The organism is Bacillus sp. FSL R9-9410, from assembly GCF_038050385.1.
Lineage (GTDB): Bacteria > Bacillota > Bacilli > Bacillales > Bacillaceae_G > Bacillus_A > Bacillus_A cereus_U.
Window position 1 is genome coordinate 2,360,408 of record NZ_JBBOTV010000001.1, and the last position, 57,671, is coordinate 2,418,078.

Below are 57,671 nucleotides of genomic sequence, written 5' to 3' on the forward strand. Positions count from 1 at the left end.
AAATATAGAAAATAAGTTTTTTTATTATGGAGGTGTAAAATTCCTATGTATATTTTCATCGGCTTATCCCTCTTGCTCATTTTACTCATTTTTTTATTCGCAAAAAAATTCACACCAAACTCATTCATGATGACTAGTTTTAAAGGAAATAGCTTTAAGTCATTTTCAGTTGGTATATTAATCGCTGCCACACTCTCTCTTTCATACGGAATGTATCACACAGCAACATATCAACCTAGATATTTAGATATTAAATTACAAAATCAAAATTTTACTGTTTTCGGTAATGTTGGTGAGTTTGGTTATTTCTCAAAAGAATTACTAAAAAAAGATGCAGAAGTTGAACTGTATTTTGTCTCTTGGGAAATAATACAATTAAATAATCCAGAAATAATAGTAGACTACCCTTCAGGCAAACAGAAAACATGGAAGCCTAATATAACAATAATACCTACAAATAAATTACAAGAAGAACATAATATTAAAGAACTTTATCAACTCTCACCGTATTCCTTTGAAGAATCTGGAAAAATAATATTAACTATTGAAGAGAATAAAACATCTCATAAAAAGATTTCAATTAATGTGAAATAATTACAATAAAATGTCCCTCCATTATGTTGGAGGGACATTTTATTTACATATGTATTTAATATTATTATTTTGACTGTTCATTCAATTCCGTAATTATTTCATTGGCAGTATTCTTTCCGTTTCCAATACAAGCACCAATTCCTACACCGTAATATGAAGCTCCAGCTAAGTATACATTAGGATGCAGAGCGGCCAATTTTTCTTGTAATGATTGAACAGCTTGATTATGTTCCAAATGATATTTCGGCATTAAATCGTTCCAATTTGTAACTTCAATTACTTCTGGTTCACCTTGAATTCCAAGGCTCTTTTCAATATCATATAAAGCTACTCGTACTAATTCCTCTTCACTATAACTTTTGATCGTTTCATACAATGGATTAGTACTCTTATAAAACATTCTTACTAATAGCTTTTGTTTACCCGATGTATGTTTCCACTTCCTGCTCGTCCATGTGCAAGCATCACAATATAAATCACTGTTTTCCGTTACGATAAAACCTGTGCCGTCAGCCGGTAGTTGTTCATCTAGTATGTCAAAACCTAAGTAAATACTAATAAGAGATGAGTTTTTAAACTTATTAAACTGCTCATTTAACTCATTAGACTGTAATAAAGTTTGTGCGATATCATGTGGAGCTGCTAAAACGACATAATCAGCTTGTATTGTCTCATGATTTGCAAAAGAAACCTCATATCGATCCCCTTTTTTACTTATCACTGTTGTTACAGCACCTTTTTTAATTACAGTCTCCGTCAGCACTTCTTCTAAGCGATCAATAATTGTAGATAGTCCACTTTTAAATGATACAAATTTTTTATTTCCTGCTGATTGAAATTGTTTTTTATTCTCTTCAAAACCTTTAATAATACTTCCGTATTTATTTTTATAATCCAGTAAATACGGTAATGTAGATGCCATAGTAAGCTCATTCAATTTACCAGAATATACACCTGAAAGTACAGGCGCAATTTGTCTTTCCACTAACTCTTTCCCTAAAAAGCTTTCTAAAAATACAGCAAGTGATGTATCCTTTGTAAATTCTTTATTTTTCGTAATAAAATCTTTTAAAGCAACGATTTTCCCTTTTTTTGAGACTAGCGTACTGCTAAATAATGATTCAACACTCATAGGAATCCCAAATATAGTGTCAGCAGGAATTGGTTGTAATCTATTATCAGCGTATATGTAAGAAATACCTGTTTCGTTATATACCATTTCATTTTCTAAATTTAAATCTTTTACAAGCGGCAAAACATGTTCATTACGAGCTACGATTGAATCTGCTCCTGATTCCATAATAAAATCATTTTCTTCCACACTGTGGATTTTACCACCTAAATACTCTTCTTTCTCAATAAGGATTAAATTTAAATCTATATTATAGTCCTTCTTTAATTTTTCTAAGTAAAACATAGTAGAAAGTCCAGTAATACCTCCACCGATGACAACGACTGTTTTCATATTTGCTGCGCTCCTAACCGATACATTTAATAAATCCTATTATATTATACCCAAAATTCCTCATATTCGACTAGCAGCTTGCGCATTCTGTAAGAAATTAGACAATATATATGAATAAAAAAGAACTATAACATATTCAACTCACGTCATAGTTCTTTCTATTTTAAAAACATAAACCAGTTTATTAATTTGTCAATTTCTTGGCTGAGTGCTATTACTTTTTCATGTTGAAGTCCATAATTTGAGACTAGATTCAATAATTCTTCTTTTTTCAATTCAATTATTTTTTCTAACTTTACTAACTCCATGTCGTCTTTATTCGCTCCAATTTTAAAATATATGTACTTTAGTATAGCCTACTTACATAATAAGTAAAAGTCTCATACTAATGTAAAATCTTACATATTTGAAAAAATAATATACTACTAACAAAAAAAGAGACTTAAACTAAGCCTATTATTACAAATCATTATAATTTTCTACCATATTTATTATGTAACACGTCCTTACAATCAGCCCACTTTGGAATCGTTAGATACTTTTACTCATTAATAATACAACAGAATTTCTCAAATGTTTTATCTTTATATTCTGGAACCCTTGTTAAGTGATCAAAATAACTATATGAAAATTTAAATATGTGTCCAAAATCCCAATTAAATTCACTGTAGTCTTTAAGCCAGAATGCATTATCTAGCGGAAGTGTATCAACTTGTTTTGCTTTTGTGAGAGGTAAACGATCTATAGGAGAATTCAATATTATTTGGGCATTCGGCATTAAATTGCGACTTTTTCTAAGTACATAAACTAGCTTTAATAGTGGTGTTATTCCTCGTTGAAATAATTCTATATGCCCTAAGTCATATAATATATTAATCGCATGTGAAAAGGTAAGCATATGACCAATTAAATCGTGATGTGATTCCGCCTTATATATAACATGAAATTTTGATAATTCATTTAAAATAAATTTAGATAATTGCTTTGGGTTTTTAATTTCATTTTGAATCTCATCATTACTTATACTTAATTGCTTTACTTCTTTAGTTGTAAAACCAATCCAAGACCTACCGGGAATTGTTTTTTGAAACGATAATATAAGGTTTGCTATATTATTAATATCTTGCTCACTCCCCCAATGACTTAACTCCTTAATGGCTAGTAAACTTAAAGAAGCGTAAATTACATTATGACCAACCCAATGGAGTTCATCAAGCGTTTGTTCCAAAGATTTGATTATCGTTTCTTCAGCACTTTGATAATCGACACCTTGTTTATTATCAATTGTTGCGCCTAACCTTTGCTTATGGATCATCATTTTCGCTTGAGAATAAATATTACATGCGGTTTCTTCATCAATTTTATGATCTTTCGTAAAAAAATAACTAGCAATTGCAGCTGCTCCGAAATGCGCATGCCAAATATCATTTGTTTCTTTTTTACATTGAGAGATAATTGAAAGTCCATCTTTTAAAACACTTATATTTTCCATCATTACTATCCCTCCTCTAAATCCTAATAAAATTAGCTTTTCGGTCTCTACAAAGTCGCCAAAAACCCAGGTGAAAACTCTTGAAACGATTCATTTCGATTTATTTCACTTCTGCCAAAGCCTTAAAATTTTTCACTCTTTGTTCATCTGAATCATTTTGTTTGATAGTCATGGAACTATCATATTTTTGCTTTTTTCTTTTGTGAAATCTCTCATCTTCTCCAATTTGGATATTCTTATTATTTCATTTTCAAATTGACGAAAGTGCAAATCAAATGTGTATGTATTTACAGAAAGAAATTTAACTTAATGAAGGTGTTAACACAAATAAGATATGATTCATTTCGTCACTCTTATTCAAGAATCTATGCTTCACGTTCGGTGGAATACGCACAACATCACCTTCTTCTAAAACATATTCATGCCCTTCTAATTCCACATACACTTCCCCCTTCATTACAACAGCAATTTCTTCTTTATCTTCGTGAGAATAATGACTTTCTGTTGTATTTGCGTGTTCATTTAAATCCATCATTAGCATTTCAATACGAGCTTTCATAAAATCTGGTGTTAATACATCATAAACAATATGATCATTATTTTCTCGATATACTTTTTTTCGATCTTTCTTCTTAGAAATAAGTGAGTCTGTATCAATATCATTAATAAAAAGAGTAAACAGCGGTACATTTAATGCTTTCGCTATTAATTCCAATACATTTAAAGAAGGATTGGCATGTCCTCTTTCAATTTGACTAATAAGTGAAGTACTGATTCCTGCATAATCAGCAAATTCACGAATTGTCATATTATTTTTCTTACGATAACTTAAAACAGTTTGACCTAGTCGATAATGAATCATTGTTACAACTTCCTTTCGTCCATCATAATACATCTTTCGTACCTTTTGTGCTGACATACTAAACAGTGGCAATTAATCCTTCCTTATTTCATCTTAGGCTTATATACTAACTTTTGTACATTATATTATATACAGTTTATTATAGTAAACGACCAAACGGAGGGACAAACTTTGAAATCACCTATTCTTTCATATTTCATCTTATTTTTCGGCGTGTTCGCCTTATCTACTTCAGCAATCTTCGTAAAAATAACAGATGCCCCTGCAGCAATCACTGCTTTTTATCGATTATTGTTTGCTACGGTAATTCTTTTACCGTTTCTAATATTTAATACAAACAATCGCAGCGAAATTCGCTCATTATCAAAAAAGCAATGGGGATTTGGACTCTTATCTGGATTATTTCTAGCATCTCATTATGTCCTATGGTTTGAATCATTACAATATACTTCTGTAGCAAGTTCTACAGTTATCGTAACGTTGCAACCTTTATTTTCAATGATCGGTGGTTATTTTTTATTTAAGGAACGGTTTACGAAAGGTGCGATTATAGGCTGCCTTATTGCAATTTCAGGAAGTATCGTGATTGGGTGGCAAGATTTTCAAATTAGTGGTGAGGCTTTATACGGCGATATTTTAGCTTTTATTGCTGCTGGCGTCATAACAGCTTACTTTTTCATTAGTCAACATGTTCGTAAAGACCTATCCCTAATACCGTACTCGGTAATTAGTTATGGCAGTAGTTCACTCTTTCTCGGTATATTTGCTTACACACAGCAGTCATCTTTCTTCAATTACACTGCACAAACATGGTGGTCCTTTATAGGTCTTGCATTCATTGCAACGATTTTAGGGCAAACAATTTTCAATTGGTTATTAAAATGGATGAGCGCTACTGTTATCTCGATGAGTATTTTAGGAGAAACAATTGGAACTTGTATTTTAGCTTACTTCATTTTAGATGAAACAATTTCTTTACAGCAAGGACTAGGAATTCTACTTATTTTCATTGGATTAGCATCATTTTTATTACAACCGAAACAATCAAATCACAATTTATAAAGTGAAACTTTAATCAGTGGGGGGTTTTGTTCATCCCCCGCTGATTATTAGCCCTTACAATCGGGCGTTTACGGGCAATTTATCTCCCACCTAACTTCTTTGCTCCAGCCGAATTTTGAGGTGGGAGTTTTACTGCCCACAAATAGCGGGATAAATAAGAAAAGCATGACATTAGTTTGTCATGCTTTTCTTATTTATTATTGCGGAGATTGTTCCAACTGCTTTTGCTTTAGCCTTTGCTCCAATACATGAATCATGAAGAGGAAATGCTCTGCCTCTCTTGTAACATGATCAGCAAGCAATGGATTTATGACATTTCGGATTTGACATGTTTGAATTAACTCTAATCCTGCTTTTTTGAAATCCCTTAACTCAACAGTGGCATTTTCACTATCTTTATTCATTTTTCCTATAATCGGATATGTCGGTTCTTTTTGATATAACATTGATTCAACATCTCTAGCTTGGTTAAGCAGAATTTCGAAATCATCACCGAATTTCAACGCTGTATGAACAAGATTTCTTTCCGATTGATCCAGTAATGATCCAATAAAACGTGAGTGTTCCATCATAATACGCAGCCAGAAAACATTCTCACTAATAATCGCATCTTGAATAGGATCCATTTTCCCTTCGTTAAACTTTTGAAGTGTCCGCATAAAATATTCTGCTTCTCGTGCAACATGATCCACTAAAAGTGGGAAATTAAACCCTTTCACTTTACAATTGATGATTAAAATTAGTAAATTTCTTTTATAATTACGAAAAGCATACACTAACTGAATGCTCTCTTCATTTAATTGCCTTACCGCTTGAACAGTTTGCGGAATAGTAAATGCTTTTTGCAGCAGCCTATCAAACTGATTATAAAATTGCTCTACCTGCTGAATTAAATTTTTATCGTTACGATTAAACCCCTCACCAAGAAACAATGCATGCTCTTTCATAATACGTAACCAAAATCTATTTTCAGTTATAGATCGTTCAATAAATAATTGTTCTGTTAATGATTCAGATGGAGCTGCTTTCAATTCCGGTGGCAACAGCATAGCCCGCTGTGGGTCCATAATAAAATGTCCAGGAATAGGTTGGTCTGTCGACATTACAATCACTCCTTGTTCCTTGAATGCTCAATTATACTATGTATGAAAATAAATAAAATTTAAATATACTTATGCGATCGTTTTTTCAAGGTTTTTGAAATTTCCACATATGCATTCCCCTTGCATATAGAAATAGATTCTATTAAGTCATATGCTTTCCGGATCAAGATGATTCCTAATGCTTCACCCGTTAAAACATCCTTTAAATAAAAATTGCTCTTTATTTTTAATAAACTAAAAAAAGCATGGCGTCCTTTTGCCATACTTTTTTCAAAACAAATCGATATTTCTGTTCAATTTACACCTCTATTTATTATGTACAATCAAACCATTTGGTCTAAAACGACTCATCATGATTTCGTTAACAAATTTCCCATGAGCCTTCAAATTCCCAACCTTTACACCCTCTTCGATAAATCTAAATTTTTCATATAATACTTTGGCTCTAGGATTCGTTTCTAATACACCAAGTTCCACTCGTTCTAACATTAGCCAATTATCAGCTAAATCAAGCATTTTTGTAAGAAGTGCTTTTCCAATTCCTTTATTGTGATATTCACTATCTACTCCGATGAATAAATCACCCGAGTGAGATCTTCGTCCTGGACTTTGGGTTAAACCGACAAATCCAACAACTTCTCCATCATATTCTGCTACAAATTCAAATTGATTCTGTGCTAAATTTCGAATTCTATTCTCCATTGCATCTACACGCATACTAGGTAGGAAAACCATATATGGTAAAACATCATCTTGAATGCATATACGATGAATTGCTCTAGCATCTTGTATTTCTACTGCTCTAACGTTAATCCCCATCTTTCTCTCCTCCATTCAAATATTCATATTCTAATATCCAATATTAAAATCCTGCCTATCCTTATTTCTTTATGTTATTTTTATATAATTATTTCGATATAATATTATTTTTTTGGACATCATCTCTTATATTCCCTCGTTCAAAATAAAAAAAATCACTTAGAAGATACTAAGTGATTTTTTGTTTAATTTTTTACCCGATTATACAACTCAAGCAGTTCTTCTACTGAAATACCGTTTATTTTCATACCAGTTATATTACAATTTTCTATTTCAATACTTTTCAGATTACTACTACGTATTGTAGTACTTTCCAAATCACATCTATCAAATGAAATAGGATCTTTATCCTCTCCAAGGCTTGTATCTCTAAATTGAACTCCACCTAAAGTCACCAAATTAAATTTACTGCCCGAAAGATTTAAATCTGCATATGAGGAGTTCCTTAAATTTATATTTTTAAACTTTGATTGACTTAAATTACAATTACTCATATTAATATTCATTACATTGCTATAAACAAATGAACTATCTTTTAAATTCACTTGATAATACTCTGAATTTGCCAAATTACAGTTTTCATATCGCCCATTTTTCATATCATTATTATTAACTAAGTTTTCTTCGCTTGAAGCTGTCTTTATTCTCTTCACATAACAATATTCATCTTCCGTTTCAAAAATCGTTTCAAAGCCCATTTTTTTATAAAAATGATGATTATTAATTTGTCTACTAGACGTCTCAAGATCCCAAATTCTTACGCTTGGAAACTCTTCTTCTATAAAATCAATAACCTGTGCTCCAATTCCTATTCCTTGATGTTTAGGTTCTACAAATATACGATCAATTCTACCGTAAGACTTACCAGAAATCGTAACTATAATTCCACCGACAATTTCTTCGTCCATTATCACTTTAAAATAATCCAATTCTTCGATCGAATACATAGTCATCTCAACTGAAGAATATCCTGGTGGTTGAATGTTATAATCTATTACACCCTCTTGGCCACATAGCCATTGTTTTGCTTCTTCATCGAATGTCCTTTTCATTATTTCTGTTAACTTTTTAGCATCTAAAATTGTAGCTTTTTCAATAAATATCATAGCCATTTTGAATCCCCCTTAATATCCCTTAGAAATAATTATAAAATAAAGAGGATTAAAATAAAACATTTAATATTTATTAATTGATTTAATACAATTAGACCTGCATAACATAAAAGCTCTAAATCGTGAGCATTAATAAAAGTCCACGATTTAGAGCTTTTGTATATTTTTTATTGTTTCTTCGTTATGCACCTTCCGTACCATAGTCTTCAATGGTTAGCTTTACATTATATTTGATTGGTGTCTTACTAAACACTTTATCCCAATCCTTTTCAACTTTCTTCCATACTTTTGGATACTCGATTTTCAAACTAGTATTAAAGCCAGCGACATCAGTTTTATATTCCTTTTGAATTTTTTTTAATGTATGCTTCACTAATCGCTTCACTTCTTGTTGGGCAGATTGCTCCACCCTTTTGAGAAATGCATTTTTAAAAGCTTCTTCTGACTCAGACCAGTTTTCGGATAACCGGCCCACAGACTGCACATTGACATCGAATGAGATTTTATCCCCTTTAACATGGGGCGTAATTTTACTTTTCATAGATTTCACTTCATACATAACTAATTTTTTCGTCTTTTTATCATAACTTTTCACCAAGCCACTTTTCCCTTTTGCGGTTATCCACATTAAGCCTTCTAATTCATTCTCGTTCAAAAAGCCACGGAGTTTTTTTGTACGCCCCTTAATTACAGCAGCACCTACATATTTCACTTCTCCGTTTATAGAAATCACATTTGGTAAAAGAAAACTCGCCCCAGATTTCACCTTTCCTGGTAGTTTTGCAAGTGGCATCGGCGGTAAAATTCGTGAGGATCTATATTGATTATCCTCGATATCAATCAAGCGAAATGCTGGAATTTCCCCAAGTTCTTTTGATTTTAACACATCACTAGCTAGCCCTTTACTAACCATAATAAAGCAACTAGGTCTCATCTCATTATCACGAACATAGATGTCTAATAACTGCGTTAAATTATAGGTTCGGGCAATACTTTCACTAACAACTATTACTTTCGTATGATGAAAAATGATAGGCCTTTGCCTTCTTAATGCAACTTCACGTATTGATTGATGAAGAGAATCTCCTGTTTCTGCAACATTCATATAAGCTTTTTGTTGCGATAATCCACCTTTTCCTCCGTCTGATGATGATTGTGCTTTAACAAATTGATAGGTGGTTGTTATCAAATTCTTCTTTTTATATCCGCCGCCCTTTTCTTCAATTTCTTTCTCAATCTTTGTTTCTTTTTCTTTATCTATTGCTATACCTACAGCGAAACCTAACTCCTCAATTTCATGACTACTCCAGCATCCTGTAAGTAATAAGAGAAAAACTATTGACGTTATTCTTATAATAATTTTTCTACCTTTAACATTTTGGTTCATGCTTTTTTTTCCTCCCCTTCGAAATCATTAGGAGAAGAACCGGAAGAATACCAAATAATATTATCGCTGCGTTGCTAATCAAATTTCCAAATTCAAATACCTCATTTATGTTTTTCGGAATTGCGGAAACGATATATATTACTGGGAGTAATCCATACAAAAAGGAATGAATATTTTTATTAAAGAGCTGTGATAACCCTAAAGCAGCTGCATAATAACAGATTGTATATGTTGCAAAGATTTGCATAATCCATATCACTAATAGCAAAGATTCGAACCGTTCAAAAATTAAACCTTGAATTTCAAAACTTCTCATAAGATCTATTGTAGGCCATGTTCTCATCAATACCCCATCGATAGAAAACGCACCAATAACCATTACAACTGTAATGACATAAAAAAGTAACGGAATCATAGTGCCAATTATAACAACCCTTACAGCTTGAGATGGTTTCTTCATAAAGGCTAAAAGTAACAACATAATTTCTGCACCCGAATATGCCATAGTTGTTGTTTTTAGTCCTTTTAATGCCGGAACAATCCCAAGTCCTAATACAGGACGAAGGTTATCGAGTTCAAATATTCCAATACTCATAAAAGATGTCACTAAGAAAATGAAAACTGTAATTGGAAAAATCATTTCAAATAAACGTGCTATCGCATTTATTCCGCCTAAATTTAAATATAGACTTATCCACATAAATGGCATAATAATAGCCCAGTCAGGCGTACCTTCTAGTAGAAAGAAACTTGTTATACCTTCCAACGTTCTAAGTTCAAATGACGAAAGTGTAAAAAAGTAACTGATAATCATTAAACTAATTAACACCCCAAGCCATTTCCCTACAAGTTCTTGGCTATATTGATAAAATGTTTTTTCAGGAAATTGTTGACTTAACTTCACGATAATTACACCCGCAACCATCGCAATTAATCCACCTAAAATAACAGTTATCCAAACATCAGGTGTATGCACCTTCTCAGCAGCGGTTCTAGGTAAAGTGAGAATTCCGATAGCAAGTATATAATTGATAAGAATAACAGCTGCTTGTGAAGTAGGAATTTTATCCTTTGAGTTCGTAATCATTCCTCTTCACTTCCTTTCCGTACATAGTCTTTTAATTTCAACATTTTCGGACGTCGCTTCATCATCTGAATTGGCATACGAACCATAAAATCCTTCCAATCACTAAATTGATATAAGACAGCCGGGCTAGCATACGGTACACCAAAACTTTTAAGCCTTGCAATATGACTGCATATAAATAGGAAAAATAGAATAACTCCATATAATCCGAATATGGCAGCGAAAAACATCGCTACAAAGCGAAGAATACGTAATGGAATTGCTGTACTATAATGAGAAAGTGCAAAAGAAGAAATAGCTGTGGCCGCCACAACAATTACCATGATCGGACTCACAATTCCAGCTTCTACAGAAGCCTGTCCAATAATTAATCCTCCTACAATTCCCATCGCTGAACCAATAGGCTTAGGTAGTCGTAGCCCTGCTTCTCGTAAAATTTCAATTGCAATTTCCATAAATAATCCTTCTATAATTGCAGGAAAGGGAACGCCTTCCCGCCCTCCTATAATTGAAATGGCTAACTTAGTTGGAATCAATCCAGGATGGAATGAAATAAATGAAATGTACAGAGCGGGAGCAAATAGAGAAATAATAGCTGTTCCAAAGCGCAATAAACGAATCAATGTACCTGGTATCCAACGTTCATAGTAGTCTTCAGGCGATTGCATCATCATACTAAATGTAACCGGAACAATTAATGCAAAAGGTGTTCCATCCAATAAAATTGCAACCCTTCCTTCCATTAATGCAGCGATTACTTTATCAGGACGTTCCGTACTCTGTACTTGCGGGAAGGGACTAAGATAATTATCTTCAATAAGTTGTTCTACATAACCTGACTCTGGCACATTATCAATATTAATTTTCTGAATTCTCTTCTTAACTTCTTCTACTAATTCCGAATCAGCAATCTCTTTCATAAAGGCAACAACCAATTCTTTTTTTGCTCGTTCTCCCACATGAAACTTTATTAAAGATAATCCTTCGTTTTCACCATGTAACCGTAACAAAGCAGTATTATCCGACAAAACTTCTGTGAAACCTACCCGTGGACCTCTGACCGATCCCTCTGATACTGGCTCTTCAACATTACGCGTTTTTCCTTTTTTTGTATTAAGTATGAATACATCTGATAATCCATCAATTAATAATGCCGTTGAACCCATTAACACCTTTGACATCATTTTTTGGACAGAGTGCACTTCCTCCACTCCACTAATAGGAAGAACTCGGTTTTTAATAAACTCTTTTGAAACACTATCTTTCATATTAGATGATTCATCTTTATACTCATCAGGAAAATTACACATTAATGATTTCATAATGTGCATATCAATAAGATCTTTATTTGACAGCCCTTCTATAAAAACAAGAGCTGCCCGGATGCTAGTCCCACCTATGTTAAACTCTCGACAATAAACGTCAGAGTTATCAAGAGCTTCTTTTTTTATAACCTCTAAATCTAAATTGAAATCACCTGTAAAGTAGTCTTCAGAAACTTTGGTCGCGTTATTCTCATATGTATTGCCTTGTTCTTGGCTTTGATTAACTATTGAATCCTGCGCTTTCACCTTCATCACTCTTTCTCAAAAAAACTTCCTATACTACTCTTCTTTACATATCAATATTTGTTTTCACTTGAATGTAGTTCGTTATATTATTCTTTTTCTAATGTGCGAATCCAACTAAAAAATCTTGAAATTATATATGGAATGAAAAGTACGATAAAGGCTTGTATAAAAACTTTCCACTCAGGTATATACAAAACGATCGTGTCCCACATTTTTATCATCCTATAACAATACATAATTTTAGAAATTCCTCACTCAATTGGAATTTCTTATGAATTATTATGTCTGATAAGAAAAATTTTAATGCACTTAAAACTTCATCATACATTTCATCTATATTTTTCGTTGTATATTCAAAATGATCATTCTATATCAGACCAACAAAAAAGAAGGTGGCCTAAAAATCAGTTTTACTGACTTTATCGGCAACCTTCTTTTATAAAGTATCTTCTTTTTGTAATTGCTTTTCTTCTTTCCAAAGTTTTCCTGGCCAAAAAGCGAAACGTCCTAATACAACTGTAATTGCTGGTACTAATAATGGTCTCACAATAAACGTATCTAGTAATACGCCGATTGCAGTCACAATACCAAATTGAACAAGAACTTGGATTGGCAACGTACCTAATACTGCAAAAGTTCCTGCTAAAATTAAACCAGCTGATGTAATTACACTTCCTGTTTGTATAACACCATTTTTTACTGCATCTACATGATTTTGTTTCTTTCTATTTTTCCATATTTCTGAGACCATAAAGATATTATAATCTTCTCCTAAGGCAACTAAAAATACGAATGCATATAACGGTATCGCACCTTGTATTGCGGGAGCTCCCATACCCAAATGCAGTAAAATCCATCCTGCTCCTAATGCAGAGAAGAAAGATAAAACGACAGTTACAATTAAGTAAATCATCGCAACGATTGAACGTAAATACACGAGTAAAAGTAAAGCAATGATACTAATCATAACCGGAATAATAACCGCTTCATCACGTTCAGTAATTTGCTTTGTATCATATAAGGAAGCTGTTTCTCCGCCAATCCACAATTGATTTTCTGCATTACTAATCCCTGTGTCTTTTAATACTTTTTTTACACTACTTTTCAATTTAGGGATTTGATCCAATGCTTCAATTGAGTACGGATTTTCCGCTAAAGAAACTTCATACATTTGCAATTGATTATTTTCTTTTCCCTTCATTGGTTCTTTCACTTTATTAACAAAAGATAATTTCTCTATTTCTTGTTTAATAGGTAAATCTTTTCCTTTTGAATCAACTACAATCTTTACCGGTGCTAATTCTCCAGCTGAAAAATGATCAGTAATTAATGTAAATCCTTCACGTGATGGCATATCTTTCGGGAATGATTCTAATAAATCGTATGTGTATTGAATACGTGGTACAAATGAAGCCAATCCCCCTAATAAAAATACAGTTAGCATAATAATTGTCCATGGTTTACGTACAACAATATTACCAATCTTTTTACTAAAGGCCCCCTTTGTAGTTTTTACTTTTAAAACTTTCTTTTTCGCAAACTCTTCATTCATTGCAGTTGTTCTCGGTATGAATGGGAAGAATGCAACTCTACCAAAAATTAATAAAAATGCCGGAAGAATTGTTAATGCAGCGATTCCCATTATGAAAACAGCAACACTAAATGGTACTGCAAATCGATGAAACGCTCCATAATGTGCAAGTAATAATGTTCCTAATCCTAATACTACAGTTAGTGCACTCATTATAATTGCTCCGCCTGATGCTTTTATCGCAAGTTGCAACGCTTTATATTTACTTTCTTCTTCTAGTAAATACTCCCTATATCTTGAAATTAAAAATAGACAGTAATCCGTTCCTGCTCCAAACAGTAAGACTGTCATAATCGATATAGCCTGTGCATCTACTTTAATCCATCCATTGTCTGCTAAAAAGCCCAGTGTCGGACTGATAATTCCATATGCAAAGCCAACAATGAGTAAAGGTAAAATTGCTAAAATTGGAGAACGATACAATAAAATTAATAAAACCAATACAAGTAATACAGTAGCAACTAATAATTTCACATCAGCTTGACTAAATAAACTTACCGCATCCGTTTGAATACCTACAGGTCCAGATAATCGAACATGTAAACCAGAGTCGGTAATTTTTTGTTTGAATGGATCTTCATCCACTTTACTATTCACTATTTTTCGTAACTCTTCTAAATTACTTTTTAATATATCCGTTCCAGCAGATTTATTAAAAAATATTGGTGTAACAAATGATGTACCATCTTTTGATGCACTTTTTGATAATACTTGCTCTGGAATTGTATCAAATGGTGGTAATGCTGATTGTTCTTTTAAAGGACTGTCCTTTAATTCTTTATAAACGTCTTGTATGAGTTTATAATCCTTTGACTGTAATCCACCCTCTCGATGCCATACTACTAACAACGGATTTCCTACATTATTAGGAAATTCTTTTTTCATAAGTGCTTCAGCTTGCTGTGACATAGCTGTTTCAGGTAAATTTTTCGGATTCGGTACTTTCATACTGTTTACTTGTGGCAACGTAAATGAAAGTACCAATGTAATAAGAATCCAAACCGATAAAGTTATCCATTGCGTATTCTTCCCTGCTACAAGCTTCCCTAACATATTTAACGGGTGCTTTTTCATAAAAACCCACCTTCCTTTTCCCCACCAATATTAATTATATATACTGGTAGGTTAATTAATCAAGAATGATTAAAAATTATGTTATAATTATCTCAATAATAAATGTCAGGAGCGAATGTATTTGGATCAAAAACAACGTCCTCTCGGAAGACCTCGTCAAAATAAAAATACAAAGTCTACAAAAGAAATCATTTTAGGAGTTGCAACTAGGTTATTTCTCACTCAAAATTATCAAGTTGTTTCGATGGATGAGGTCGCGAAAGAATGTGGTGTTACAAAAGCAACCGTCTACTATTACTATTCAACAAAAGCGGATTTATTTACCGCTACTATGATTCAAATGATGATACGAATAAGAGAAAACATGGATCAAATCCTCTCTACAAATAAGACTTTGGAAGAAAGATTATTGGACTTTGCTACAGTATACTTACACGCAACGATGGATATTGATATGAAGAACTTTATGAAAGATGCAAAACTATCCTTATCTGAAGAGCAATTGAAGGAATTAAAAAATGCCGAGGATAACATGTATGAAGTATTGGAAAAAGCACTCGATAATGCGACGGCCCTTGGAGAAATACCTACAGGAGATCCTAAATTTGCTGCCCATGCTTTCGTCGCTTTATTATCAATCGGGAATTTTAAAGATGAGAATCACAATCCTACTCTTGCAAATATAGATGAATTAGCAAAACAAATCGTTTCGTTTTATTGGAATGGGTTAAGTCATCAAAATTAAATTGATTATATTTAATAAAGAGCACGTTTGAAATTCCTTCCAACATGCTCTTTATTAATTTAAGGGTTTTATTTATATACTAGCAATTAGATTATACTTTAGCACCGATTAACAAAAAATTCTTATCTACAGCTTTTGAATTTGTGCATTTATATTCCCCTTACTTAATCCACCATGGTAACAAACTACCGAATCAATTTCTAGATTTAAATACTTCTTCAAAGAATTTTGCGCTTCCTTTACGTCCAAAGTAGTTGGGGCATGAATTCCCCCTAAAATTCCGTTTACGCTATACATTGAATCCCCAGCGATAAGAGTTTTACTTTGTCTCAAATATAAACTAATATGACCAGGAGTGTGCCCTGGGGTATGAATAACAAGAATACCACCGCAATATGGAAGTTCTTGGCCGTCAACCAAAGTATCATCCACTTTTCCTTTCGGAGGATTCTGTACTTGTGCATCCTTCAATAAAGGTAACTCCCCCTCGATATATGGCTTATCTAGCTCATGAGCATAGACTCTTATATTACTTCCACAGTTGTGTAATAGTTCAGGAAGACTGCCTATATGATCTATATCTTGATGCGTCAAAATCACGACTTTTAGTTTATGAAACGATACTCCAACCTTATCCATTTCTACTCGTATATCTTCAATTTGTCCAGGAAATCCAGTATCTATTAAAACTGCCATTTCATCATCCCATAAAAGAATTGGGTGAATAATATACTCTTTAAATTCAAGATGTAACATCTCTACTCCCTTAGCAATCTCCATGACTTTTGTCTCCTTTATTATTAGGTTTTTAATATCTAAAAATAGATTTGAATACATAAAAAACTTAATAAATAAAAACCTGCTATCGTATAATATGCTTCGTCATACCAATCGAAAATTCCTCAAATCCAATTGATTCATAGTAATGTTTTAAATCTTCAACGCACATAAGTTGTGGAATAACTCGTTTTTGTTCGCAGTGCCGGCTTAATCGTTCCACTATTTCTTTTCCAATGCCTTTGGACTGATATTCCGGTAATACACACACTCCGCAAATAATGCCCGTAATTACACCATCTGATATAACCCGTCCCATCCCTACTAACTTTTGGTCATCAAAAACATAAATTGCATACCAACTTTGTTTACACATTTTCTCTAACTCATTAACCGATAAGTTAAGAGAATTCCATCCTAAAGATTCATACATAGTTAATAATTCATTGAAATCTTTAGGTGATTCAATTGTGTACTTTAAAATAGTTTTCATGTAAATACTCCCTATTATCCTTTTTGTTTTTATTCCAAAAAAATTTTGACCGTCGTCAAACTGACTCGAACAATACTTCAATAAGAAAAAAGGAAACTCCTTCTCTTTAAAAACATAAGGAACTTAATAAGATTGGTACCATATATATTTCTCTATTTAATATTTGTTTAGTATATCAACTAACGGTGAGTATAAAATATATACATTTCAACCATCACCAAATACTGAATCTAAATTACAATTATAAGAAAAAGAAGGCATCTCACCATTGTGAATTACCTTCTTTTTTATAAATCCATCATTATATTATCAACCGAAAATCATACAGCTACATACGATAAGAACAAACAAAACTAATAAACTATTTGAGAAATAACCCATAGAATACTACCCCTTTATTTCATTATGTAAAAGATTTTACCATAAAATTATTTACAGCATAATATCTGAAAAAGACATTAGCTTCATTAGTTTTTTATATATAAAGTAATATTTTATAATATTTCTATTCTCCTCTCATAAAAAAACTTTAACTTTTCCTCTACTGTATCTCTCACGATTTAAATAACATCATATTAGTAAATAAATAATTACTAATATTAATGTAATCATTTGATTTTAAGTGAAAATAGTAATAAAATGATTACTAAATTGATAAAGGACACGAATAATAATGACTAATAAAGAATTAATAAACGAATACATGAATTTATTATTAAATATGTCAGATACTTTCAAATTATTATCAGAGAAATCCACTGAATTTACACATTTAGAGCAACACATAGTTGAGTATATTGCCCAGCAAAAAGTCGCTGTAAATTTAAAAATGATTGCTAGTTATTTAAACATACCTAAACAACAATTAAGTGTAACCGTTCGTAATTTAGAGAAAAACGGATACATTATAAAAAAACAAGATTCAGTAGATAAACGAGCTGTTTTAATTTCCTTAACAGATAAAGCTGAAAAAGTACATTATGAAAGATGGAAACAAATTTATAATAATTTCACTAATAATCTTGAAAAACTCAATGAAGAAGATCAACGTGATTTAACTTACGGACTGTATAAAACAAATAAAATGTTATCAAAAATGCTAAATAACGACTAATCATATATATAAAATATTTTTTATTATTAAACGGAGGACGTTTCATGGTTAAAGAAATAGATTTACAATCAGTTCAAGGTACCATGCTTATTCCACTATGGGGACGAGCATATGGTAGTGAGAAAAATAAGGATATTTTAGATGATACGGAAGCTATTCGGATTATTAAAGAATGCGACTTTGATTTCTCTAAAATAGCAGATACATTTGGCGAATATGGATGTATCACTTACATTACCCGTGCAAGAAAAATAGACGATACTATTAAACAATTTATTAGAAAACATCCGAATGCTACTATAGTAAATATCGGTTCTGGACTAGACACTACTTTTTCAAGAATTGATAACGGTACTATACAGTGGTATAACCTTGATTTGCCTGATGCGATCGCTTTCCGCAAAACATTAATTGAAGATACACCACGAAATATAAGCATTGCCAAATCATTCTTTGACACTTCTTGGTTCAACGATATAAAATATGATCCAAAAGACGGTATTCTTTTTATATCAGCAGGTGTGTTTTATTACTTTAAAGAAGAGGAACTGAAGGAGATAATTGTCGCTATGGCAAAACGTTTTCCTGGAGGAGAGTTATATTTTGATGCTGAATCCAAGTTCGCACTGACACTTTCGAATGCTACTGTAAAAAAATCTGGTAATAACGGCGCTATGATGTATTTTTACGTAAATAATCCAAAGACAATAGAAAAGTGGTCTTCTAACATAAAAATATTAAGCTGCTCCCCTTTCTTTAAACATATACCTACAAATAAAGATTGGGATGGAAGTACACGAATTATGATGCGGATTGTAAATCTAATAAAGATGTTGAAGTTCGTTCATATACGGTTTAAAAAATGATAAATCTATAGCTTATATATTAATCATATACAAAAAAAGACCTCGATTTTATTAAATTCATATAATAATAGGATAGTTAGTCCATTATGAGGGCTAATTATCCTTTTTTATTTACATAATGAATGAAATAAGTAAGTAAACAATAAATATTTAGTTTAATCAGTATAATAAAGATATAAAACTTGAAACGTTCGATTGGTTTTTGGAGGGAGACAAAGCCTCGGTGCGAAGGCAGCACTCCGCTTTCGAGGACATTAAATAAACAATCCTAATTTGATTAGAGGCAGCCTTAAAGATAAACAAAGGACGGGAGAGTGTTTTAATGAGAGTTCACGAAATACCCATTGTTAATAAAAAGGCTTACCTTTTACCGAATGTGGAAGGAGTACATGCTTCAGTTATAGTTTGTCACTATTTGGGTTATAAATCAGTCATTTTATCTTTATCTGGATTCTCCCCCAAACTAATGCGCTTTTCTCCTTTTCAATAGTTTCGAGTTAGGTCGGGCTCTCTAAAGATTGCGTACGTTCCAAACAATCTCACCGCGCTCGTCCCACGTACTGTGATGCCTCTCAAATCCTATCTTTTCTAACACCCTGAAGGACGCAACATTCCAAGCGCCTACAGTCGACCAAAGTCTGTGGCGCCCGGTAGCAATCGCAGCGTCCAGCACAGCGGATGCTGCCTCAGTCGCATAGCCTTTACGATGAGCACTGCGGAACAACTCGTATGCGATTTCCGGCTCTTCCAGTGTGGAACGACCGATAATCAAGCCACAGTATCCGATGAAATCACCTTCGTCTCGTCTGCGAATAGTGAGAAGGGAAATGCCATTTTCGACTGCTCTCTTGCGCATCTCGATAAGCTGGCTACGAACGGCGTCAAGGGTTGGCATATCCACACCACGTTCGCCAATTAACTCTCTCATCCAGGCTGAATCGGATTCCTCCCACATACTCAGATCAAGTCGTTCAGTTTTTAGCTGGAACTCCATAGCTTTAAATAAAGCTGTCATAGTGGAAACCTCCTAGTTATATCACTGCACTCATAATAGCTTCGCATCTCATCACCACATCAGGTTGGAAAATAGATTCGCGAATCTATTTTCCAACTCTCGCGAGAGTTTATAGCACAGTGTACAAAAAATTAGTGTTATTTTATGCATAAGTACTTACCCTACCAAATAGACCTTTTTGTCAAACTTTTTTCAAAACTAACTATAATATAAAGGCAAAAACATATTGTACATATCAAATAGGTCCTTTCCTTTCCTTTACTTTTATTGACTTCAACAACTATAACCTAAATATAATTCGGGCGAGGTCTTCTTTATTTATCTTTCAACTAAGCTAATTGCTAACTCACGTTTGTATCGAATAGATGTGAAACCTTCGCTTACAGGTAGCCCATAAGCTGGTCTTTCATCTTGGTATTTAAATCCAACTGCTTCATAAAATGGAATTCCCATATCATTATCTTTTGCAACTGAAACCCATTGTTCTTTTGCACCACGTTCAATTTGATCATTTGTAATTATAGACAGTAATTCTGTACCAATGCCTTCTCTTTTTCTATTTGGATTTAAATATATTACAAATAACTCTGCTGTCTCTTTACCAGTGAAACCACCTCCACCAGCACCGAGTATTTCTCCATTATCACTTGCAACAAACCAGCCATTCCACATTCCACTCTTGGCTAATATTTAATATTTCATTTCTCACCCTGTCATCATTGTAAAATTCCTTAATCGTACTTTCTATGTATTGCTGAGGCAACAAACCTGGGTATGTATTTCTATAACCGTCTGAACACACTTTAATAATCCCTTGTATATCTTCTACTCTTGCTTTTCTGTATTCAATCATATTGCATCCTCCCCAATTATAAATAAACAATTCACAACTTATATAATTCAATATTCAAACAATTAATCCTATCCGTGTTTTTATACTATATTTCTAAAAACTCTATAATCGTTTCACATACATTATCTGTTTCTTCGATATCTGGAAAATGTGCACTATTTTCAAATATAACAAGTTTACTATTTTTCATATGACTCGTTATCCTTTTACTCATTTCCACACCAGTATTATAGTCATACACTCCAACAATGACACATGTATCTTGTTCCAAATCATTAATGCGCTCAATCAGCGGTACAATTGATTTCGTTTCAAAAATAACTTTACTCATCTTCCCTGTATTATTTAAATGACTTTCTTCCCAAAGACTACGATTTAACTTTGCAAATTCTTGATTTTTAAACAATAGCCGATCAACAACTTCAGTATCAACAATGTTCCAAACTTGATTGTTTTTTTCTTTCAAGGAGATTTCCGACTTACTAATTATAGATATTTGTTCTTTCATGTTCCCTTCCGTTACTTTTAGGAACCCTTCTATCTGCACCTTATACACTTCATCATAATCGTCTAATAATGGTGCCTGTAATACCATTTTCTCAACTGCTTCTGGATATGTTAAAGCATACTCTAAACAAAGTTGTCCACCAAAAGAATATCCTAACAAATTTACCTTGTTTATATTTAATCGCTTTCTTAATTCCTCTAAATCTTCTGCTAACGTATTTATAGAATAGGCATTGTCATCTTGAGGTGCCTCGCTACGCCCACAACCTCTTTGTTCATAATAAACTACAGTTAAATATTCTTCTAATTTCATTCCCAGAGTTCTCTCAAATACATAATGATTACCACCTAGACCTCCATGTACAATAATGAGAGGAACTGTATTATGAGCTGCCCCTGCAACTTTACACCAATGCTTAATACCGGATACATCTAAATAAAGTTCACCATCTTTTAACATATAATGAATCACTGTGCGTCTCTCCCTTATGTATAATACCCTTACTATTAGACTTTTATTTTTAACTAACTACTAAATGTATAAGTTTTCCTTCCGACTAAGTCCTACTCCAAAATGAATTTTATCCCACCACAAATCGAGATCCCATTCACTTATATTTTTTCTTTACATACTTAGCTCTCCCCTTTAAATTGATATTAATTTTTCAACGGGCGAATAAACGCTACATTTTTCCATATAAAGTCCAAACAAATAGTACAACGAAAGCTGTACCCTTATACAAAAAAGGTACAGCTTTTTAACAACATACACTAAGAGGTTTATTATCCTAACTAAATCACTTTCACATGACTTCAATAATTCATTTGTTAACATGCATTTCAAATTCTTTCGATACATTGAATTCGTATTATTGATTAATTTATATAATCAAATAAATAATTTTTAACTACGCTATATTAACACCTTTATTCTTCAAAATAAACTTTCCAAATACGAAACGTACAAGAGGTCCCATTATTATTAATTGAAGTGGGTACGCCATAATAAAATTTTTAATAAAGACCGAAAAATAAATTGAAACGAATGAGTCACCATGTACCCCATTATGTAAATACATCATAGCCATTCCGTAAAATGACATAAAGAATACCATTCCGATTACCATTGTTGTTGCCATCGCAATAATCATGTTTACTTTTTTTGATTTATCAAATGGTAATGCAAATACAATCTTTTTCGCACACGGTCCAACGATACATATTTCAATTAATAGCGCAATAATAAATCCAATTATTAGTTCTAATGCGATCTCCTTAATATGAATTGGCCCTCCTGCTCCATTCATTAATAAATTGTAAAACGTCATGACTATAACCATCCCAAGGCACATCATCATACCAAATTGGAGGTTTTCCTTTCTTGTTGTTGGCAATTTTCATCATCCCTTCTCTTTGAGTCTTTGTCATTATATCGATATTGGAAACTCCTTCGTAAGTGAACATTTTGTGAACATTTTTAAAGCGTTTACGTGCATTTCTTCCACTCTTCACTCCAATCCTCCCACTTTATAACTTTTCACTTATAAATGTTTTATATATATTAATATTGAATTATTAAATTTAACATTGAATTATATGATAATTACTACTAGGAGGATAACCATGAATGAACAAGGGTTTTACGTATATCACATCGTTACAAGGAAAACAATGCATATCGGACAAATCATTCACTTTGATAAAAATCAAACTAATACCCTCTATCACTTCTTTTTTGAAAGAGAACAATTAAATTCTAATGATGAAGACTCCATTCAAATTTTAAAAGGGCATTATATCAATGAGGAATTACATATAAATAATGAAAATGCTAAAGTAGTTATGAATTATGTGGATCAAACAATTAGAGCGGTTAGAGAAACGATTGTGGAAATGGTTAGGCTGCAAGAATTTCCTGAATACCCGTCAAGGTTGTCTTGCTTATATGCTTCCCAAAGCTATGAAGATGCTTTGAAATGGAAAGCGCTATTTGATTCTTACAATCGAGAAGTTTTGCAGATTGTTAAACTACGAGTGATCGGTAGTTCTTTTGAAGGTGACGGAAATTTTTTACCGAAAGAAGATGGTATTCCTTTCGCTCAAAAAATTGAACAGGCTAGAGAGTATTGGAAAGGAAACGTTAGAAATGAACTTCCTGAGCTACTGATTAATGGGAGAATTGAAGTAGTGGAAATTATTGATGATTTTTCGTCGATTCATATTTAATTAATATAGGATGGAGATTAAAATGATGAAAAAAGTGTACTTCAATCATGATGGTGGTGTAGATGATTTAATTTCATTATTTTTATTACTTCAGATGGACAACGTCAAACTTACAGGTGTTTCGGTTATCCCTGCAGATTGCTATTTAGAACCAGCAATGTATGCAAGTCGTAAAATTATCGATCGTTTTGGTAAAAGTAGTATTGAGGTAGCAGCGTCCAACTCTCGTGGGAAAAACCCATTTCCAAAAGACTGGCGGATGCATGCATTTTATGTAGATGCTTTACCAATTTTAAATGAGTTTGGGAAAGTTGTTACACCTGCATCAAAAAAACCTGCACATCATCATTTAATAGAGACTCTCCTACAAACTGATGGAAAAACAACTGTATTATTTACAGGGCCCCTGACTGACCTTGCTCGTGCATTATATGAATCTCCAATAATCGAAGATAAAATTGAACGTCTCGTTTGGATGGGCGGTACATTTCGTACTGCGGGAAATGTACATGAGCCAGAACATGATGGAACAGCCGAATGGAATTCATTTTGGGATCCCGAAGCAGTAGCTCGTGTTTGGGATGCTAATATAGTAATTGATTTAGTAACTCTAGAAAGTACTAATCAGGTTCCACTAACTTTAGACGTACGTGAACGTTGGGCAAAAGAGAGAAAGTATATTGGTGTTGACTTCCTTGGTCAATGTTATGCAATGGTCCCTCCTCTCGTTCACTTTTCAACTAACTCTACCTACTATTTGTGGGATGTATTAACTACTGCATTTGTTGGAAACACTGATCTCGTAAAAACAAAGACGATTACTAGTATCATTCATACATACGGACCCAGCCAAGGACGTACAGTGGAAACTGCTAACGGAAGACCAGTAAATGTCGTTTATGATGTAAAACGTGATGCATTCTTTGAATATATTACTGAATTAGCTAAAAAAGCTGCTAATCACAACCAGTCCTGAAAGTGGTGTAAACCCAGATGATGGGCCAGCAAAAAGATTTAGAAATTGGTTGGGACTAAATATTTAATTATTAAAAAGAGTATTGAATTAATTTTCAATACTCTTTTTGTACAGTTACATTGCATTTGGTCAGAATAAGCATCAATTTAATTAGAGTTAGATTTTACAGATTAACCATTTCATAACCATTTACAAAATACTCTATTGTTTCTAGCTCATCTTCATTTAATTCTCTATCTAGTTCTTGTTTATATGCTGCTTTTATCTTCTCTTCATCGCCTTTATGTGTTTCCGTATAAGTTCCTACTGTTTTTAGCAAATGAATTTCTTGTGAAAACTCATCCCGATTTATAGCTGTCCCATGGGAAAGAATATATGTCTCAGCATCAAATTTCTCTAATTCTTGTATCAGTTTAAACGTTCGTTTCGTTGTATAGTTCCGCTTTGCAGAAAAGATATCTGCATATATACAGTCTCCTAAAAACAAAATCTTTTCTTCTTTAATATAAATAACAACAGAATCATGTGAATGGTCTCCGCCCACATGCTCTAACACACATGTCACATCACCAAGGTCTAATTCAAGTTGTTTCTGAAAGGTTAAGGACGGCGGAATAATTTGAATATTTCTTGTTTGTTCACTGAACTCTTTTTTTATACAATCCGCACAAAATTCAATTTCTGTACCTTCTTTCACTCGTGCGTCCAATGCCTCATCTGACCACTCATAAGAAACAAGTGCGTTCATCTCTTTTTTTGTTTCAGAATGTGCGATAGACAATGCATTTTGTAGTACAGGCAATCCAAAAATATGATCCCAGTGCCAATGCGTCAATGCTACAAAATCAGGATTTGAGATATTTTGCTCTTTTAGCATTTCTAAAAACAATTGTGCATGTGCTTCTGAATTACCTGCATCTATCATCAAAGTCTTTTCTTTTCCAACTACCATTCCTAAGATAGGTCTATCTGTCTCAGAAACAGGTGTCATATACCAAAATGCGTTTCCTATTTTTTTAATTTGCTGCATAACTATTGCCTCCATTTTATGACTGTGTAAAAATTCCCATCCGAGAAATTTCTTTATTCTTTATTTTGATTACTAGTAAATAACAATGTCAGAAATGAAATCATTCTACATTTTTTATTATCTAGTGAAATACAAATACTAATTTTTACAAAGGCATCCTTTCTCAACATTTGTTACTTTTAATCTATTTTACTCTACAAATTTACATTTAAATTATATTACAATCTGTATAAATGAGATACATTTTACAATATCCAAGAGGTGTTGAACCTTGAATACAAAGGAAACAATCATTCCCTATTTCGGTAATGTGTTAACAGATAAAGAGTTGATTAATCAATGAATTTAATGAGGAAGGCTACCATGTTATCAGCTGAATAAAAGCAGCAACTATACAGTTGCTGCTTCCAACATTTCTTTTTGTATTTCAACACGTTTGATTTGGTGAGGGTCTTTAGAAAGAATTTTAAACGCATACCCTTCGCTATTCACTGTTTGTCCTTCTTGGATATCATAATTCTGCATCAGAATCCAACCACCAATCGTGTCAACATCACTATCATTCATATGTAATCCTAGTAAATCATTTAGTTCGCTAATTAATACTTTACCTTCTACGACAACATGACCTTCATTCATTTGCTGGATGGGCGGACGCTCATCTTCATCGTATTCATCACGGATCTCTCCTACAATCTCTTCCAGAATATCCTCAATGGTTACAATACCAGCCGTACCGCCGTATTCATCATATAACACAGCCAACGGAATACGTTTTTTTTGCATTTGTAGTAAAAGATTATGTATTGGTATGGTCTCAATTACTTCAATTACTGGACGCGTATACGATTGAATAGAACTGAATTCTTTTGTTTCCTTATTCATATAACGGATAAAGAAATCTTTCACATTCACCATACCAATGATTTCATCTTTATCTTCCCCAAATACTGGGTAACGTGTGTACTTTTCATCACGGATTATTTTCATATGGTCTGCTAAAGAATTATCTACATGTAGCCCTATAATTTCTGTACGAGGGACCATGATTTCTTTCGCAATACGATTATCAAATTCAAAAATATTATTTACATATTTGTATTCAGCTTGATTAATTTCTCCACGTTCATAACTTTCAGAAAGAATCAATCGTAATTCTTCTTCTGTATGTGCTACATCATGCTCTGATGCAGGTTTTAAGCCGAACATTCCTGTTATCATCCTTGCAGAGCCATTTAACAAGCGAATAAACGGATACATGATTTTGTAGAACCAGATAAGCGGAGCCGAAAGTAATAAAGTAACCTTCTCAGCTTTTTGAATCGCCAATGTTTTTGGTGCTAATTCACCAACTACAACATGTAAGTACGTCATTATAGTAAAAGCAATTCCTAAAGATAATACACCTGCAATGGAAGGATTGATGTTCCACTTATCAAATAAAGGATGTAAAAGTCTCTCAATCGTTGGTTCACCTAGTGCCCCGAGTCCCATTGCTGTAACTGTAATCCCTAATTGACAAGCTGACAAATACTCATCCAAGTTTGATGTCACTTTCTTAGCTGCCAGCGCACCCTTCTTTCCTTCTAATACAAATTGATCAATCTTTGATCCTCTTACTTTTACAATAGCAAACTCAATTGCCACGAAAAATGCAGTACATGCGATTAAAACCACTACCATGATTAAATTAAATATGTCCAACTAATTCCCTTAGCTTCCTTGAAACTAAAGGATTCACCTCCTGATATATTTTCTCTTTCCAGACCTACTTCATACACATTAACATGAGATTGTATAAAATCTACATTCTCAAAATGATGAGGGGTACTCTGAGAAAATTGAGGTCATTTAGCCACCTATCCGAGTCAACATCTGAGTCCAATACATTTCCACCGCCTTGATTAAATTATCTATATGTTAGCATGAGAAATAAATCCCAGTCAACGTTAACATTTTGTATCCCCTGAAATTTAAACAAAAATCTTCTCTTTCCTGTTACATAAAATCTCTTAATGCGTGCATCAAACACTATAACATACCCTTCGCTTCCACTAACTATATTATTTTTTGTTCATTATTTACATTCCTTCTCACAGTAAAAAATAAAGCGCAGTAATTTTTATCAGACTTTTCGAAAACACTTTGACACACATATTAGCCAATGCTAATATGAATGAAGAATAAACATATTAGTAATGACTAATACGATTGGAGTGAATACGATTGTGCAACTCAAATGACTTAGATATTAAAGCCAAATTTATTCGAGGCTTTGCTGATAAAACTAGACTTCAGATTCTTCAATGTATGTTAGATGGTGAAAAAACGGTATCCGAAATTGTAGAAATCACTAAAGGAAATCAGTCAAATATCTCACAACATCTGAACTGTTTAAAGGGATGCGGCATCATCCTAGGTAGACAAGAAGGAAAATATGTCTACTATTCCTTACGCAGTACACAAATTGAACAGTTACTTACAATGTTCGATATTGTCTTTCATGAGGTACAAAATGAAGTAGCATCATGTGATAAAAACGATGGTTGTTTATCTCAAAAAGGAGAGAACTGATATGACAGATAAAAAGGAGAGCGAAAAACAAACGAATTGCTGTCAAGATTCTTCCATAGCATCCCCAAAAGAAGAATTAGCAACGGAAACTGCATCTTGTTGCTCTTCAAAAAAAGAGATTCCTATTGTTCCAGTTGCTAAAAACACTTCTTGTTGTAATGGTGAAACTAAAACTGAAAACGAAGAAACTACAGATGAAGCAGCATCGTGTTGTTCTTCAAAAAAAGAGATTCCAATTATCCCTATTACTAAGAAAATCTCTTGCTGTAGTAGTAACAACAATTCTATTAAAACTGAAACCTGTTGTTCATCTGAATTAGACCTACCCAAAGAACCAGTGACATCAAAATCTTCTTGCTGTAGTGATAGCTCATGCGAAGACCCGTCACCTATTCTTAATACTCAGAAAATATCAGGAGATGGCGTACAAACTTATCTTGTAGAAGGTATGGATTGTGGGGCATGTGCTTTAACAATCGAAAAGCATCTCCACAACGTTTCTGGCGTGGAAGAAGTTCGAGTAAACTTCGCTACTGGAAAAATGCATATTCGTCATGACCGAAATGTGGATGACATTATAAAAGAAGTGTCTAACGCTGGATTTGAAGCGTCTCTAGCTGGAGCTCGTAGAGGATCAACACCTGTTTCCAAATCAAAAAATACAACTTTAATTCTCTCAGGGTTATTTTTAACTTCAGGATTTGGAGGAAGTTTTACAACCATATCGCCTCTTCTTATTACACTTCTCTATGCGGCTAGCATTGGTATTAGTGGTTATAAACCTGCTAAAAGTTCTTTTTATGCAATTAGAAGTAAATCACTCGATATGAACGTTCTCATGATATCGGCCGCTATTGGTGCTGCATTAATTGGTCAATGGCTAGAAGGCGCAACGGTTGTTTGGTTATTTGCACTAGGGGCAACGCTACAAAATAAATCAATTGAACGTACACGAGAATCTATTCGTGGATTAATTGATTTAGCACCATCAGAAGCTTGGGTAAAAGTTGGAACGGAACTTACAAAAAAATCTGTTGATGATATTGCAGTCAATACAACGATTATTGTGAAGCCAGGTGAAAAAATCCCATTAGACGGAACAATTACAGGAGGTACTTCTACTGTAAACCAAGCCCCGATAACTGGTGAATCTATCCCAATCGATAAACAAATTGGCGATTCCGTATATGCAGGAACTATCAATGAAGAAGGTTCGCTTGAGATTACAGTAACCAAACTTGTTGAGGATACTACGTTATCTCGAATTATTCATCTTGTGGAGGAAGCACAGGAAAAGAAAGCACCGACAGAAGCATTTGTGGATCGTTTCGCAAAAATCTATACACCTATCGTTTTTGTATTAGCAATTGGTGTCATGATTATCCCTCCCCTTCTTGGTATGGGCGAATGGATGGAATGGTTTTATAAAGGATTAGAACTTCTTGTTGTTGCGTGTCCTTGTGCTTTAGTTATCTCAACTCCTGTTGCTATTGTATCTGCAATTGGAAATGCAGCAAGAAACGGTGTACTCATTAAAGGTGGTACAGCTCTAGAAATTGCAGGTTCTTTAAACGCTATTGCGTTTGATAAAACAGGAACCTTGACTGAAGGAAAACCAAAAGTAACGCATGTACGAAGCTTAGATTGTACTGAAGATGCGTTATTATCCATCGCAGCAACAATTGAAGAATACTCTAATCACCCCATTGCCAAAGCAATTACAGCATATGCGAAAGAGCATCATACTTCTATCCATAGTGGAACGGACTTTCGCGCCATTGTAGGAAAAGGTGCGCAAGTAACGATAGATGGCGAAACATACTATGCTGGAAATAAAGCATTATATGAAGATTTTGGAGTTTCGCTTCAAATGTGGAATGAACCGATTCAGGAGATGCAAAGAATTGGTCAAACCGTAATACTTGTTGGAACGAACAAAGTCATTTTAGGAATGATTTCAGTAGCAGATTCCATTCGTTCTACTACTTATAGAACAATTCAAGAATTAAAACAATCAGGTATTCGAGAAACTGTTATGTTAACAGGAGACAATGAAGGAACAGCTGAACACATTGCACAGAAAGCAAAAGTAGATCGCTATTTTGCTAACCTACTCCCAGAAGATAAGGTTCATTCTGTCAAACAACTTCAATCTGAAGGGAAAACAGTGGCTATGATTGGGGACGGCATAAATGATGCCCCTGCCCTCGCTACTGCAAACCTAGGGATTGCAATGGGCGGTGCAGGAACTGATACCGCAATGGAAACGGCAGATATTGTATTAATGGCAGACAATCTTGAAAAACTTCCATATACAATGAAACTAAGTCGGAAAGCATTGCACATCATAAAACAAAATATTTGGTTCTCATTGATTATTAAATTTATCGCCCTTGCCTTTATCTTCCCAGGGTGGCTTACTCTTTGGATGGCTGTCCTAAGTGATACAGGCGCTGCGCTTATTGTAATCCTTAACAGTATGCGTTTATTACGAAACAAATAATAAGATTCGGGGCTACCTAGTAGCTCCGTACCTTAAATATATTTTGAAAGGATATACATATGAAAAAAATGCGTGTAATTAGATTACTTATACTTATTTCCCTAATTACGATTTTAGGAGCCTGTAGTGATAATAAACTAAGAGATTCACTCAATTGGGATGTAGAAAAGTTTACATTTACAGATCAAAATGGAAAAAAGTTTGGTTCATCTGAATTGAAGGATAAAGTTTGGGTAGCCGATTTTATTTTTACAAGTTGTGAAACTGTTTGCCCTCCTATGACAGCTAATATGGCAAAACTTCAAAACATGTTGCAAAAAGAAGGTATTAAAGATGTAGAGTTTGTATCGTTTAGTGTAGACCCTGAAGTGGACACACCTGAAAAAATAACAGAGTTTATGAAAGTATATGAAATGGATGCGAAGCGAACTCATTTTCTAACAGGTTATACACGACCAGAAATTGAAAAGTTTGCAAAAGATAACTTCCAAACACTTGTAACTAAACCAGAAAATAATACACAAGTTATACATGGTACAAGCTTTTATCTTGTAGACAAAGATGGAAAAGTTGTGAAGAAGTATTCAGGCCTTCAAAACACACCGTATGAAGACATGATCCGTGATATTAAAAGAATTCGCTAAATAAAAACCGCTTATTATGTTTCTATTAAACTTTAAAAATCCGAGGTGTTTACATGAAAAAAAAGAAAAGCTCTCACATAAAATTATTGTTCGTTACTACACTAATCATTTTCGCTGCAATTACAGCTTTCGTCGTGATGAATAAAGAAGAAAAAGTTGCTACAAATAAAGTGGTAAAAGATTTACCTCCTATCGGTAAACAACCTACTTTAGGAAAAGAAGATGCACCAGTCTCTGTTATTGAGTTTGGCGATTTTAAGTGTCCGGCATGTAAAGCATGGGGTGAGCGTATCTTCCCTCAGCTCCAGAAAGACTATATCGATACAGGGAAAGTTAAATTTTCATATGTGAATGTTTTATTCCACGGAAATGAATCTAAATTGTCTGCTTTAGCTGCTGAATCCGTTTATAAACAAGATCCTCAAGCATATTGGAGCTTCCATAAGGAATTATTTAACGCACAGCCAGAAAATCATGATGATCCATGGATTACTCCTGAAAAACTATTAGAAATTACAAAAACATATACACCAAGTATTAATGCTGCTCAACTTGAAGAAGATTTAAAAAAACAAACAGAACAAGAAGAAGTAAATAGAGATGAAAAACTAACACAAGATTATGGTGTAGAACAAACACCAAGCATTGTTGTAAATGGAACAATGTTATCTGATCCTTATGATTATGAACAAATCAAAAATTTAATTAAAAAAGCATTGAAGGAAAAGAAATGATGAATACAACAAAAAAGAATTTTGAATGGCGTAATTACACCTTATATATGGCATGGATTGTTTCAATGATCGCTACACTAGGTAGTCTATTTTTCAGTGAGATTCTTGGATTCATACCATGTGAATTGTGTTGGTTCCAGCGAATTATGATGTATCCACTCTGCATTATTTTAGGTATTGCCACGTTCTATAATGAAAAGAACATAAAAAAATATGTATTACCGATTTCTATTATTGGTGGAAGTATTTCGCTTTATCACTATGCAATACAAAAAATCCCTGGGTTTTCAGAGATTAATCCATGTGTTCAAGGTGTCCCTTGTAATTTTGATTATATTAATTGGCTAGGTTTTATTACAATACCATTTTTAGCTTTAATTGCCTTTTGTTTCATTACTTTGTTTATGGTGTTAACGAAATCAAAAAAGAATTAATAAGAAACAATATGTAAATTGAAGTATTACATATAAAGGAATTTCTACAGAGAGGAGACAGTATGATGTCAAAGACCATACCTGTAGTTTTATTACTAAGCCTATTAATCGGCTGTAGTTCCGTTAATGATTCATCATCAACTAAGAACAACACTACACAAAATCAGGTACAAGAAACAAAAAATAAGGGTGAACATTTCAAAGACGATACGCTAGAAACAACAGCTAATGTAGAAACCCTCCCTTCCTTCTTATCATCAGCTAAAAATAGACAAGTCTCGCAAATTTATGGAATGGTTGGAAAAGACATCGAGCTCTTAAAATGGATTCCTTGTTACTGTGGATGTAACGAAAACTCCGACCATAAAAGCAATAAAGATTGTTTTATCCGTGAGATTAAAGAAAACGGTCAAGTTACATGGAATTCACATGCGATGAATCACGCAGAGTGTGTAGATATCGCTTTCCAAGCTGTTTTAATGAAACAAAATGGAGCATCCACCTTAGAAATTCGAGAATACATTGACAAACAATATAAAAAAGAAGGTATAAACGTTACTCCAACACCGATGCCGAGTGCTTAATACATCTAAATACTAAAAAATAGCCATCGATATATCGATGGCTATTTTTTATGCAAAAGTATCCTATTTACTATTTAACATAACTATTTAAATATGACACAAGTAAAATAACAAACTTTATATGAACCTTGTAAAAAGAAATGTTTCATAACATACACGTTACACAACAACCGTACTTAATTTAATTAAAAAGATTCTCTTTAAGGATGCTTAATTTTTTCTACTGAATTCTCTCTTCTACAACATGCATACTGTTCCTATTTCAAAACTCGTTAGCAATCTTTGAAAATACATTTTAATATCTATATACTCAAAACCAAAACATACTTCTCATTAAATCTTGTATTTATAATAAATGGACAAAAAGTGAGAAACCCCATGGGGATAATCCTTCTGTTTTTCAACTTCTTCGGTCTAGAGTTATGAGAAAGATATAGAAAATCAAAAAAAATTGGAAAGAATGAACCGCCAATTTTTTGAAACACACATTTTAGTGTAGGAATAAATACAATCTGATAATTGCATCCGATAATACATCATTACATCCACCAAAACGGATAAATATACATTCATACGACTAAAAACCCATTTATCCCTAGGTATACTAATAATTGTCACTTACCAAGATTCTCACAAAAACTATCTTTTCTTCTGGCAAACTACCACCATAGAATAACAATCCTCCTGCAACTCATTCCCCTCCCAATCATTGTATATCTGTAACAATTCAAACCCATTCGCTACAAGTAATCTTTCTAATTCTTGCGGATACGTATACCGAAGATCTATTGTTGTTTTCAGTTCCTCTACTAGCGTATCCTCCTCATAAAACCTTCTTGTTGTTGTGTAGTGCTGTATTTGCTGAATTGAATCATAATTCATCTCAGTATATAAATCACATCTTCTTCCCTTTTCATCTGTAATAGTTGTCCAATATTCTTCTCTAGATGGTTGTATTAATTCTTCCTTTGACGGAAAACGTGTATCACATATGAATATACCATTATCAGTTATTACATTATGAATCGATGCTAATAATTGATTTTGATGTGTATTAGTAAGAAAATGTTGGAATCCATGTCCTACCATAAATGCTAACGGAATTGTTTCTTCGACGCTCAATTGTAAGCAGTCTTGCTGTAACCACTTTATATTCTTTAAACTCACAGATTTACTCTTCGCTTCAGCAAGCATTCCTTCATGTATATCTATACCAATCATTTGATACCCTTTTTTGATAAAAGGAATAGTGACTCTCCCTGTTCCACATGCAATATCTAAAATCCATTCATTTTGTATATTTAGTTTTTGCGCCCATGATAGTAAAAACGGAAAATCTGACAAACTTTTATTTTCTACATCATATCGTTTCGGGTTTTCGTATTCAGATAAACTCCATTTTGTTTGCAATCTTATTCCCCATTTCGCATCTTCTATTAAATACAATATACAGATTATGACGAATTAATAGATTTTTCTCTATAATCAAACACAATTATTTGGACTAATCTTCCTCCCCCATTAGTAAGCTGAAAACAAGGGGATAGAATTGGAGTGTGATGATATGGAACGTTTATGGATTCCAATAATCGTTACGTTTTTTTCGTTCGGTGGATTACTATTAGGAGGTGCTGTTGGAGTAGCAACACGCCAACTAATTGAAGAAAAGATGCATCGCTTATACGCATTATGTGGTGGGATTTTGCTTGGGCTTTTATCACTTGAAATTATTCCTGAAACATTTTCAAGCTATGAAATAATTGGGCCTATGCTCGGTATAGCTATCGGTATTTTAGTTATGAGCTTATTAGATAACTATTGTCATCATCCAATGATACATAAAAAGGATCAACAAGCATGGCAAACCTTTCTTTTTCTTTCTTTCGCTATATTCATTCATAATATGCCGAGTGGGTTTGCGTTAGGTACAGCATTTACGAATCATAATGACTCTGCCATTCCTTTCTTACTTGCGATTGTCATTCACCATATTCCAGAAGGGCTAGCCTTAATTATTCCATTTCTCTTTACAAAACATAAATACATTTCATTTTTGTTAACAACTTTGTTACTTTCCCTCATCCTAGGGACCGGTACTGTTTTTGGCATTATGATGGACGGGAAAGCTCTCCATTTACAAGGACTTATTATGGGAAGCGCAATTGGTTCTCTTGGCTATGTCACAATTCACGAAATGCTCTGGAAAGCAAAAAAACAGCTACCTTTCCTTCCGTTCCTATCGTGGTCTATAAGTGGATTTTTACTAATAATAGTCTTCACTCTTTTCACTGGCCATCATTAAAACAAATAAGTTATATCATTTGTATATTTTTCCTTTTTCTCCAAAACATAATAGTATCTACCTATTATAAGGAGGAACGATTATGTTTGGGAAAACAGCCGGTGAAGCATTAGTGGATCTTTTAATTGACTGGGGCGTAGAACACATATATGGTATGCCTGGAGATTCCATCAATTCTATAATTGAAGCTTTAAGAAAAAAACAAGATAAAATTAAATTTATTCAAGTTCGCCATGAAGAAGCTGGCGCGTTAGCAGCGGCAGCCTATGCGAAATTAACAGGAAAACTTGGTGTTTGTATGGCTATTGCAGGACCTGGGGCTATTCATTTATTAAATGGTTTATACGATGCAAAACTCGATCAAGCTCCTGTACTAGCAATTTCAGGACAAGTAGAAAGCGATTTACTCGGAACGGATTTTTTCCAAGAAGTAAACTTAGAAAGAATGTTTGATGACGTTGCGGTTTATAACCAACGAATAATGTCAGCTGAACAGTTACCTGCTGTAGTGAATCAAGCGATTCGAATGGCATATACGAAAAAAGGTGTCTCTGTTCTTACAATTCCAGATGATGTTCCAAAATTTGAAGTGAAAAATGGTGCACGTATTACAAACTCTTCCTTTACATTACCAGAAATTTTTCCGCAAGAAGAAGATTTAACTGTAGCGAAACTCGCACTTAATGAAGCGAAAAAACCTGTTATTTTAGCCGGGAAAGGGGCTAAACATGCGAGAGAGTCTTTACTTGCATTTGCAGAACATATCGGTGCTCCAATCGTACTGACATTACCTGCTAAAGGGATTGTTCCTGATGAACACCCTCTTTGTATCGGTGGATTAGGATTAATTGGGACGAAACCTTCTTATGAAGCAATGAAGCATGCAGATACTTTAATTATGGTGGGCACTTCTTATCCGTTCACTGGTTTCTTACCCGAAAAAGCAAAAACACTTCATATTGATACAGACCCCGCACAAATCGGGAAACGTTATACGACAGATATCGGCTTAGCTGGTGATGCTGATAAAACATTAAAATGGTTAATTGAAAATGTAGAAAAACACGAGGACCATTCCTTCTTAGAGCATCATCAAGAAATGATGAAAAGGTGGGAAGAAAAATTACACAATCAAGAAGAAGATTCTTCGACTCCAATTAAACCACAGCGAGTTATGCATGCACTGCAGAAAGTAGCAGAAGATGACGCAATTCTTTCAGTCGATGTCGGAAATGTAACAGTATGGACTGCAAGGCACTTCCGTATGACAAACCAGAAATTTATCATTTCTAGTTGGCTTGCAACACTTGGCTGCGGTTTACCTGGTGCACTTGCTGGACAAATTGCTTTCCCGGATAAACAAGTGTTTGCAGTTTGTGGTGACGGTGGGTTTGGAATGACAATGAATGACTTCGTAACAGCTGTTAAATATAAACTACCAATTGTTGTCGTTGTATTAAACAATAATAAAATTGCTATGATTAAATTTGAACAAGAAGTTATGGGAAATATTGAATTTGGTACAGACTTAACGAATCTTGATTTCGCAAAATATGCTGAGGCGTGCGGTGGTATTGGATACCGAGTAGAACATTTAGATGACTTACTTCCCGCCTTTGAAAATGCAGTTAAACAAAATAAACCGTGCATTATTGATGTAGTTGTAGATGTAAATGAAGCACCAATGCCAGCAAAAATCACATTTGGTCAAGCAGCTGGTTATACGAAACATATGATAAAAGAATTATTTGAAGAAGGTAAGATTGATCTACCTCCACTTTAAAATATAAAAAAGGTAGCTGAAAACTTTTTGTCTCCAGCTACCTTTCCCTATTTTGATACCTCTCTATGAAATGAAAAATCATTCACGGTAGGCTGTATTTGTTTCTCTACTTTCACTTCTTTATCCCTCCGTTTCGCTCTTCTAACATTCCCTAATTTAATTGCATCCTGCATACTATTACTAATAAGATTTCCTGACAAGATTGTCATACTATAGAAAGCAATCGGAATAAGTACAATCCATGTATGAGTAGTTAAGTGACGGAAGTTTTGACCAATTAACCCTGTCCATTCTTTTGTTACACTATCTGCATCTATACCGCCAAAGATTATTGTTCCGCCAAAAAATAATCGCAACAAACCCAGATGTAAGAGAAGTAATAAAGTGCTAACAAATTGCTGGGCTACTAATAAAAGAAATGATGGTAACATATGCGGCCATACATGGCGTTTCAACCTCTGCCACTTACTTCCGCCGAGCACAGTGGCCGCCAACATAAATTCTTCATTCTTAATACGCTTGACTTCTTGCGCTACATACAACATAACTGTCGGTACTGCAAGACATGCAAGAACTATAATTTGAAATGCTACTCGCAAATAAAACGGCACAGCTTCCTCTCCACTATTAAACGTTAAAACTTCATTTAACATAAAATAGGAAATCATAACCATCGGTACAATACTAAAAGGATCAAAAAAAGATGAGATAATTGGAAATGTGCGTTTACTGTACATACCAAGTAATAAACCAATGCCTCCCCCAATCACTACACGTAAAACTGCAATAATTATACTCGCTCCTATTGTCCATTTCGCTCCTTCTATTATTAACTGAAATAAATCACGACCTTTGTCATCACTTCCGAACCAAAATTTACTCGATAGTGAAAACGGAGCGGCCTCCAATTCGCCTTTTTCGTTATACATCATCGTTAGTTCACGAATATTCCCATCGAAAAACAGCGTATTTCCAATACTAACAATCATAAGAACACTTAAAAAAGTTACACCAAACCAAAATCTTATATCTCTTTTAACAACTTGCCACATATTATACACGCTCCTTTATAACATTTTGTAAAAGCGTATGTAATAAACGAAATAGGATAAAGATCGGTACATATAATATAATTAAACTTACTGTGAAAATTTCTGTATTTGAATGTTCTTTTACGAATACAAACATTCCATATGTGTTAAAAATCCATTCAATAATATATAAATTGGATAGCATGAATAAAATATTTGTTTTAGCATAATAAATTGTCGTCAATAAAACATTTCTTGAAATATGATGTGTCAAAATATGCCGTAAGCTTAACCCTTTACTCTTGGCAAACATACTATAATCTTTCTCTAATTCTTCTCTGAACCTTAATAACAAAAGTTTAATAAACAATAACGTTGTTGGTATTGTAAGACATATAATCGGTAACAAACGTACTCTTTCTTCCCCTAATCCAGCAAGTTTGATTGGCATAAATCCTGTTTTTTGAAAAATAATTACGACAAGAAGTTGCGATAATAAAATAAGTAGAATATCTGGTATGCTCTCAAGGATAAGAAAAATCCCATTCCATATTCTTTGTTTCATATGAGAACGCTGCAGCACAAAAACAACAAGTACATATGCTATACATAAAGAGAGTAAAAAAGCCGAAAGAAATACTATCATCGTTTCAATATAATGGATCCAAATTTGCGGAAACAATTTTTTCGGTACCTGAAACCCATATGTAATTTCAGTTGGATGAAGTAATTTCTCTCCTACATATATGATTGCATTCCAAAAACCGATTAAATCAATTTGCAATCCCTTAAATAACCGAGGGAGTGCACCTAGACAGATTATACATAAGATTGCAGCAAATAATTGTAAACAAGTAATTCCACACCACTTAGCAGTTCGCATCAACATAACTATTCCCCTTACTTTTTTAATAGAATATTCAGAAATAAAAAGTTGGACATATTACATCTCTTCAGCTATACCCTGCACTCTCTTTTGCCCACTAGGTAATATAGCTTGATAAAGGCACGTAACAGATAATAATAAACCAAATAGAGCATACAAACTATTTACCATTTGATTAATACCTGTTGCTGCACCGTATTGATCTAACAAGTAAAACATTACAGAAATTCCGGCAATCATAGAACCGAGTCGCTCTAAAATATTTGCTAGAAAAAAGCGTGCATACACTTTCTTTCGAAATAACTGTAGCATTTCTTTCATACTCAATATCCTTTCTCTCGACAAAATATTATTATTTCAGTCATTTATCGGAAGTCTTGCTATATTTTTCGACCATTATCCAATCTTTTCCTTCTTTATAAAAAACAAGCTAAAAAAAAAGACCCTTGTTTGGTCTTATCCCTGTCAAGTAGACAGTATTAAAAAGACTAAGCAGCCATCGAGATTCGATATTCTATCGGAGCTCGATGGTTGAGTCGTTTTTGGAACCGTTTATAGTTATAAAAGTAAATATATTCTTCAATTGCTTGTATTAAATCTTCTTCTGTTTTAAAATGATTCAAATACAACATCTCCGATTTAAAATGGGAGAAAAATGACTCGATACAGGCATTATCATGGCAGTTTCCTTTGCGAGAGTGGCTGCCAATGATACCTAAATCTAAAAGTCGTTTGTTGTAGGCATGAGATGTGTACTGGAATCCCTGATCTGAATGGAGAATGGTTCCACGCACATCTCTTTTTTGTGCCAACATTTCAATTGTATCTAATACAAGTTCATTATCATTGCGCTTGGATATTTTCCAAGAAACAACTTCGTTATTATAAATATCTTGGACAACAGAAAGATACCGAAATCCCTCTTGGAATCGTAGGTACGTAATATCTGTAACAAGTGCTTCATTTTGTTGACGATTTTTAAATTCACGGTTTAAAACATTCGGAAAAACATTGGAATAGTTCCCTTTAAAGAAGCGACGCTTCTTCCGAATAATAGACTGAATGTTGAGCTCACTCATTAAGCGATATACCTTTTTGTGATTTATAAAATAACCTTTTTCTTGTAAAGCGATTTTCATACGTGGATAACCATATTCCTTGTGCTTTACGTGAATAGATTGTATTACCTTTTTTAATCGTTGATCGGACTCTAGTCGCATGTTTTTTATGCTTTTTGTATGAATCCACTTATAGTAACTTGAACGATGTACACCCGCAAATTTAGTAAGCCATAGAACTGGATATTTTCTCTTTAATGATTCAATGATACGATATCTCTCTTTATATTTTGGTACGCCCCCATTTACAGATTTGGATACTGCTTTTTTAAATATTCAACCTGAGCCTTATAGTAGTCACGTTCCTCTTCAATGGTGTTGAAATGAACACGTTTGCCTTTTAAAGGGTTTGGTATCCCTTTCATTCCACTATTTTTCCCACGAGCATCTGTAATTTCACCACATTCTTTATATTTTTTTACCCAATTTTTAAGTTGTGTAGAGCTTTTAATCTGATATTTCTCCGTTATCATATCGTAGCTTCCTTCTCCGTTTAAATAACTTTGAACAGCTGATAACTTTACTTCTTCCGAGTATGTATTAAATGTTGTACCTTTTTTTGCCATGAAAAATCCCCTCCAAGTAATAGTGTAACATCCATGTTTATACATGGTCTTTTTAACACTGTCTACCTAAAGGGGATAATATCATGTTCATAAATACAAGAGTCTTTACATTTTTCTTCGCTTCACGAATTTGTCGTGGATATTTATCTAAAATCTTTAAAATTCTCGCTAATACCTACTTAATCTCTCAATTTTTTTAATTTCCTAAAGTTCGGATACATTTGATTTACTTGACGAATGTTTCGCACATCCATTTATAAAACTTTTCCTTCTCTTCAAATTGCGGATAATGGGCTGATTTCTCAAAAGTAATAAATTCTTTTTTATCCGCTTCAATCATATCAAAATATTTTCTTGCTGCAAGAAATGAAGTATTATAATCGTATTTTCCCATAAGAAAATAAAACGGTAGATTCAGCTTAGTTACTTTAGTAGGTAATGGATTCTTTAAATCTTTTTCTAATAAAACTGTTTGAGAATAGGATAATCCATAGTTATAACGAATTACGTCAAACAAGTTATATTCATTACTGAATAACATCCCCATGTTATCACCATCTGGATTTTCAATGAGTCTTGATGTTCCACCATATTTCGCAACATAATTTCGCGGAGTATATGTATCACCATTTTTAATTTTTTCAGTTAACCCTTTTAAATGTGAAACCTCATCCGCATTCCCAGCATTTTGTGCCTGTTCAATAACGTAGTTTAAACTATCCATCTCACTTTCTACTGTATCGCTCATCTGTCCAATGCCAATATATGCTTCATATTTTTCAGGAGCTTTGTTGGCAGCCTGTATTCCAATATATGTACCATAAGAATGGCCTATTAAAATTACTTTTTCTTTGCCTAGACGTTTTGAAACGTAATCCGTCATAGCTAATAAATCCTCCACGAGTAGATCTGATGAAAGGTTAGAATAGTCTTCAAAGAAATGATACGATTTTCCACTTGCTCTTTGATCGTAATTGACAACCGTGAATTTCTCTTCCAATAAGTCTTGGTATTTTTGAGCATATGGTATTTCCGAAGAACCTGGTCCACCATGTACAAAGATAATAACTGGATTACTCTTATCTTTGCCGCGTATCATAATTTCATGACCAGTTCCATTTATCTCTACTTGTTCTAATGTACTTATACTGTTTTTGACCTTTATTTGTGAGGTCCATGTAGGAAATACCAACGCTATGATTAGTAATAGTATAGTAATGACTCCGATAAGTTTTATTAATTTTTTTATCTTCCTCATACAACGTTTCCTTTCCTTTAAATTTATAAAAATATCAATTCCATCTAAATTTGTTTGTACATTATTAGTCTCCCATACACTTCTTAACTTTCCACTACATAAACCCTTAACATTTCCTTAATTTTCTATATATTCATTACAGAAAGACTTGGAAACATCTCGCATACACGTATTTATGTATCACAAACACAGAAAAAAGCCCTTGTTTTCATAACAAGGACCCTTTCGTTAAACTATTTCACCACTTCTTCTTTCGGCATTACCATACCTTTATACAATTGAACAGTTATCCAGTAATAGATGAAATAAATTACTAAGAATATCCCTATTGGCACCCACACTTTCACAAACGGATCAACTAATATAAAGCTGAATAAGTTAAGCCCTACTAAAACGTGGGAGATTCCAATAATTGCTGGGAAGATAAATAAATATGAAATCTCTTTATATATACTTTTTGTTAACATACTACGTCTCACACCAATTTTTCGTAGCATTTCATAACGGCGTACATCACGAGAAGCGCCTGTTAATATTTTGAACATAAGAGAACTCGCCATCATTGCTAAAAACGCAATTCCAAGGAAAAATCCCATAAACATTGTTCCGCTCATGAAACTGTTCACGAACTGATAAGTTGTCATTTTCGTATATAATTCTACTTTTGTACCTGTTATTTTTTCAATTTGTTCTTTTTGTCTCTTATCTATTTCGATTAATAACTGTTTATACTTTTTCATATCATCTACTTTTGCTAATGTTACAGTATGTTCTGTTCCTTGAATTCCTTTATAATGCTCTTCATCTGCAATTCTTACCGCTTTTCCGTTAAATTGATTATGTGTAATTTGTATCTCTCTTACAACCGCATCCTCCCAATCTTTTGGCATACGAGGAAGCTTATTTGCTACTTCAGGAGCTTCCAGAGCAGAATATACAGGTTCAGTTAAAGGTTCAGCCACGCGTTTACGAGCAGGTTCTTTTAAAGTTTTTGTATCAAAATGATCTGAAATAAGTGGTGGTTTTTCAGTTAAGTCGTTACGTAAGTAATACACCGCTTCTCCATCTACTTTATACTTATACTTGCTTTCTTCAACAATTTCCATTTCTTTTAATGCTGCTTTATCTTGTTCATTTGGATCATGAATTACGACATCATATACACGTGAGAAGTCTGTCATAATGCCTACATTCTTTTGAAACGCCATACCTGCTGTCATTGCACCTGCACCTAATGCAATTAACATCGCTACAGTGCCTAGTACTCTCGATAAACTAGTTACTCGAAAACGTAACTGTGCATAAGTAAAACTATTTAATCCCGTTTCATTTCGTTTTTTATTTCCCTTAATTTTCATTACAAAAAGTGGGAGTAACGAGCTAAAAATGAAATACGTTCCTACTGTCGTAACAATTGTCGCTATTATAAATCCTAGTTCAGCAAACATTTTTATATTCACCATAAAATAGTATCCTGTACTTACTAGCAATACACCTAGTACTGTCATAATAACAGTGCGAATCTTACTTTTCTTCACCTCATCTTGCGTTTCATCTTCACGTATTAACTCTAATTCTGTTTTACGTAATAATCGGAAACTATTCATTAAACCAGTAATGAAAAATAATATTAAGAAGAAAATAGATGTAACTAATATAGCTGGTGTGTACACAGATGCGTAATTACCTTTTGCTGAAATTTCCATCCCATTCATTAAAAAATTTCCTGCTACACTAGCAAGTACTATTCCTACTAAAATACCGATAATAATACTGACAATCCCCATACCAAAAGTCTCAATAAATAATAATTGCGCTACTTTTTTCTTTTTCGCTCCAAGCATCATGTACATACCGAGTTCTTTTCTTCTTAATGTAAGTAAAAAAGAATTGGCATATATGATGTAAAAAACTGTAATGAAAGAAAGCAATATTGCACCAACCCAGAAGACGAGCCTAATACTACTAATGAGACTATTATCTTTTGTAAATTCACTATTCATCGCCATCGTTTGGAACATGTAAAAAATACTAATACTAATGACTAGACCAATAAGTAACACCATATAATCCTTTAACATTTTTTTCATACTATGACGTGATAATTTGAATAACATAGTCTCCGCCCCCTTACTTCGACTCAGTTGCTGAGCCCATTTGGGCAAGCACACCTAAAATATCTTGATAGAAATTTTCTCGTGTCCCTTGACGTTTTAACTCTTTATAAAGAAGTCCATCCTGAATAAATAAAATACGTTCACAATAGCTCGCACTAAATGCATCGTGTGTTACCATCAAAATACTTACATTGTGATTTTCATGTAAATCTTGCATCGCTTCTAATAAACTTTTTGCATTTTTACTATCAAGTGCTCCTGTCGGTTCATCTGCTAATACGATTGCCGGATTATGTACTAAAGCTCGTGCTGCCGCTGTTCTTTGTTTTTGTCCACCAGAAACAGCAGTCGGGTATTTAGTTAAAATTTCAGTAATCCCTAATTTCTTTGCTACTTCATTTACTTTTCCAGTAATCTCACTTGACGGTACGCCTTGCAAGGAAAGTGGTAAAGCGATATTTTCATAAATTGATAAATTTTCTAGTAGATTAAAATCTTGAAAAATAAATCCTAATTTTTGAGAACGAAAATCTGATAATGCATTCCCCTTCATAGAAGTAATATTTGTGCCAGCTATTGTTACACTGCCACCTGTCGCTTGATCAAGTGTACTAATCACATTTAGTAATGTCGTTTTACCAGATCCAGAAGGACCCATAATCCCTACAAACTCTCCTTCTTTAATACTTAATGAAACACCCCTTAATGCTTTTGACTGATTCTCATTTCTTTTCCCATACGTTTTTTCTACACTTTCTACAGTAACTACATTTGTTGACATCTCTTTCACTCCATCCCTTTTGTATAGTATAAATTTCCCATATGTTTCTTATATTTTTCTCATAAAAATTCTTAAGAATTTTTAAATTTTCCAAATGCAGATTGAGATACATAAGGAATACAAACGATTTCTCTGCTTAATATTCTCATTTTTCTAAAATCCTTTCATTCGATTTCCCTTACATTTACCTTACATTTTTGTAAGGTAAAAAAGAAAACAAACCACTTCATAAGAGCATTTCTTTGGAATGAGAAATGCTTTTTATTGTTATAAAAATTAAAAAGATATTCCAATAACAATAATAACACAATAAAAAACAATATAATTTTATTGCAAAACGATAAATCGCATGATAAAATCATGTTGTTATTACATAAGTGAGGTGCTTTTCATGAAACAAGTTACGACACTCTTTTTAAAGCTAGCTATTATTTTTATAGGATTCCCAGTTCTTGCATTGTGCATATTTTTGGTGCCTAAGATTGGGAATTTTGCTGGAGAATTGTATCCAGATATTGCTTATATGAAATCTCTCGTTTTAATCGATATGTACGCGGCAGCGATACCTTTTTACTTTGCTCTGTATCAAGCTTTTAAACTTTTAAGCTATATTGATAAGAACCAAGCGTTCTCGGAATTATCGGTAAAGGCTTTAAAGAATATAAAATACTGTGCCATCACGATCAGTACCTTGTACTTGCTAGGTATGCCACTCTACTATCTCATGGCGAAAAAAATTGATCCTCCAAGTTTCATACCAATCGGATTGACCATCATTTTCGCCTCTATGGTGATCGCCGTTTTTGCTGCTGTTCTCCAAAGGCTTTTACAAGAAGCTATTAATATAAAATCAGAAAATGATTTAACGGTCTGAGGTGGAGAATATGGCAATTATTATTAATATTGATGTGATGTTAGCAAAACGAAAAATGAGCGTAACGGAGCTTTCGGAGAGGGTTGGGATTACGATGGCGAATCTTTCCATTCTGAAAAATGGGAAAGCAAAAGCGGTTCGTTTTTCAACATTGGAAGCGATATGTAAGACTTTAGATTGTCAACCAGGTGATATTTTAGAGTACAAAAGCGACGAATACACTCAATAAAAACAAATAACAACTTTCTTCAACCAATGGGATTAGATTGTGAAATTAAGATGAAGGGATAGCAATTAAGCTATCCCTTCTCTGCGTTTATTATTGTTATTTAATATACCTTTAATTACTTTAACTTCAGTATTAAATATTAATGGTGTGTTTTATTATCAATCTCTATTTCCTATTTTTTATTTCCTCTTTCATACTTTCCACAAACGCATCTAGTTCAACAACTTCTGACTTCTCTTCACCATATTTTCGTACATTTACAGCTTCGCCTTCCATTTCCTTATCTCCAATAACAAGAACATACGGAACTTTTTGCATTTGCGCTTCTCTAATTTTATATCCTAACTTTTCATCTCGTATATCTCGTTCGACACGAATTCCGGCTTGTGCTAATTTATCTGCAATCCTATTTGCATATTGTTCATGCACTACATTTGAAACTGGAATTACTTTCACTTGAACTGGTGCCACCCACGCTGGGAACGCGCCGCCAAAGTGCTCAATTAATATTGCTAAAAAACGGTCTAAAGATCCTAATACAGCACGGTGGATTACAACCGGTCTTCTTTTTTCATTATTTTCATCTATATAATTTAAATCAAATTTCTCTGGCATTTGGAAATCAAGTTGGACTGTTCCGCACTGATGACTTCTATTTAAAGCATCTTTAATATGGAAGTCAATTTTCGGACCGTAAAATGCACCGTCACCTTCATTTAATCTATATTTATAATTTAATGATTGTAATACATGTTCTAATGCCGATTCTGCTTGCTCCCATAATTTATCGTCCCCCATTGAATCTTCTGGACGAGTAGAAAGCTCTACTTCGTACTCAAATCCAAAAGTTTTATACACATAATCAATTTGCGCCAACACTGATTTGATTTCATCTTCAATTTGTTCAGGTGTTACAAATAAATGAGCATCATCTTGGCAGAAAGTACGAACTCTTAATAATCCATTTAAAGCGCCACTAAATTCATGTCGATGCACTTGACCGAACTCACACATACGAATCGGTAATTCGCGATAAGAATGCAATTTATTTTTAAACATAAGCATATGTCCTGGACAATTCATCGGTTTTAACGCAAAACTTTTATAATCCACTTCTGAGAAATACATATTATCTTTATAATGCCCCCAGTGCCCTGACTTCTCCCATAATTCTTGATTCATCATAAATGGAGTACGCACTTCTTGATAATTGTACTCATTTTGAATTCCTCTTAAAAATGCTTCTAATTCATTGCGAATAATCTGTCCTTTCGGCAAGTAAAAGGGCATTCCCGGAGCCTCTTCCGAAAACATAAACAATTCAAGTTCACTACCTAATTTCCGATGATTTCTCTTCGCAGCCTCTTCAACAAAATGTAAATACTCTTCTAATTTTTGTTGAGAAGAGAAAGCAACACCATATATACGCTGAAGCACTTGATTGTTACTATCGCCTCGCCAATATGCTCCAGAAACATGAGTTAATTGAAATGATTTCAGATAACCTGTAGATGGTAAATGTGGTCCTCTACATAAATCTACAAATTCACCTTGCTTATACAGTGTTACACTTTCCTCATTAGGAATTGCTTCTAAAAGCTCTAATTTCAAACTATCATTCATTTCTTGAAACAATTCTTTTGCCTCTTCTCGAGAAACCTCAACTCGCTCTATCTTTACATTTTCATTTATAATCTTTTTCATTTCTTTTTCTATTTTGGGTAAATCTTCTACGTTTACACTACTTGCAAGATCCATGTCATAATAAAATCCATTTTCAATAACTGGTCCTACACCAAGGTTTACATCACCATAAATTCTTTTCACAGCTTGCGCTAATATATGTGCCGCAGAGTGTCTTGCAATTTCTACACCTTCACTTGAATCAATAGTAATAATTTCTACTTCTGCATTCTCTTCAATATTTCGTCGTAAATCAAAAGACTGATCATTAACTTTTCCTGCGACTGCTTTCTTTTTCAAGCTACTACTAATTGCCCCAGCAATTTCTTCTAAAGTAATGCCTTTCACAAATTTTTTAACGCTACCATCTGGAAATTTAATTTCGATCATCTGTTCTTTCATTTTTCATCTCTCCATTTCATAATAAAAAGCACACTCATCCCTAAAATAGGGACGAGTGTGCTTTTACCCGTGGTTCCACCCAGATTCCCATCACTAAATGCAATGGCTTCTTTTACGGTAACGTCGTTTACACGGCACTAGATACTTGATTTCCCCAGTGCAGCTCTAAGGTGGTAAGTTATTTTACTGCGTTAGGAAGTTCTCAGCTTTTCTTCCTTCTCTGTATAACCGTTTAAAATAACTCGTGTCCTTTTCTTCGCTTATTATGAAATAAAATATAAAAAAGCATATTCATCCCTAGTAAATAGGGACGAATATGCTTATATTCGTGGTTCCACCCAGATTCCCATCACAAAAAACATAATGGCTTCTTTTGCGATAACGTCGCTTACACGGCACTAGATACTTGATTTCCCCAGTGCAGCTCTAAGGTGGTAAGTTATTTTACTGCGTTAGGAAGTTCTCAGCTTTCCTTCCTTCTCTGTATAACCGTTTAAAATAACTCGTGTCCTTTTCTTTGCTTTTGTAACAAATCCATTTATTGTTATTTAATATATCCTATTCATTTTATTTTTACAAGTGTTAAAAATATATTTTTTATTCAAAAAAAAGAAACCAAAAACATTTTTTGGTTTCCCCTTCTCTTTTTTACCAATCTTGTGGTTCGTAATTTAAGTCTGAAAATAGGCGTTTTTTCTCTTTTTTCGATAAATCTCTCCACTGTCCGACTGGTAAATTATTCAACTCAATATTCATAATTCTCGTACGTTTTAACGTGTATACTTGATAACCCAAAGCTTCACACATACGGCGAATTTGACGATTCAACCCTTGTGTTAAAATAATTTGGAACTCATATTTTGATAACTGTGTTACTTCACAAGGAAGTGTTTTTGTTCCTAAAATTTTAACACCAGCTTCCATTTCTTTTAAAAATTCAGGTGTAATCGGTTTGTCTACTGAAACAATATATTCTTTTTCATGTTTATTTTCAGCGCGTAAAATCTCATTAACAATATCGCCATCATTCGTTAATAAAATTAAACCGTCTGAGTCTTTATCGAGACGTCCAATATGACTAATTCGTAAAGGATGATTCACTAAATCGATAATATTACCTTTTACTGCTTTTTCACTTGTACATGTAATACCTACTGGTTTATTTAAAGCGATATACACATGGTCTCGAGCAATACGAAGTTGCTCTCCATTTACTCGTACGTCATCACCTGGATTTACTTGGTCACCAATTTTTGCAACCTTACCGTTAATAATTACTTTTCTCTCGTTAATTAACTTATCTGCTCCACGTCGAGACGCTTTTCCAGCTTCACTAATAAATTTATTGATACGCAAGTTAGGCACATCCTTTTCATAAAAAATTTCAAGCTCACACTGCTTCTACCCTACAATACAAAAGGGTAAGCCTCCTATTATAACTTAAATATATTAACATGAAAGGGTATATGACGTCTTCACTTAATTACATGTTTACACGAAAATAATTGGTCCTCTTTTCCTTTTCACCTCAAACTGTTTAGCAGTCAATAGATTAACCCTTGAATATAACATCATTTATTTACTTTTTTCATAGATAATATACCGATATAAGTTGGATTAATAATGCCTAAATAACTCACAATATGTGGAAAATAAAAAAGAACCCTTTTGAAAATAATCAAAATGGATCCTTCTTCAGCTAAAATAATACTAGTTTTTATACAAAAGTGTTTTTAATAATTATAACCTTTAATTGAAAACAACATTCAATATCGTCCAACCAACAAAATAATCTCAAAAGCCCCTAATTTTTTACGCTTCAATATTTTCTTCACATACTCCAAAAAGAAGCCCTTGATTATCTATACAATAAGCAAAGTAACCCATATTAGAAATAGCAGTTTTAGGTACAACTACTTGTCCACCATTTTCAATAACTTTATTTATGTACTCATCAACTGAAGGTACTTCAATCGAATTAGTCGTCCTAGTAGCACCATCAGGTGATTTCATTAACCCACCATCGATACCAGGTCTATCACTCTCGCCTGTAATTATGAACCAATAGTCATGTGGCCCAGGCATTTTTTCAAACTTCCATCCAAAACTATTTTTATAAAATTGAATAGCTTCTTCAGGGTTTGGGACTTGCAATTCAAATCTTAAAACTTTACTCATTTAAATACCCCCTCTTGTTCTTGTACAAAATAATTATACAAGAACAAATGTTCTATATCAACTTTATCTAAACCAGCTACTTTAACAAGTTCTAACTTTATTTAGAAGCGGCAACAGACCATTCTTCCTTCCGAATAACTCTCTGCCCATTTATATTTTCAACATACTCATTTACATTTGCTAACTTATATAACTCTGGGAAAATTTCTTCCATATAACGTTCATGTGCTATTTCATCTTGCCAATACGTTAATACTATGTAACGATTTTCAGTCTTTAAAGACTTCCCAACAACTCCACCTAACATTCCTTTTGCATTTTCCATTCCTTTATTCCAAATTGTTTCTTGCTTATGTAAATAATACTTTTCTTTTCCTTCTTTCACATCGCAAATTGCAACTCTTACAAATGACCCTTGTGCAATTACGTCTTTCAAAGGAGTTTCTGCTATATCATACAACGTTTGAAACATTTCAATATTACAGGAAATATATGTGCCTTCTTGATTACTATTAAAAAAAATTGTATCGTGAGCATCATTCATGAATGATTGATATGCATTTCTATCTTTCCATAAAGTATATACACACGCTTCAGCTTCATTCCACCCACCAAATTGTCCATAGAATCCGTCTAAATACTGTAAATCACGCCATTTTTTTTGTGCATCAGAAAACAATTCCCTTTTCTCTTCTTCCACCTTGCAAAATATTGTTTTTAATAGCATTTCTAATCCCCCTTATGATACAGTTCATTTCCCACTTGCATTATTTTGTTTACATAATAATATTATGTATTTCAAAAATACCCCTGCTTTTATACTCAATAAACAAAAACTATTTTTAGTTCCTCTAAATCTATCAAACCACCAAATTGATTTTATTTCAAATAATTCGGAATTCAAGTGAGATGTAATCCTATACGGATTACATCTCACTCTTAACTCATTTACATATTTACTATTTCAAAATAAAAAATGATTGCATTTCACTAATTGTATATCTATAATATTTTTATTGATTCTATACACAATCAATACGTTTAAGTTTTTAATTTTATAGTTCGGATGAACCATTCAGGAGAAGGTCTATTGATCTACCGACGGGGCAAAAAGTTGCTGAACCAACTTTGAAACTCTCAGGTCTTGTTTACAAGTAGAACTGCATGGGGACGAATCTCTGGAGAGACTCCCTCTCGCTTAATATAGCGCGGAGGAAAACGAGCACCGAAGGAGCAAATCCGCTAATCTAGCGGATAATCTCTCAGGTAAAAGGACAGAGACAAGCGAAAGAAAATGCCGATTTGTATCGGTTTATTTTTCTATCCCTTGTTTCTCCAGAGACCATTTCATTTCCTTGAAGTGGTTTTTATTTTTTCTAAAAAAGGAGAATACAGATGGAAACAGTAAGTAAAGTATTAGAACAAATTAATCAGTATGTGTGGGGGTTACCAACTTTGTTGCTACTCGTTGGAACTGGTATCATTCTCACAGTGCGCCTAAAAGGTTTACAGTTTAGTAAACTAATATACGCTCACAAACTAGCTTTTAAAAAATCAGAGGATACATCAGCTTCTGGAGATATTAGTCACTTCCAAGCACTGATGACAGCTATGGCTGCAACGATTGGTATGGGAAATATAGCAGGTGTCGCAACTGCTGTGACAATCGGTGGACCCGGCGCAATCTTTTGGATGTGGATTACTGCTTTATTTGGAATGGCAACAAAGTATGCCGAAGCAATCCTTGCGGTGAAATACCGTGTTAGTAATGAAAATGGTGAATACTCCGGTGGACCAATGTATTATTTAGAACGTGGTTTAGGGAAAAAATGGCTGGCTGTTTTATTCGCTATATTCGGCACAGCTGCTTCTTTCGGTATCGGTAATATGGTTCAATCTAATTCAGTTGCAGAGGCAATGCGAATCAATTTTTCTTTCCCTCCTGCATTAACTGGTATACTCATGTCATTCTTAATCGCTATCGTTATTTTGGGCGGTGTAAAAAAGATTGGTAGAGTTACTGGATATATCGTTCCTATTAAAGCATTCTTTTATATAATCGCTGGCCTTATTATTATTTTCTATCACTTTGATCAAATTCCAGAAGCATTTTCACTTATTTTTTCTGGTGCATTTCAAAGTACTGCAGCTGCTGGTGGTTTTATCGGCGCAACAGTTGCATCTGCAATTCAAATCGGAATGGCACGTGGTGTATTTGCTAACGAGGCTGGTTTAGGAAGTGCTCCTATTGCTGCGGCTGCTGCCAAAACAGATTCACCTGCAAAACAAGCTTTAGTTTCTATGACTGGTACTTTTCTAGATACATTTATTGTATGTACAATTACGGGGCTAGTATTAATTACTACAGGCGCATGGAAATCAGGTAAAACCGGTGTTGAAGCTACAATATTAGCATTCCAATCCGTATTCGGTACTGCTGGTAGTATGATTCTCGGTATCGCCATTATATTATTCGCCTACTCTACTATTTTAGGTTGGTCGTATTACGGAGAGAAGTGTGTTGCTTATTTATTCGGACAAGGTGCTGTACGATATTATAAAGCAATCTTTATCGTTATGATTGCTATTGGAGCTAATTTAAAATTAGGTGTTGTATGGACATTTGCCGATATTGCGAATGGACTTATGGCGATTCCAAACTTAATTGGTCTAATTGGATTAAGTGGTGTAGTTGTCGCTGAAACAAATCGGTTTTTACAAGCAGAGAAATTAAAAGAAATCAATAAAAAACAGGCAAGTTAATGTTTGCTTGAAATAAAATCAGTTCAAATTTCATTACAAATATCGATTGTATATAGAATAAACCCACACATTTTGAAAAATGTGTGGGTTTTAATTATTATCCACTTAAACAAACACAACTGTTAGTTTAAGAATATTCCTTCATGATTAACATAAATAAAGCTTTCTTTAAACAGTATAACTTTATTTTAAATCCACAGTTAATCTATCAAAAAAGGAATGACTCATATATAATGAGCATTCCTTTTTCAAACTATATTACTCCCCATCCTTCTGAACCATATGTAAATAAAGTACAAAATCCATCATAGTCGACGAATGACCAAGTTGACGAATCATCGCTGTTATATTCCCTCTATGATATGTACCATGATTTACGACGTGTTGTACTAGCTCTAAAATTGAAGTTTCTAATTTCCCTACATAAGGGTTCTCAATAACAAATACAGCATTTACTTCTTTTAGTATACTTAGAAATTCTTTATACTGATTGGCCATATTTATAAACATTTTTTCTAATTCATGTAACGACTTTGCTTCGAATTGTTTTTGTATTTTTTCACGATTTTGTATTGCCTCACTCATACTTTTACCATGTAATATGTGTAACCATACGTGATCAGTAATATAAATATGTGCAAAAGTATCCTTAATTGATGGAAATACACTCTGTACCTTTTCGTTGAAGATTATCTCATAATTTGGTAGCTCTTTTAATCGATTGAATAAGCGTGTATTAGCCCATACATGATAATCAAACTGTTTTAACATGTAATCTTTCAATTTACATCGCCTCCTTATTGTATGAAACGAATGTTTTGTTTCTTCATTTCCGATTCTCTATCAGCTTTTACAATCCCTTTTTCATTAATTTCATGTTTATTTATAGTTTTATATTTTACATAAGCATGAAATTCCGTTTTAAATGGAAACGGTGTAATTCGAATTGTTTCTTCATCCATCCAATCAGCTCGAATAGGTTTCTCATCCTTACTATTAAAAATTTCTGTTCCTTCAAAACCATCTTTAAATAAATCAATCTCATCTTTCTTTTTTACACCAGGTTTATTCATACATACATATAAAGAAAGTTCATCGCAAAACTTTAATAATCTATAATGTTTATCAAACATCGCATATTGTTCTTTTGTTAACGTTTTCAAAATTCTTTTTTGTCGTTCCAATTCCCCTGTATAAAATGACATCATCTCTTCGTCTTCCTCATTTAATGGAAACGATAAAAAATGTTTACTACAAAGTAACGCCCCGTATGGATTTGACTCTTCAATTGCATTCAAACCAATCGTATAAAAAACAAAGCGTAATGAACTTGGACAATCCATAAATGTATATGGAATATGTTTAGCATCATTCAAAATTGGTACTTTATCAAGCTCTATCCATCCTCTATCATGTTCGTATATTGCATCGATTGTCTCTTTTAAATATGTTTTATCTTCAAAAACATCTTCTTTTATATGGCTTGCAATCTCACCAGCTAAAAAACCATGATCATGTTGACGAATTAATATACTTTCTTTCTCATTCTTTTCACGAAAAATCATCCGTATACTTCCCCCTCATCTTCATATTATAGCTTGTCGTATGCATCAATTCTTAATAAATCCCTTTTAATTTGCAGGGATTCAGTTTCTTTCAACGAAATTAACATAAATATACAGCATTCTTTCTAATCACAAAGATAGCTTTATCTTTACTAACCATTATACTAAAACATTCGTTCTAAAAATTTTTTTATGAGGTGAAAACATGAACAAAACAGAATTAATTAAAAATGTGGCACAATCAGCTGATATTTCTCAAAAGGATGCTTCCACAGCTGTACAATCCGTATTTGACACCATTGCTACTGCATTACAATCTGGCGATAAAGTTCAACTGATCGGTTTTGGAACTTTTGAAGTGCGTGAAAGATCTGCTCGTACAGGGCGTAACCCGCAAACTGGAGAAGAAATTCAAATTGCTGCTGGTAAAGTTCCAGCATTTAAAGCAGGTAAAGAATTAAAAGAAGCTGTTAAATAAACAAGAAACCAGCCATTTTATAGGCTGGTTTCTTGTTTATTTCTTATTTAAGCAGTTCCTGTATATTCTCTGCATGATACACTTCACAAATATAAAATATACATTTGCAGTTCCTTACAATTTGATATTTTCTAGTTGGATAAACATTCGCTGAAACAGAACATCCATCAAACAATTCAATAATATTTCCAGATGGCTGATATCCTTCATATAATACGTTTCTTCTTACTTCCATCTTTTCTATAAGTTTTTCAACTGGAATATTTCCATCCTCTAATTCTTGCTTTATAGTATGTGGTAAAAACGAAGTATCTGCAAAAATTAGATTTTCAGATAACACCTTACCTTTATAACTAACATTAGATACGCGGTAAAGAAATGTTCCGTTTTTATCAAAGAAATTTTTTGCTTCTTTCGGAATGTACTGTCTATCAATTACCTCTTGTTCTAGAACATCAAATTGAACTGTATCATTCAAAAGCTTTTCTAAAGCAAAAATAGATGATGTATCTCCAGAAAATAAAATATTTTTAATTGCTTGTACATTATAAGTTAATTCGCTTTTTCTATTTTCCGCCACTAACATGAGGAACACCTCTTCTATAAAATATTTTATTAAACTTATTTATAATTTAAAAGCAATCCCGCGTCTAACTGCGTAATTTCAGTTACTTCTTTACTAAATATTGCAATGGAAGCCATATAACCCACACTTGGCCTTACATCTTCCATCATTGTATTTTCTGCTAACTCTTGTCTATCTTTAAAAATCAACAATTTTGGAGGGTCATTTGGAGCTGATACTGTAATTTCTACTGGTGGGATCAATAGTCCTTCACCTGTCGCTTTCAGCACTGCTTCTTTTCGAGTCCAATATGTTAAAAATCCTTCTAGTCGCTGCTCATCAGGTAATTTCATAACTTGTGCTATTTCAATGTCTGTTAATACGCCCTCTGCCATTTTCATAACATCTATATTTGGATTCATTTGTTCAACATCAACACCAACAGGTGCAGATTCTGTAAATGCCACGACAACCCACTCACCCGAATGGGAAACGGATATTTGCGGCATACCTTCTGGTAACTGTGGTCTGCCATGTTGTAATTTACATACTGGGCACATTCGATCAATCGGTACTTGAACTGGCGACATAGAAAGTACCTTTCCAAGTACTAATCTACTAATTACGCAACCTATTATAAAACGCGCACGGTCTGCCGAATGATGATATGAATTTGCTTTCTCTCGCTCTACATCATTTAGTAAATTGTAATGCCATGATTGTAAATCTGAAATTCTTGCCCACCATATTTGACAACTATTCTCATTAAGAGTTGGTACAGAATCTACAACTTTACTCTCTATCATGTAAACTCTCTCCTTTTAAATGCCAATATCACTTTATTTTAAAAGAGTATTAGCATGCTACAACTCATTCATTTACAACTTCTTTCTCTTTTTGTAATACAGATAACGGCTTTTTATTCTTCTTTGACATTACCTCTTTATCGGAAATACGTAAAGAAAATAGTAATGCTATGAGTAAAAATATTGCTGATCCAATTAATGCTGCTTGATATGGTAAGAAATTTGACTGTGCATTATTCTGTACGCTATTACTTCCAAAACCAGATAGTATACTAGCTAAAACAGCAACTCCTATTGCAGATCCTAATCGGTTTTGCACATTGAATATAGTAGTTGCTCTACCCATAGAAGGTGGTGCAATATTGTTAAAAGCAGAAAATTGAACCGCACCGACAGATTGACCTAAGAAAATACCAATGCCAAACAATAGTGCCCGAATTTGCCATGGATTCGTATCATGATTTACAAAACTTAATAAAATAAAGATAACCGCCGTACTTACTAATCCAATAGAGATTACCTTTCGAGCTCCTAATTTCTTATATGACCATGGTACAATCTGCGAAGAAATCATTAATCCAATCGCCTCTGGGAATGTAGTAAGACCCGATTCCAGCGCGGAAACTCCTATTACATTTTGATACATAAGCGGAAAAATAAATAACATTCCTAGTAAACCAGCTGATGAAAACAACGAAATAAGACTCATTTTTCTAAAGACCGGTTCTTTTAATAAGCGTAAATCTAACATCGGTTGCTTTACTTTAAGTTCTACAATAATAAACAATGTAAGTAATACAATCCCAGCTATCCCAATACTAATTATTTCTGGAGAAACCCAACCTTTTGACGGGCCTTGACTGAGTGCATAGATGAGCATCGCAAAACCTGGTGCTGAAAGAACAAAACCGAGAGAATCAAAACGACCAGCTGATTTTTCAATATGCTCTGCTAAAAATAGAAGTCCAAATAGCAACGCAATGATACCAAAC

54 protein-coding genes, 2 pseudogenes, 1 riboswitch and 2 other annotated features (1 of these 59 cut by a window edge) are annotated in these 57,671 nt (G+C 33.5%); of the genes and pseudogenes, 19 read left to right on the forward strand and 37 right to left on the reverse strand.

What is annotated here, in order from left to right; genetic code table 11:
- Positions 1-45: 45 nt before the first annotated feature.
- Positions 46-594, forward strand: a complete 549-nt coding sequence (locus MKX77_RS12320) for a hypothetical protein (protein WP_341306784.1) — start codon at positions 46-48, stop codon at positions 592-594.
- Between the two features lie 64 nt (positions 595-658).
- On the opposite strand, the gene MKX77_RS12325 is transcribed toward MKX77_RS12320, so the two are convergent.
- From MKX77_RS12325 to MKX77_RS12340, 4 genes are all read right to left on the reverse strand, one after another.
- Positions 659-2,059: a protoporphyrinogen oxidase gene (locus MKX77_RS12325; RefSeq protein ID WP_341306785.1), complete on the reverse strand. Its 1,401-nt coding sequence runs from the start codon at positions 2,057-2,059 to the stop codon at positions 659-661.
- A gap of 158 nt (positions 2,060-2,217) precedes the next feature.
- A complete protein-coding gene (locus MKX77_RS12330) occupies positions 2,218-2,367 on the reverse strand; it encodes an aspartyl-phosphate phosphatase Spo0E family protein (protein WP_002012842.1) in 150 nt (49 codons plus the stop codon).
- A 233-nt stretch (positions 2,368-2,600) separates the two neighbouring features.
- Entirely contained in the window at positions 2,601-3,551 is a 951-nt protein-coding gene (locus MKX77_RS12335; protein ID WP_341307960.1) for a hypothetical protein, read from the reverse strand.
- Positions 3,552-3,852: 301 nt separating this feature from the next.
- Positions 3,853-4,470 carry a helix-turn-helix domain-containing protein gene (locus tag MKX77_RS12340; RefSeq protein WP_215556586.1) on the reverse strand — a complete coding sequence of 206 codons (618 nt, stop codon included), beginning with the start codon at positions 4,468-4,470 and terminating at the stop codon, positions 3,853-3,855.
- A gap of 114 nt (positions 4,471-4,584) precedes the next feature.
- Here MKX77_RS12340 and MKX77_RS12345 point away from each other — a divergent pair, with 114 nt between their 5' ends.
- The gene (locus tag MKX77_RS12345) at positions 4,585-5,475 is read left to right on the forward strand and encodes a DMT family transporter (RefSeq protein WP_341306786.1); all 891 of its coding nucleotides are present in this window, start codon (positions 4,585-4,587) and stop codon (positions 5,473-5,475) included.
- A 197-nt stretch (positions 5,476-5,672) separates the two neighbouring features.
- Here MKX77_RS12345 and MKX77_RS12350 read toward each other — a convergent pair whose 3' ends face one another.
- From MKX77_RS12350 to MKX77_RS12380, 7 genes are all read right to left on the reverse strand, one after another.
- Entirely contained in the window at positions 5,673-6,578 is a 906-nt protein-coding gene (locus MKX77_RS12350; RefSeq protein ID WP_341306787.1) for a DUF2935 domain-containing protein, read from the reverse strand.
- Positions 6,579-6,884: 306 nt separating this feature from the next.
- The gene (locus MKX77_RS12355; RefSeq protein ID WP_341306788.1) at positions 6,885-7,397 is read right to left on the reverse strand and encodes a GNAT family N-acetyltransferase; all 513 of its coding nucleotides are present in this window, start codon (positions 7,395-7,397) and stop codon (positions 6,885-6,887) included.
- Between the two features lie 185 nt (positions 7,398-7,582).
- A complete protein-coding gene (locus MKX77_RS12360) occupies positions 7,583-8,509 on the reverse strand; it encodes a GNAT family N-acetyltransferase (RefSeq protein WP_341306789.1) in 927 nt (308 codons plus the stop codon).
- 181 nt (positions 8,510-8,690) lie between these two features.
- Entirely contained in the window at positions 8,691-9,896 is a 1,206-nt protein-coding gene (locus MKX77_RS12365; RefSeq protein WP_341306790.1) for a Ger(x)C family spore germination protein, read from the reverse strand.
- On the reverse strand, positions 9,880-10,983 hold the full coding sequence (locus MKX77_RS12370; RefSeq protein WP_341306791.1) for a spore germination protein: 1,104 nt from the start codon (positions 10,981-10,983) through the stop codon (positions 9,880-9,882). The genes MKX77_RS12365 and MKX77_RS12370 overlap by 17 nt, the downstream gene beginning before the upstream one ends.
- Complete coding sequence (locus MKX77_RS12375) at positions 10,980-12,560, reverse strand: spore germination protein (RefSeq protein WP_341306792.1); 1,581 nt, start codon at positions 12,558-12,560, stop codon at positions 10,980-10,982. Before MKX77_RS12375 ends, MKX77_RS12370 begins: the two co-directional genes overlap by 4 nt.
- Positions 12,561-12,990: 430 nt before the next feature.
- Positions 12,991-15,219 carry an MMPL family transporter gene (locus tag MKX77_RS12380; protein WP_341306793.1) on the reverse strand — a complete coding sequence of 743 codons (2,229 nt, stop codon included), beginning with the start codon at positions 15,217-15,219 and terminating at the stop codon, positions 12,991-12,993.
- Positions 15,220-15,340: 121 nt separating this feature from the next.
- Between MKX77_RS12380 and MKX77_RS12385 the strand changes: the two genes are divergently transcribed.
- A complete protein-coding gene (locus MKX77_RS12385; protein ID WP_341306794.1) occupies positions 15,341-15,964 on the forward strand; it encodes a TetR/AcrR family transcriptional regulator in 624 nt (207 codons plus the stop codon).
- Between the two features lie 126 nt (positions 15,965-16,090).
- On the opposite strand, the gene MKX77_RS12390 is transcribed toward MKX77_RS12385, so the two are convergent.
- Together MKX77_RS12390 and MKX77_RS12395 are read right to left on the reverse strand one after the other, a co-directional pair.
- Positions 16,091-16,744, reverse strand: coding sequence for an MBL fold metallo-hydrolase (locus MKX77_RS12390; protein WP_341306795.1), 654 nt, complete (start codon positions 16,742-16,744; stop codon positions 16,091-16,093).
- A gap of 82 nt (positions 16,745-16,826) precedes the next feature.
- Entirely contained in the window at positions 16,827-17,234 is a 408-nt protein-coding gene (locus tag MKX77_RS12395; protein WP_341306796.1) for a GNAT family N-acetyltransferase, read from the reverse strand.
- A gap of 673 nt (positions 17,235-17,907) precedes the next feature.
- Between MKX77_RS12395 and MKX77_RS12400 the strand changes: the two genes are divergently transcribed.
- Together MKX77_RS12400 and MKX77_RS12405 are read left to right on the forward strand one after the other, a co-directional pair.
- Positions 17,908-18,348 carry a MarR family winged helix-turn-helix transcriptional regulator gene (locus MKX77_RS12400; RefSeq protein WP_341306797.1) on the forward strand — a complete coding sequence of 147 codons (441 nt, stop codon included), beginning with the start codon at positions 17,908-17,910 and terminating at the stop codon, positions 18,346-18,348.
- A 44-nt stretch (positions 18,349-18,392) separates the two neighbouring features.
- Positions 18,393-19,214 (forward strand): class I SAM-dependent methyltransferase, encoded by an 822-nt coding sequence (locus MKX77_RS12405; protein ID WP_341306798.1) that lies wholly within the window; start codon positions 18,393-18,395, stop codon positions 19,212-19,214.
- 511 nt (positions 19,215-19,725) lie between these two features.
- Here the strand turns inward: MKX77_RS12405 and MKX77_RS12410 are convergent.
- From MKX77_RS12410 to MKX77_RS12430, 5 genes and pseudogenes are all read right to left on the reverse strand, one after another.
- Positions 19,726-20,229 carry a GNAT family N-acetyltransferase gene (locus MKX77_RS12410; protein WP_341306799.1) on the reverse strand — a complete coding sequence of 168 codons (504 nt, stop codon included), beginning with the start codon at positions 20,227-20,229 and terminating at the stop codon, positions 19,726-19,728.
- 318 nt (positions 20,230-20,547) lie between these two features.
- Positions 20,548-21,082: pseudogene (locus MKX77_RS12415) on the reverse strand (GNAT family N-acetyltransferase).
- 85 nt (positions 21,083-21,167) lie between these two features.
- On the reverse strand, positions 21,168-22,049 hold the full coding sequence (locus tag MKX77_RS12420; RefSeq protein WP_445819114.1) for an alpha/beta fold hydrolase: 882 nt from the start codon (positions 22,047-22,049) through the stop codon (positions 21,168-21,170).
- 448 nt (positions 22,050-22,497) lie between these two features.
- Positions 22,498-22,947: a DUF2798 domain-containing protein gene (locus MKX77_RS12425; RefSeq protein ID WP_341307961.1), complete on the reverse strand. Its 450-nt coding sequence runs from the start codon at positions 22,945-22,947 to the stop codon at positions 22,498-22,500.
- Complete coding sequence (locus MKX77_RS12430; RefSeq protein ID WP_341307994.1) at positions 22,865-23,101, reverse strand: hypothetical protein; 237 nt, start codon at positions 23,099-23,101, stop codon at positions 22,865-22,867. Before MKX77_RS12430 ends, MKX77_RS12425 begins: the two co-directional genes overlap by 83 nt.
- Before the next feature lie 111 nt (positions 23,102-23,212).
- On the opposite strand from MKX77_RS12430, the gene MKX77_RS12435 reads away from it, so the two are divergent.
- Complete coding sequence (locus MKX77_RS12435) at positions 23,213-23,815, forward strand: DUF2441 domain-containing protein (protein ID WP_341306801.1); 603 nt, start codon at positions 23,213-23,215, stop codon at positions 23,813-23,815.
- A 22-nt stretch (positions 23,816-23,837) separates the two neighbouring features.
- On the forward strand, positions 23,838-24,791 hold the full coding sequence (locus MKX77_RS12440; RefSeq protein WP_341306802.1) for a nucleoside hydrolase: 954 nt from the start codon (positions 23,838-23,840) through the stop codon (positions 24,789-24,791).
- 163 nt (positions 24,792-24,954) lie between these two features.
- On the opposite strand, the gene MKX77_RS12450 is transcribed toward MKX77_RS12440, so the two are convergent.
- Entirely contained in the window at positions 24,955-25,821 is an 867-nt protein-coding gene (locus MKX77_RS12450; protein ID WP_341306803.1) for an MBL fold metallo-hydrolase, read from the reverse strand.
- A 390-nt stretch (positions 25,822-26,211) separates the two neighbouring features.
- On the reverse strand, positions 26,212-27,525 hold the full coding sequence (locus MKX77_RS12455) for a hemolysin family protein (protein ID WP_341306804.1): 1,314 nt from the start codon (positions 27,523-27,525) through the stop codon (positions 26,212-26,214).
- 522 nt (positions 27,526-28,047) lie between these two features.
- On the opposite strand from MKX77_RS12455, the gene MKX77_RS12460 reads away from it, so the two are divergent.
- The 6 genes from MKX77_RS12460 (at position 28,048) to MKX77_RS12485 (ending at position 33,294) form a co-directional block, all read left to right on the forward strand.
- Entirely contained in the window at positions 28,048-28,395 is a 348-nt protein-coding gene (locus tag MKX77_RS12460) for an ArsR/SmtB family transcription factor (RefSeq protein WP_341306805.1), read from the forward strand.
- Position 28,396: 1 nt separating this feature from the next.
- Positions 28,397-30,898 (forward strand): heavy metal translocating P-type ATPase, encoded by a 2,502-nt coding sequence (locus MKX77_RS12465; protein ID WP_341306806.1) that lies wholly within the window; start codon positions 28,397-28,399, stop codon positions 30,896-30,898.
- 59 nt (positions 30,899-30,957) lie between these two features.
- Positions 30,958-31,542, forward strand: a complete 585-nt coding sequence (locus MKX77_RS12470; RefSeq protein ID WP_341306807.1) for an SCO family protein — start codon at positions 30,958-30,960, stop codon at positions 31,540-31,542.
- Between the two features lie 53 nt (positions 31,543-31,595).
- Positions 31,596-32,276 carry a DsbA family protein gene (locus MKX77_RS12475; RefSeq protein WP_341306808.1) on the forward strand — a complete coding sequence of 227 codons (681 nt, stop codon included), beginning with the start codon at positions 31,596-31,598 and terminating at the stop codon, positions 32,274-32,276.
- A complete protein-coding gene (locus tag MKX77_RS12480; protein ID WP_341306809.1) occupies positions 32,273-32,710 on the forward strand; it encodes a disulfide oxidoreductase in 438 nt (145 codons plus the stop codon). Before MKX77_RS12475 ends, MKX77_RS12480 begins: the two co-directional genes overlap by 4 nt.
- 65 nt (positions 32,711-32,775) lie before the next feature.
- Positions 32,776-33,294, forward strand: coding sequence for a PCYCGC motif-containing (lipo)protein (locus MKX77_RS12485; RefSeq protein ID WP_341306810.1), 519 nt, complete (start codon positions 32,776-32,778; stop codon positions 33,292-33,294).
- Positions 33,295-33,933: 639 nt separating this feature from the next.
- Here the strand turns inward: MKX77_RS12485 and MKX77_RS12490 are convergent.
- A complete protein-coding gene (locus tag MKX77_RS12490) occupies positions 33,934-34,704 on the reverse strand; it encodes a class I SAM-dependent methyltransferase (RefSeq protein WP_341306811.1) in 771 nt (256 codons plus the stop codon).
- 154 nt (positions 34,705-34,858) lie between these two features.
- Here MKX77_RS12490 and MKX77_RS12495 point away from each other — a divergent pair, with 154 nt between their 5' ends.
- Positions 34,859-35,596 (forward strand): ZIP family metal transporter, encoded by a 738-nt coding sequence (locus tag MKX77_RS12495; protein WP_341306812.1) that lies wholly within the window; start codon positions 34,859-34,861, stop codon positions 35,594-35,596.
- Positions 35,597-35,678: 82 nt separating this feature from the next.
- On the forward strand, positions 35,679-37,379 hold the full coding sequence (locus tag MKX77_RS12500) for a pyruvate oxidase (protein WP_341306813.1): 1,701 nt from the start codon (positions 35,679-35,681) through the stop codon (positions 37,377-37,379).
- 47 nt (positions 37,380-37,426) lie between these two features.
- Here the strand turns inward: MKX77_RS12500 and MKX77_RS12505 are convergent, their stop codons facing one another.
- From MKX77_RS12505 to MKX77_RS12535, 7 genes and pseudogenes are all read right to left on the reverse strand, one after another.
- Entirely contained in the window at positions 37,427-38,431 is a 1,005-nt protein-coding gene (locus MKX77_RS12505; RefSeq protein ID WP_341306814.1) for an ABC transporter permease subunit, read from the reverse strand.
- 1 nt (position 38,432) lies between these two features.
- Positions 38,433-39,299: an ABC transporter permease subunit gene (locus MKX77_RS12510; protein ID WP_341306815.1), complete on the reverse strand. Its 867-nt coding sequence runs from the start codon at positions 39,297-39,299 to the stop codon at positions 38,433-38,435.
- A gap of 132 nt (positions 39,300-39,431) precedes the next feature.
- Positions 39,432-39,617: pseudogene (locus tag MKX77_RS12515) on the reverse strand (ABC transporter permease); the annotation flags it as partial.
- 167 nt (positions 39,618-39,784) lie between these two features.
- Positions 39,785-40,980, reverse strand: a protein-coding gene (locus tag MKX77_RS12520; RefSeq protein WP_341306816.1) for an IS3 family transposase whose coding sequence is annotated in 2 segments (ribosomal slippage) — positions 39,785-40,674 and positions 40,674-40,980 — 1,197 coding nt in all. Because the reading frame shifts where the segments join, the coding sequence is not laid out codon by codon here.
- A 226-nt stretch (positions 40,981-41,206) separates the two neighbouring features.
- A complete protein-coding gene (locus MKX77_RS12525) occupies positions 41,207-42,238 on the reverse strand; it encodes an alpha/beta hydrolase (protein WP_341306817.1) in 1,032 nt (343 codons plus the stop codon).
- Positions 42,239-42,471: 233 nt separating this feature from the next.
- Complete coding sequence (locus tag MKX77_RS12530; protein WP_341306818.1) at positions 42,472-44,355, reverse strand: ABC transporter permease; 1,884 nt, start codon at positions 44,353-44,355, stop codon at positions 42,472-42,474.
- Between the two features lie 13 nt (positions 44,356-44,368).
- Positions 44,369-45,136 carry an ABC transporter ATP-binding protein gene (locus MKX77_RS12535; protein WP_002085698.1) on the reverse strand — a complete coding sequence of 256 codons (768 nt, stop codon included), beginning with the start codon at positions 45,134-45,136 and terminating at the stop codon, positions 44,369-44,371.
- A 391-nt stretch (positions 45,137-45,527) separates the two neighbouring features.
- Here MKX77_RS12535 and MKX77_RS12540 point away from each other — a divergent pair, with 391 nt between their 5' ends.
- A complete protein-coding gene (locus MKX77_RS12540; RefSeq protein ID WP_002127302.1) occupies positions 45,528-46,010 on the forward strand; it encodes a DUF2975 domain-containing protein in 483 nt (160 codons plus the stop codon).
- Between the two features lie 10 nt (positions 46,011-46,020).
- Positions 46,021-46,239, forward strand: a complete 219-nt coding sequence (locus MKX77_RS12545) for a helix-turn-helix domain-containing protein (protein WP_002168434.1) — start codon at positions 46,021-46,023, stop codon at positions 46,237-46,239.
- Positions 46,240-46,404: 165 nt separating this feature from the next.
- On the opposite strand, the gene thrS is transcribed toward MKX77_RS12545, so the two are convergent.
- The 4 genes from thrS to MKX77_RS12565 form a co-directional block, all read right to left on the reverse strand.
- Complete coding sequence (gene thrS / locus MKX77_RS12550; protein ID WP_341306819.1) at positions 46,405-48,324, reverse strand: threonine--tRNA ligase; 1,920 nt, start codon at positions 48,322-48,324, stop codon at positions 46,405-46,407.
- A gap of 44 nt (positions 48,325-48,368) precedes the next feature.
- Positions 48,369-48,590 (reverse strand) — a binding site (T-box leader).
- Between the two features lie 37 nt (positions 48,591-48,627).
- Positions 48,628-48,851, reverse strand: a binding site (T-box leader).
- 121 nt (positions 48,852-48,972) lie between these two features.
- Positions 48,973-49,680, reverse strand: a complete 708-nt coding sequence (gene rluF / locus MKX77_RS12555; RefSeq protein ID WP_215556291.1) for a 23S rRNA pseudouridine(2604) synthase RluF — start codon at positions 49,678-49,680, stop codon at positions 48,973-48,975.
- A 456-nt stretch (positions 49,681-50,136) separates the two neighbouring features.
- Complete coding sequence (locus MKX77_RS12560; RefSeq protein ID WP_341306820.1) at positions 50,137-50,502, reverse strand: VOC family protein; 366 nt, start codon at positions 50,500-50,502, stop codon at positions 50,137-50,139.
- Positions 50,503-50,599: 97 nt separating this feature from the next.
- The gene (locus MKX77_RS12565; protein ID WP_341306821.1) at positions 50,600-51,229 is read right to left on the reverse strand and encodes a YdbC family protein; all 630 of its coding nucleotides are present in this window, start codon (positions 51,227-51,229) and stop codon (positions 50,600-50,602) included.
- A gap of 441 nt (positions 51,230-51,670) precedes the next feature.
- Positions 51,671-51,790, forward strand: a riboswitch (glycine riboswitch).
- A gap of 107 nt (positions 51,791-51,897) precedes the next feature.
- On the opposite strand from MKX77_RS12565, the gene MKX77_RS12570 reads away from it, so the two are divergent.
- Positions 51,898-53,265 carry an alanine/glycine:cation symporter family protein gene (locus MKX77_RS12570; RefSeq protein ID WP_341306822.1) on the forward strand — a complete coding sequence of 456 codons (1,368 nt, stop codon included), beginning with the start codon at positions 51,898-51,900 and terminating at the stop codon, positions 53,263-53,265.
- A gap of 258 nt (positions 53,266-53,523) precedes the next feature.
- Here MKX77_RS12570 and MKX77_RS12575 read toward each other — a convergent pair whose 3' ends face one another.
- Together MKX77_RS12575 and MKX77_RS12580 are read right to left on the reverse strand one after the other, a co-directional pair.
- Positions 53,524-54,048: a DinB family protein gene (locus MKX77_RS12575; RefSeq protein ID WP_341306823.1), complete on the reverse strand. Its 525-nt coding sequence runs from the start codon at positions 54,046-54,048 to the stop codon at positions 53,524-53,526.
- Between the two features lie 14 nt (positions 54,049-54,062).
- On the reverse strand, positions 54,063-54,830 hold the full coding sequence (locus MKX77_RS12580; RefSeq protein WP_341306824.1) for a DUF3891 family protein: 768 nt from the start codon (positions 54,828-54,830) through the stop codon (positions 54,063-54,065).
- A gap of 205 nt (positions 54,831-55,035) precedes the next feature.
- Between MKX77_RS12580 and MKX77_RS12585 the strand changes: the two genes are divergently transcribed.
- A complete protein-coding gene (locus MKX77_RS12585; RefSeq protein WP_215556286.1) occupies positions 55,036-55,308 on the forward strand; it encodes an HU family DNA-binding protein in 273 nt (90 codons plus the stop codon).
- Between the two features lie 43 nt (positions 55,309-55,351).
- Here the strand turns inward: MKX77_RS12585 and MKX77_RS12590 are convergent, their stop codons facing one another.
- From MKX77_RS12590 to MKX77_RS12600, 3 genes are all read right to left on the reverse strand, one after another.
- Positions 55,352-55,894: a chorismate pyruvate-lyase family protein gene (locus MKX77_RS12590; RefSeq protein ID WP_341306825.1), complete on the reverse strand. Its 543-nt coding sequence runs from the start codon at positions 55,892-55,894 to the stop codon at positions 55,352-55,354.
- Positions 55,895-55,929: 35 nt separating this feature from the next.
- A complete protein-coding gene (gene sfp, locus MKX77_RS12595) occupies positions 55,930-56,679 on the reverse strand; it encodes a 4'-phosphopantetheinyl transferase Sfp (RefSeq protein ID WP_341306826.1) in 750 nt (249 codons plus the stop codon).
- 64 nt (positions 56,680-56,743) lie between these two features.
- Positions 56,744-57,671 carry the 3' portion of an MDR family MFS transporter gene (locus MKX77_RS12600; RefSeq protein ID WP_341306827.1) on the reverse strand. Its footprint extends 515 nt past the window's final position, so only the last 928 of its 1,443 coding nucleotides appear in the window; its start codon lies beyond the right edge, outside the window; its stop codon occupies positions 56,744-56,746.

Bases quoted from the DNA above. Each gene is read 5' to 3' on its own strand.
- MKX77_RS12330 (WP_002012842.1), bottom strand. From the start codon at position 2,367: ATGGAGTTAGTAAAGTTAGAAAAAATAATTGAATTGAAAAAAGAAGAA.
- MKX77_RS12405 (WP_341306798.1), top strand. From the start codon at position 18,393: ATGGTTAAAGAAATAGATTTACAATCAGTTCAAGGTACCATGCTTATT.
- MKX77_RS12580 (WP_341306824.1), bottom strand. From the start codon at position 54,830: ATGATTTTTCGTGAAAAGAATGAGAAAGAAAGTATATTAATTCGTCAA.
- MKX77_RS12480 (WP_341306809.1), top strand. From the start codon at position 32,273: ATGATGAATACAACAAAAAAGAATTTTGAATGGCGTAATTACACCTTA.
- MKX77_RS12495 (WP_341306812.1), top strand. From the start codon at position 34,859: ATGGAACGTTTATGGATTCCAATAATCGTTACGTTTTTTTCGTTCGGT.
- MKX77_RS12510 (WP_341306815.1), bottom strand. From the start codon at position 39,299: ATGTTGATGCGAACTGCTAAGTGGTGTGGAATTACTTGTTTACAATTA.
- MKX77_RS12410 (WP_341306799.1), bottom strand. From the start codon at position 20,229: ATGACAGCTTTATTTAAAGCTATGGAGTTCCAGCTAAAAACTGAACGA.
- MKX77_RS12425 (WP_341307961.1), bottom strand. From the start codon at position 22,947: ATGATGATGTGCCTTGGGATGGTTATAGTCATGACGTTTTACAATTTA.
- MKX77_RS12450 (WP_341306803.1), bottom strand. From the start codon at position 25,821: ATGCAGCAAATTAAAAAAATAGGAAACGCATTTTGGTATATGACACCT.
- MKX77_RS12400 (WP_341306797.1), top strand. From the start codon at position 17,908: ATGACTAATAAAGAATTAATAAACGAATACATGAATTTATTATTAAAT.
- MKX77_RS12390 (WP_341306795.1), bottom strand. From the start codon at position 16,744: ATGGAGATTGCTAAGGGAGTAGAGATGTTACATCTTGAATTTAAAGAG.
- MKX77_RS12380 (WP_341306793.1), bottom strand. From the start codon at position 15,219: ATGAAAAAGCACCCGTTAAATATGTTAGGGAAGCTTGTAGCAGGGAAG.
- MKX77_RS12370 (WP_341306791.1), bottom strand. From the start codon at position 10,983: ATGATTACGAACTCAAAGGATAAAATTCCTACTTCACAAGCAGCTGTT.
- MKX77_RS12320 (WP_341306784.1), top strand. From the start codon at position 46: ATGTATATTTTCATCGGCTTATCCCTCTTGCTCATTTTACTCATTTTT.
- MKX77_RS12435 (WP_341306801.1), top strand. From the start codon at position 23,213: ATGAATGAACAAGGGTTTTACGTATATCACATCGTTACAAGGAAAACA.
- MKX77_RS12440 (WP_341306802.1), top strand. From the start codon at position 23,838: ATGATGAAAAAAGTGTACTTCAATCATGATGGTGGTGTAGATGATTTA.
- MKX77_RS12340 (WP_215556586.1), bottom strand. From the start codon at position 4,470: ATGTCAGCACAAAAGGTACGAAAGATGTATTATGATGGACGAAAGGAA.
- MKX77_RS12365 (WP_341306790.1), bottom strand. From the start codon at position 9,896: ATGAACCAAAATGTTAAAGGTAGAAAAATTATTATAAGAATAACGTCA.
- MKX77_RS12475 (WP_341306808.1), top strand. From the start codon at position 31,596: ATGAAAAAAAAGAAAAGCTCTCACATAAAATTATTGTTCGTTACTACA.
- MKX77_RS12395 (WP_341306796.1), bottom strand. From the start codon at position 17,234: ATGAAAACTATTTTAAAGTACACAATTGAATCACCTAAAGATTTCAAT.
- MKX77_RS12420 (WP_445819114.1), bottom strand. From the start codon at position 22,049: ATGTTAAAAGATGGTGAACTTTATTTAGATGTATCCGGTATTAAGCAT.
- MKX77_RS12540 (WP_002127302.1), top strand. From the start codon at position 45,528: ATGAAACAAGTTACGACACTCTTTTTAAAGCTAGCTATTATTTTTATA.
- MKX77_RS12590 (WP_341306825.1), bottom strand. From the start codon at position 55,894: ATGTTAGTGGCGGAAAATAGAAAAAGCGAATTAACTTATAATGTACAA.
- MKX77_RS12535 (WP_002085698.1), bottom strand. From the start codon at position 45,136: ATGTCAACAAATGTAGTTACTGTAGAAAGTGTAGAAAAAACGTATGGG.
- MKX77_RS12485 (WP_341306810.1), top strand. From the start codon at position 32,776: ATGTCAAAGACCATACCTGTAGTTTTATTACTAAGCCTATTAATCGGC.
- MKX77_RS12565 (WP_341306821.1), bottom strand. From the start codon at position 51,229: ATGCTATTAAAAACAATATTTTGCAAGGTGGAAGAAGAGAAAAGGGAA.
- MKX77_RS12325 (WP_341306785.1), bottom strand. From the start codon at position 2,059: ATGAAAACAGTCGTTGTCATCGGTGGAGGTATTACTGGACTTTCTACT.
- MKX77_RS12545 (WP_002168434.1), top strand. From the start codon at position 46,021: ATGGCAATTATTATTAATATTGATGTGATGTTAGCAAAACGAAAAATG.
- MKX77_RS12350 (WP_341306787.1), bottom strand. From the start codon at position 6,578: ATGTCGACAGACCAACCTATTCCTGGACATTTTATTATGGACCCACAG.
- MKX77_RS12560 (WP_341306820.1), bottom strand. From the start codon at position 50,502: ATGAGTAAAGTTTTAAGATTTGAATTGCAAGTCCCAAACCCTGAAGAA.
- thrS (WP_341306819.1), bottom strand. From the start codon at position 48,324: ATGAAAGAACAGATGATCGAAATTAAATTTCCAGATGGTAGCGTTAAA.
- MKX77_RS12360 (WP_341306789.1), bottom strand. From the start codon at position 8,509: ATGGCTATGATATTTATTGAAAAAGCTACAATTTTAGATGCTAAAAAG.
- sfp (WP_341306826.1), bottom strand. From the start codon at position 56,679: ATGATAGAGAGTAAAGTTGTAGATTCTGTACCAACTCTTAATGAGAAT.
- MKX77_RS12355 (WP_341306788.1), bottom strand. From the start codon at position 7,397: ATGGGGATTAACGTTAGAGCAGTAGAAATACAAGATGCTAGAGCAATT.
- MKX77_RS12525 (WP_341306817.1), bottom strand. From the start codon at position 42,238: ATGAGGAAGATAAAAAAATTAATAAAACTTATCGGAGTCATTACTATA.
- MKX77_RS12585 (WP_215556286.1), top strand. From the start codon at position 55,036: ATGAACAAAACAGAATTAATTAAAAATGTGGCACAATCAGCTGATATT.
- MKX77_RS12530 (WP_341306818.1), bottom strand. From the start codon at position 44,355: ATGTTATTCAAATTATCACGTCATAGTATGAAAAAAATGTTAAAGGAT.
- MKX77_RS12500 (WP_341306813.1), top strand. From the start codon at position 35,679: ATGTTTGGGAAAACAGCCGGTGAAGCATTAGTGGATCTTTTAATTGAC.
- MKX77_RS12570 (WP_341306822.1), top strand. From the start codon at position 51,898: ATGGAAACAGTAAGTAAAGTATTAGAACAAATTAATCAGTATGTGTGG.
- MKX77_RS12470 (WP_341306807.1), top strand. From the start codon at position 30,958: ATGAAAAAAATGCGTGTAATTAGATTACTTATACTTATTTCCCTAATT.
- MKX77_RS12375 (WP_341306792.1), bottom strand. From the start codon at position 12,560: ATGAAGGTGAAAGCGCAGGATTCAATAGTTAATCAAAGCCAAGAACAA.
- MKX77_RS12335 (WP_341307960.1), bottom strand. From the start codon at position 3,551: ATGGAAAATATAAGTGTTTTAAAAGATGGACTTTCAATTATCTCTCAA.
- MKX77_RS12465 (WP_341306806.1), top strand. From the start codon at position 28,397: ATGACAGATAAAAAGGAGAGCGAAAAACAAACGAATTGCTGTCAAGAT.
- MKX77_RS12505 (WP_341306814.1), bottom strand. From the start codon at position 38,431: ATGTGGCAAGTTGTTAAAAGAGATATAAGATTTTGGTTTGGTGTAACT.